This window comes from Mycolicibacter kumamotonensis, assembly GCF_002086285.1.
GTDB classification, from domain to species: Bacteria; Actinomycetota; Actinomycetes; order Mycobacteriales; family Mycobacteriaceae; genus Mycobacterium; species Mycobacterium kumamotonense.
Window position 1 is genome coordinate 1 of record NZ_MVHU01000008.1, and the last position, 55,761, is coordinate 55,761.

General features: G+C 68.6%; 54 protein-coding genes, 4 tRNA genes and 2 pseudogenes (1 of these 60 only partly in view). 19 read left to right on the top strand and 41 right to left on the bottom strand.

From position 1 onward, the window contains the following. A pseudogene (locus BST28_RS07430) lies at positions 1-1,715 on the top strand (restriction endonuclease); the annotation flags it as partial. A 37-nt stretch (positions 1,716-1,752) separates the two neighbouring features. On the opposite strand, the gene BST28_RS24675 reads toward BST28_RS07430, so the two are convergent. Both BST28_RS24675 and BST28_RS25060 read right to left on the bottom strand, forming a co-directional pair. Next, a complete protein-coding gene (locus tag BST28_RS24675; RefSeq protein ID WP_234808227.1) occupies positions 1,753-2,172 on the bottom strand; it encodes a hypothetical protein in 420 nt (139 codons plus the stop codon). 57 nt (positions 2,173-2,229) lie between these two features. Continuing rightward, positions 2,230-2,451 (bottom strand): annotated as a pseudogene (locus BST28_RS25060) (GntR family transcriptional regulator); the annotation flags it as partial. Between the two features lie 302 nt (positions 2,452-2,753). Here BST28_RS25060 and BST28_RS07440 point away from each other — a divergent pair. The 5 genes from BST28_RS07440 to BST28_RS07460 are packed head-to-tail and all read left to right on the top strand — an operon-like array spanning position 2,754 to position 6,228. Beyond that, on the top strand, positions 2,754-3,176 hold the full coding sequence (locus BST28_RS07440; protein WP_052537925.1) for a hypothetical protein: 423 nt from the start codon (positions 2,754-2,756) through the stop codon (positions 3,174-3,176). After that, positions 3,173-4,498 (top strand): FtsK/SpoIIIE domain-containing protein, encoded by a 1,326-nt coding sequence (locus BST28_RS07445; protein ID WP_052537926.1) that lies wholly within the window; start codon positions 3,173-3,175, stop codon positions 4,496-4,498. The genes BST28_RS07440 and BST28_RS07445 overlap by 4 nt, the downstream gene beginning before the upstream one ends. After that, a complete protein-coding gene (locus BST28_RS07450) occupies positions 4,491-4,832 on the top strand; it encodes a hypothetical protein (RefSeq protein ID WP_052537927.1) in 342 nt (113 codons plus the stop codon). The genes BST28_RS07445 and BST28_RS07450 overlap by 8 nt, the downstream gene beginning before the upstream one ends. A gap of 5 nt (positions 4,833-4,837) precedes the next feature. Beyond that, a complete protein-coding gene (locus BST28_RS07455; RefSeq protein ID WP_052537933.1) occupies positions 4,838-5,074 on the top strand; it encodes a helix-turn-helix transcriptional regulator in 237 nt (78 codons plus the stop codon). Beyond that, positions 5,074-6,228 carry a site-specific integrase gene (locus BST28_RS07460; RefSeq protein WP_052537928.1) on the top strand — a complete coding sequence of 385 codons (1,155 nt, stop codon included), beginning with the start codon at positions 5,074-5,076 and terminating at the stop codon, positions 6,226-6,228. Before BST28_RS07455 ends, BST28_RS07460 begins: the two co-directional genes overlap by 1 nt. Positions 6,229-6,266: 38 nt before the next feature. Here the strand turns inward: BST28_RS07460 and BST28_RS07465 are convergent. From BST28_RS07465 to BST28_RS07475, 3 genes are all read right to left on the bottom strand, one after another. Further along, positions 6,267-6,343: transfer RNA gene (locus BST28_RS07465), tRNA-Phe, on the bottom strand. A 29-nt stretch (positions 6,344-6,372) separates the two neighbouring features. Beyond that, positions 6,373-6,446: transfer RNA gene (locus tag BST28_RS07470), tRNA-Asp, on the bottom strand. A 32-nt stretch (positions 6,447-6,478) separates the two neighbouring features. Then, positions 6,479-6,551 (bottom strand) — tRNA-Glu (locus BST28_RS07475). Between the two features lie 124 nt (positions 6,552-6,675). Between BST28_RS07475 and BST28_RS07480 the strand changes: the two genes are divergently transcribed. Further along, positions 6,676-6,751 (top strand) — tRNA-Lys (locus tag BST28_RS07480). Positions 6,752-6,811: 60 nt separating this feature from the next. On the opposite strand, the gene BST28_RS07485 is transcribed toward BST28_RS07480, so the two are convergent. From BST28_RS07485 to BST28_RS07500, 4 genes are read right to left on the bottom strand one after another with little or no spacing between them, the layout of a single operon-like run. Continuing rightward, positions 6,812-7,726, bottom strand: a complete 915-nt coding sequence (locus BST28_RS07485) for a class I SAM-dependent methyltransferase (RefSeq protein ID WP_083080548.1) — start codon at positions 7,724-7,726, stop codon at positions 6,812-6,814. 47 nt (positions 7,727-7,773) lie between these two features. Beyond that, on the bottom strand, positions 7,774-9,126 hold the full coding sequence (locus tag BST28_RS07490; RefSeq protein ID WP_083080549.1) for an amidohydrolase family protein: 1,353 nt from the start codon (positions 9,124-9,126) through the stop codon (positions 7,774-7,776). After that, positions 9,120-10,274, bottom strand: a complete 1,155-nt coding sequence (locus tag BST28_RS07495) for a CoA transferase (protein ID WP_083080550.1) — start codon at positions 10,272-10,274, stop codon at positions 9,120-9,122. Before BST28_RS07495 ends, BST28_RS07490 begins: the two co-directional genes overlap by 7 nt. Further along, positions 10,265-11,224: an enoyl-CoA hydratase/isomerase family protein gene (locus tag BST28_RS07500; RefSeq protein WP_019738816.1), complete on the bottom strand. Its 960-nt coding sequence runs from the start codon at positions 11,222-11,224 to the stop codon at positions 10,265-10,267. Before BST28_RS07500 ends, BST28_RS07495 begins: the two co-directional genes overlap by 10 nt. Before the next feature lie 113 nt (positions 11,225-11,337). Here BST28_RS07500 and BST28_RS07505 point away from each other — a divergent pair, with 113 nt between their 5' ends. Together BST28_RS07505 and BST28_RS07510 are read left to right on the top strand one after the other, a co-directional pair. Then, positions 11,338-12,852: a class I adenylate-forming enzyme family protein gene (locus BST28_RS07505; RefSeq protein WP_083080551.1), complete on the top strand. Its 1,515-nt coding sequence runs from the start codon at positions 11,338-11,340 to the stop codon at positions 12,850-12,852. Continuing rightward, positions 12,849-13,151, top strand: a complete 303-nt coding sequence (locus tag BST28_RS07510) for a hypothetical protein (protein ID WP_065286663.1) — start codon at positions 12,849-12,851, stop codon at positions 13,149-13,151. The genes BST28_RS07505 and BST28_RS07510 overlap by 4 nt, the downstream gene beginning before the upstream one ends. Before the next feature lie 18 nt (positions 13,152-13,169). On the opposite strand, the gene BST28_RS07515 is transcribed toward BST28_RS07510, so the two are convergent. The 16 genes from BST28_RS07515 to BST28_RS07590 all read right to left on the bottom strand — a co-directional run bounded on the left by BST28_RS07515 (position 13,170) and on the right by BST28_RS07590 (position 29,234). Then, entirely contained in the window at positions 13,170-13,676 is a 507-nt protein-coding gene (locus BST28_RS07515) for a DoxX family protein (protein WP_083080552.1), read from the bottom strand. Then, positions 13,673-14,341 carry a fatty-acid--CoA ligase gene (locus BST28_RS07520; protein ID WP_083080611.1) on the bottom strand — a complete coding sequence of 223 codons (669 nt, stop codon included), beginning with the start codon at positions 14,339-14,341 and terminating at the stop codon, positions 13,673-13,675. Before BST28_RS07520 ends, BST28_RS07515 begins: the two co-directional genes overlap by 4 nt. A 29-nt stretch (positions 14,342-14,370) precedes the next feature. Continuing rightward, positions 14,371-14,913: a hypothetical protein gene (locus BST28_RS07525; protein WP_083080553.1), complete on the bottom strand. Its 543-nt coding sequence runs from the start codon at positions 14,911-14,913 to the stop codon at positions 14,371-14,373. Beyond that, on the bottom strand, positions 14,910-15,524 hold the full coding sequence (locus BST28_RS07530; RefSeq protein WP_165606994.1) for a TetR/AcrR family transcriptional regulator: 615 nt from the start codon (positions 15,522-15,524) through the stop codon (positions 14,910-14,912). The genes BST28_RS07525 and BST28_RS07530 overlap by 4 nt, the downstream gene beginning before the upstream one ends. A 107-nt stretch (positions 15,525-15,631) precedes the next feature. Then, positions 15,632-16,780, bottom strand: coding sequence for an acyl-CoA dehydrogenase family protein (locus BST28_RS07535; protein ID WP_083080554.1), 1,149 nt, complete (start codon positions 16,778-16,780; stop codon positions 15,632-15,634). A 10-nt stretch (positions 16,781-16,790) separates the two neighbouring features. Then, a complete protein-coding gene (locus BST28_RS07540) occupies positions 16,791-17,936 on the bottom strand; it encodes a thiolase family protein (RefSeq protein ID WP_029249155.1) in 1,146 nt (381 codons plus the stop codon). A gap of 5 nt (positions 17,937-17,941) precedes the next feature. Further along, entirely contained in the window at positions 17,942-18,757 is an 816-nt protein-coding gene (locus BST28_RS07545) for an enoyl-CoA hydratase/isomerase family protein (protein WP_019736827.1), read from the bottom strand. Next, positions 18,757-19,974 (bottom strand): CaiB/BaiF CoA transferase family protein, encoded by a 1,218-nt coding sequence (locus BST28_RS07550; protein WP_083080555.1) that lies wholly within the window; start codon positions 19,972-19,974, stop codon positions 18,757-18,759. Before BST28_RS07550 ends, BST28_RS07545 begins: the two co-directional genes overlap by 1 nt. Before the next feature lie 30 nt (positions 19,975-20,004). Next, positions 20,005-21,195, bottom strand: a complete 1,191-nt coding sequence (locus BST28_RS07555) for an acyl-CoA dehydrogenase family protein (protein WP_234808222.1) — start codon at positions 21,193-21,195, stop codon at positions 20,005-20,007. 67 nt (positions 21,196-21,262) lie between these two features. Next, on the bottom strand, positions 21,263-22,969 hold the full coding sequence (locus tag BST28_RS07560; RefSeq protein ID WP_083080557.1) for a thiamine pyrophosphate-binding protein: 1,707 nt from the start codon (positions 22,967-22,969) through the stop codon (positions 21,263-21,265). A 25-nt stretch (positions 22,970-22,994) separates the two neighbouring features. Beyond that, on the bottom strand, positions 22,995-23,966 hold the full coding sequence (locus tag BST28_RS07565) for an acyl-CoA dehydrogenase family protein (RefSeq protein WP_083080612.1): 972 nt from the start codon (positions 23,964-23,966) through the stop codon (positions 22,995-22,997). A gap of 53 nt (positions 23,967-24,019) precedes the next feature. Then, positions 24,020-25,183, bottom strand: a complete 1,164-nt coding sequence (locus BST28_RS07570) for an acyl-CoA dehydrogenase family protein (RefSeq protein ID WP_083080558.1) — start codon at positions 25,181-25,183, stop codon at positions 24,020-24,022. Continuing rightward, on the bottom strand, positions 25,180-25,962 hold the full coding sequence (locus tag BST28_RS07575; RefSeq protein ID WP_083080559.1) for an enoyl-CoA hydratase/isomerase family protein: 783 nt from the start codon (positions 25,960-25,962) through the stop codon (positions 25,180-25,182). Before BST28_RS07575 ends, BST28_RS07570 begins: the two co-directional genes overlap by 4 nt. Further along, positions 25,959-26,876 (bottom strand): acyl-CoA dehydrogenase family protein, encoded by a 918-nt coding sequence (locus tag BST28_RS07580; protein ID WP_083080560.1) that lies wholly within the window; start codon positions 26,874-26,876, stop codon positions 25,959-25,961. Before BST28_RS07580 ends, BST28_RS07575 begins: the two co-directional genes overlap by 4 nt. Continuing rightward, a complete protein-coding gene (locus BST28_RS07585; RefSeq protein ID WP_083080561.1) occupies positions 26,873-28,042 on the bottom strand; it encodes an acyl-CoA dehydrogenase family protein in 1,170 nt (389 codons plus the stop codon). The genes BST28_RS07580 and BST28_RS07585 overlap by 4 nt, the downstream gene beginning before the upstream one ends. 55 nt (positions 28,043-28,097) lie before the next feature. Then, entirely contained in the window at positions 28,098-29,234 is a 1,137-nt protein-coding gene (locus BST28_RS07590) for a CaiB/BaiF CoA transferase family protein (RefSeq protein ID WP_083080613.1), read from the bottom strand. Positions 29,235-29,418: 184 nt separating this feature from the next. Here BST28_RS07590 and BST28_RS07595 point away from each other — a divergent pair, with 184 nt between their 5' ends. Genes BST28_RS07595 through BST28_RS07615 form a run of 5 tightly spaced genes read left to right on the top strand, consistent with a single transcriptional unit; the run spans position 29,419 to position 35,535 of the window. Then, entirely contained in the window at positions 29,419-31,020 is a 1,602-nt protein-coding gene (locus BST28_RS07595) for an SMP-30/gluconolactonase/LRE family protein (protein ID WP_083080562.1), read from the top strand. Next, entirely contained in the window at positions 31,017-31,754 is a 738-nt protein-coding gene (locus BST28_RS07600) for a GntR family transcriptional regulator (protein ID WP_083080563.1), read from the top strand. Before BST28_RS07595 ends, BST28_RS07600 begins: the two co-directional genes overlap by 4 nt. Continuing rightward, positions 31,751-33,295 carry an AMP-binding protein gene (locus BST28_RS07605; protein ID WP_083080564.1) on the top strand — a complete coding sequence of 515 codons (1,545 nt, stop codon included), beginning with the start codon at positions 31,751-31,753 and terminating at the stop codon, positions 33,293-33,295. The genes BST28_RS07600 and BST28_RS07605 overlap by 4 nt, the downstream gene beginning before the upstream one ends. 3 nt (positions 33,296-33,298) lie before the next feature. Then, positions 33,299-34,072: an SDR family NAD(P)-dependent oxidoreductase gene (locus BST28_RS07610; protein WP_083080565.1), complete on the top strand. Its 774-nt coding sequence runs from the start codon at positions 33,299-33,301 to the stop codon at positions 34,070-34,072. After that, a complete protein-coding gene (locus tag BST28_RS07615) occupies positions 34,069-35,535 on the top strand; it encodes an AMP-binding protein (RefSeq protein ID WP_083080614.1) in 1,467 nt (488 codons plus the stop codon). Before BST28_RS07610 ends, BST28_RS07615 begins: the two co-directional genes overlap by 4 nt. Before the next feature lie 67 nt (positions 35,536-35,602). Here BST28_RS07615 and BST28_RS07620 read toward each other — a convergent pair whose 3' ends face one another. Continuing rightward, positions 35,603-36,799: an IS30 family transposase gene (locus BST28_RS07620; protein ID WP_083080566.1), complete on the bottom strand. Its 1,197-nt coding sequence runs from the start codon at positions 36,797-36,799 to the stop codon at positions 35,603-35,605. 95 nt (positions 36,800-36,894) lie between these two features. Continuing rightward, complete coding sequence (locus tag BST28_RS07625; protein ID WP_083080567.1) at positions 36,895-37,677, bottom strand: enoyl-CoA hydratase; 783 nt, start codon at positions 37,675-37,677, stop codon at positions 36,895-36,897. A gap of 186 nt (positions 37,678-37,863) precedes the next feature. On the opposite strand from BST28_RS07625, the gene BST28_RS07630 reads away from it, so the two are divergent. The 3 genes from BST28_RS07630 to BST28_RS07640 all read left to right on the top strand — a co-directional run bounded on the left by BST28_RS07630 (position 37,864) and on the right by BST28_RS07640 (position 40,172). After that, positions 37,864-38,514, top strand: a complete 651-nt coding sequence (locus tag BST28_RS07630; protein ID WP_207570059.1) for a TetR/AcrR family transcriptional regulator — start codon at positions 37,864-37,866, stop codon at positions 38,512-38,514. A gap of 111 nt (positions 38,515-38,625) precedes the next feature. Then, positions 38,626-39,042, top strand: a complete 417-nt coding sequence (locus tag BST28_RS07635; RefSeq protein ID WP_083080568.1) for a Zn-ribbon domain-containing OB-fold protein — start codon at positions 38,626-38,628, stop codon at positions 39,040-39,042. A gap of 14 nt (positions 39,043-39,056) precedes the next feature. Next, on the top strand, positions 39,057-40,172 hold the full coding sequence (locus BST28_RS07640) for a thiolase family protein (RefSeq protein WP_083080569.1): 1,116 nt from the start codon (positions 39,057-39,059) through the stop codon (positions 40,170-40,172). Positions 40,173-40,181: 9 nt separating this feature from the next. On the opposite strand, the gene BST28_RS07645 is transcribed toward BST28_RS07640, so the two are convergent. The 8 genes from BST28_RS07645 to BST28_RS07680 all read right to left on the bottom strand — a co-directional run bounded on the left by BST28_RS07645 (position 40,182) and on the right by BST28_RS07680 (position 47,950). Next, positions 40,182-41,207 carry a CaiB/BaiF CoA transferase family protein gene (locus BST28_RS07645; RefSeq protein ID WP_083080570.1) on the bottom strand — a complete coding sequence of 342 codons (1,026 nt, stop codon included), beginning with the start codon at positions 41,205-41,207 and terminating at the stop codon, positions 40,182-40,184. Further along, entirely contained in the window at positions 41,204-42,160 is a 957-nt protein-coding gene (locus tag BST28_RS07650) for an LLM class F420-dependent oxidoreductase (protein ID WP_083080571.1), read from the bottom strand. Before BST28_RS07650 ends, BST28_RS07645 begins: the two co-directional genes overlap by 4 nt. A 2-nt stretch (positions 42,161-42,162) precedes the next feature. Continuing rightward, a complete protein-coding gene (locus BST28_RS07655; RefSeq protein WP_109560667.1) occupies positions 42,163-42,564 on the bottom strand; it encodes a cobalamin B12-binding domain-containing protein in 402 nt (133 codons plus the stop codon). 29 nt (positions 42,565-42,593) lie between these two features. Further along, positions 42,594-44,171, bottom strand: coding sequence for a methylmalonyl-CoA mutase family protein (locus BST28_RS07660; protein WP_083080573.1), 1,578 nt, complete (start codon positions 44,169-44,171; stop codon positions 42,594-42,596). Positions 44,172-44,259: 88 nt separating this feature from the next. Beyond that, complete coding sequence (locus BST28_RS07665; protein WP_019735806.1) at positions 44,260-45,114, bottom strand: MlaE family ABC transporter permease; 855 nt, start codon at positions 45,112-45,114, stop codon at positions 44,260-44,262. 3 nt (positions 45,115-45,117) lie between these two features. After that, positions 45,118-45,924 (bottom strand): MlaE family ABC transporter permease, encoded by an 807-nt coding sequence (locus BST28_RS07670; protein WP_029248940.1) that lies wholly within the window; start codon positions 45,922-45,924, stop codon positions 45,118-45,120. A gap of 123 nt (positions 45,925-46,047) precedes the next feature. After that, the gene (locus BST28_RS07675) at positions 46,048-46,866 is read right to left on the bottom strand and encodes an enoyl-CoA hydratase/isomerase family protein (RefSeq protein ID WP_083080574.1); all 819 of its coding nucleotides are present in this window, start codon (positions 46,864-46,866) and stop codon (positions 46,048-46,050) included. After that, positions 46,856-47,950, bottom strand: a complete 1,095-nt coding sequence (locus BST28_RS07680; protein WP_083080575.1) for a phosphotransferase family protein — start codon at positions 47,948-47,950, stop codon at positions 46,856-46,858. The genes BST28_RS07675 and BST28_RS07680 overlap by 11 nt, the downstream gene beginning before the upstream one ends. 116 nt (positions 47,951-48,066) lie before the next feature. Between BST28_RS07680 and BST28_RS07685 the strand changes: the two genes are divergently transcribed. Together BST28_RS07685 and BST28_RS07690 are read left to right on the top strand one after the other, a co-directional pair. Continuing rightward, positions 48,067-49,563: an acyl-CoA carboxylase subunit beta gene (locus BST28_RS07685; RefSeq protein WP_083080576.1), complete on the top strand. Its 1,497-nt coding sequence runs from the start codon at positions 48,067-48,069 to the stop codon at positions 49,561-49,563. Continuing rightward, the gene (locus tag BST28_RS07690) at positions 49,563-49,952 is read left to right on the top strand and encodes a lipocalin-like domain-containing protein (RefSeq protein WP_083080577.1); all 390 of its coding nucleotides are present in this window, start codon (positions 49,563-49,565) and stop codon (positions 49,950-49,952) included. The genes BST28_RS07685 and BST28_RS07690 overlap by 1 nt, the downstream gene beginning before the upstream one ends. Here BST28_RS07690 and BST28_RS07695 read toward each other — a convergent pair. The 6 genes from BST28_RS07695 to BST28_RS07720 all read right to left on the bottom strand — a co-directional run. Then, positions 49,939-50,907: an NADPH:quinone oxidoreductase family protein gene (locus BST28_RS07695; RefSeq protein WP_083080578.1), complete on the bottom strand. Its 969-nt coding sequence runs from the start codon at positions 50,905-50,907 to the stop codon at positions 49,939-49,941. The two genes, BST28_RS07690 and BST28_RS07695, sit on opposite strands and share 14 nt — an antisense overlap. After that, positions 50,907-51,500: a TetR/AcrR family transcriptional regulator gene (locus tag BST28_RS07700; protein WP_083080579.1), complete on the bottom strand. Its 594-nt coding sequence runs from the start codon at positions 51,498-51,500 to the stop codon at positions 50,907-50,909. The genes BST28_RS07695 and BST28_RS07700 overlap by 1 nt, the downstream gene beginning before the upstream one ends. After that, positions 51,497-52,795 carry an acyl-CoA dehydrogenase family protein gene (locus BST28_RS07705; protein WP_083080580.1) on the bottom strand — a complete coding sequence of 433 codons (1,299 nt, stop codon included), beginning with the start codon at positions 52,793-52,795 and terminating at the stop codon, positions 51,497-51,499. Before BST28_RS07705 ends, BST28_RS07700 begins: the two co-directional genes overlap by 4 nt. Before the next feature lie 70 nt (positions 52,796-52,865). Next, positions 52,866-53,624, bottom strand: a complete 759-nt coding sequence (locus tag BST28_RS07710) for an SDR family NAD(P)-dependent oxidoreductase (RefSeq protein WP_083080581.1) — start codon at positions 53,622-53,624, stop codon at positions 52,866-52,868. A 1-nt stretch (position 53,625) separates the two neighbouring features. Next, positions 53,626-54,681: a phosphotransferase family protein gene (locus BST28_RS07715; protein WP_083080616.1), complete on the bottom strand. Its 1,056-nt coding sequence runs from the start codon at positions 54,679-54,681 to the stop codon at positions 53,626-53,628. A gap of 100 nt (positions 54,682-54,781) precedes the next feature. Next, positions 54,782-55,761 carry the 3' portion of an NAD(P)/FAD-dependent oxidoreductase gene (locus BST28_RS07720; protein ID WP_420093430.1) on the bottom strand. It continues 199 nt past the right edge of the window, so 980 of the gene's 1,179 nt are visible here — the last part of the coding sequence; the start codon falls outside the window, past its right edge; the stop codon is at positions 54,782-54,784.

Genomic DNA, 55,761 nt, shown 5'->3' on the forward strand with positions numbered 1-55,761 from the left:
CGGGCAACTGCTTCTTCGACATGGCTCCATCCTCGTTTCCAAGGTCTGGAGCCTCCATCAAACCCAGGGCGATTCACAACGAGGAACTCGACGAGCTGGGTGGCACCGAGTTGGAGTTCCTGCCCATCACCACCGGGGCGTACCTCTACCTGTCCGGGACACCATTCAAGGCCTTGGCGACCGGCGAGTTCATCGAGGAACAGATATTCAACTGGACCTACAGCGACGAGCAGCGGGCCAAGCAGCAGTGGGCGAAGGACCACCCGGACGCATGGAACCCATACGGGGCGCTACCGGAGATGCGACTGCTGACCTATCAGATGCCCGACGAGCTGCTGGCGATTGCCAGCCAAGGGGAGTTCGACGAGTTCGATCTGAACGAGTTCTTCGCCGCGATCGGCGATGGGCACGCAGCAGAGTTCAAGTACAAGGGCGATGTACAGAAGTGGCTCAACATCATCCGCGGCGCATACTCCCCGACTCAGATCGACAACCTCAAGCTCGGAGGGAAGAAGCCGCCCTTCCCCTACTCGGACGTCCGCCTGCTGCCGTACATGAACCATTCCTTCTGGTTCCTTCCATCGGTCGCTGCGTGCCAGGCGATGGCGAATCTCTTGGCGGAGAAGCAGAACGTGTTCTACCACGAATACACCGTGCTCACGGTCGCAGGCCCAGGGGCCGGCGTCGGGCTGGCTGCGCTGCCTCCCGTCCGCGAGGCGATCGGCAACGGACACGACTCGAAGACCATCACGCTCTCCTGTGGCAAGCTCACCACCGGGGTGACGGTGCCGCAATGGTCGTCGATCCTGATGCTGCGCAACCTCAACTCGCCGGAGACATACTTTCAGGCGGCGTTCCGTGTGCAGTCGCCGTGGTCGATTAAGAACCCGGACGGTGACGACCCGAACCTGGAAGAGAATCTCAAGCCAGCCTGTTTCGTGTTCGACTTCGCGCCGACACGTGCTCTTCGGCAGATGGCCGAATACGGGATCGGGCTCTCACCGGAAGTCCCCAACCCGGAGGACGCGGTGAAAGATCTGGTCAGCTTCCTGCCGGTGCTCGCCTACGACGGTTCCAACATGACCCAGGTGGACGCCGGCGGCATCCTGGATATCGCCATGGCCGGCACCTCCGCGACACTGCTCGCCCGGAAGTGGGAGTCGGCGCTGCTCGTCAACGTCGACAATGACACCCTGCGCAAGATTCTCGATAACCCCGCAGCTTTCGACGCTGTGATGCGGATTGAGGGATTTCGGGCGCTGGGGAGCGACATATTCGAAACCGTCATCAACAAGAGTGAGAAGGTCAAGGCGACGAAGAAGGCCAAGGGCGAGGACATCTCCGCTAAGGAGAAGAGGGAACTGACCGCGGAGGAAAAGGAGTACAAGTCGAAGCGGAAGCTGATCCAGGAGAAGCTGATCAAGTTCGCGACCCGCATCCCGGCCTTCATGTATCTCACCGACTTCCGCGAGAACACGCTCAAGGACGTCATCACGAAGCTTGAACCCGGTCTCTTCAAGGCGGTCACGGGCCTGACCGTGGACGACTTCAACCTGCTGGTTTCCCTCAATGTCTTCAACAGCACGCACATGAACCAAGCGGTGTTCGCATTCCGCCGCTACGAGGACTCCTCGCTGTCCTACACCGGGATCGACAGCCACGAGGGGCTCAGCCACCTGGGTCTGTACGACACGGTCGTTGCGCGAGAGGCGTAACAGACGGGATTCAGGGGGCTGCCATTTCGCAGTCGGTTTAATTGCCCGAATGCCTTGATAACGAGTTTCCCGGCTCCGGAGTAGGAGAATCGGAACCGGCAGCTAAGGCGGCACTTCGTAGGGTCTCGGCCGCAGATTGAGCGGCGCTGCAAGCAGCTGCAAAAGTTTGCCGAGCAGTCTCCATTGCAGTAGAGACTTGCTGCGCATGCGCCGAGTCAAGAACATCTGTATGGAGACGCACCGCAAGGGCACCGAGTACGTCAGCTTGGGTCAACCCGATGCCTGCGAGACTTTCGATGAGCTTGGCCGTCACTGCTGGTTCGCCGACTAGCATTCCAACCTCGATGAGATCCCCGGCCAGCGTGTACATCCGCGTACGGATGTTCTCGGCCTGGGCTACCAGCGGGGCGGCATCTCCCCAAGCGTTGAAATCTGGAATTGTCACCTCGGCGGGCATGCCAGGCTCTTGAGGCCATAGCTCCCTCATCGGCGGCGCGGCCCTTACAGCTACTCTACGGCCGGGGGCCGGCACAAGCAGGCCCTCATCGCGGAGCTCTTGTACGGCCCGCCTAACGGTCATCCTTGCGACGCCAAAAGTTTTGGCTAGCTTTGTCTCTGCTGGAAGCCGCTCCCCGGGAGCCAGCTCGCCCGATGTGATCGCTTGTCGCAGCATGTGCGCGATCTGTTCGTATGGCAGCGCATCTTGGTCGCGATCAACCTGGTCGAACTCCAACACGGCCCCTTAATCCTCGGACTGGCACCAAACTAGCCAATAGCTAGACCAATCTACACGGTGTCGGCCTCAAGGCGTAGTCTCGCTAGCCCAGATGACCCACGTGGCCGGATAGCGCCTCTGGACCCACTTCCTCGCAGGTAATTGAGCTGTGAACGCACCTGGCACCGCCGCGTCGCCAGCACGCCAAACCGAGAAGGCGACCATCGCAGAGCCTTCGACACTTGATTTGTCTAGTCATTGTCTATACCGTAATTTTTGTCCGCCAGGAACCGCCGGTGGCCCGAAACAGAAGGGAACCAAACATGTCCATCCCCAAATGGCTTCAGATCACGCACGACCAGGTGTTTTCGTGCGGCGCGTTCGTCGTATCGGAAGTGACGCCGATGATCGACTTCAACCGGTCCTCCGGCGAGAACCGTGTCCAAGCGACCGACCGCGACACCGGTTTACCGATGTGGCAGGTGGAGGCGCTCGACGGCGATCCGGCCGCACCGAAGCGCAGCCGCACCGTAACGGTCAAGTTCGCCGCCCAAACGCCACCCACCGCCCCCACCAATTCCAGCGGGACACCGTTCACGCCCGTGGTGTTCGAAGGACTGATGGGCCTGCCGTACATCGAGCGATCTGGAGACTTCTCCCGGATCGCGTGGTCCTTCCGAGCCGCGGGCATGACAGCGCCGGGCAAGACCTCCACCGCGGCGAACACGGGCAGGGCGTCGGCATGAATCCCGACCCGTACGCGCCCGTCGGTTACGACATACCGCTGCTGTTCGACCACTTCCTACACTTGCTGATCAGTTTCGTCCTGTGGGTCGTGGTCGCCGTAATCATCGCCGGCGTCAGCCTGATCTGCTGGCGGCTGGGCTCACCGGAAACCTACGAGGAGCACCTCGCTGGACCAGCGCGTCTCCTACGCTGGCGGCTTTGGGCGCACATCTCGTGGCGACGGCTGTGCAAGCGCTGCGGCCTGTCAGGCTCTGAGCACGTCACCCGCCGTGATCGTGACGGACGTCAGGTCGCCGCGACCCGCTGGTTTCATCCAAAGCTGGTGGGCACCGGGGTTACCCACACCGGCCTGCGCTTGACCGTACGGGCGAGGATGGGACAAACCGTCGAAGACTTGGAGAGGGCCGTTCCGGCTATCCGCGACGCCGCGCGTGCCCACTCGGCGCGCTCGGTCGTGGTCTCTCCCGGCACCATCCGCATCGAACTGGTCATGCGCGAACAGCTGTCGACGATCGGAAACCCCGCGCAGCCGACGACGGTGACCACAGCGCGAATAAGGCTCGGGCGATGTGAAAACGGCGCACCCTGGATTCTGCAAGTCGCCGAACGCCAAACCCTGACAGTTGGGTGCTCGGGCTCGGGAAAGGGGTCGGTGTTCTGGGGTATTGCCTGCGGCTTCGGCCCTGCGATCGCGGAGGGCCTGGTCCACCTGATCGGGATAGACCTCAAGTACGGCATCGAAGTGTCCGTCGGCGCCCGCTTGTTTACCAGGGTCGCCACCACCGAAGCCGATGCAGTGAAAACCCTTGCCGCGGTGGAGCAGCTGATGGACAAACGGGGGGCGCGAACGGCAGAAAAGACCCGGCAGCACAGGGCCACGCAGTCGACTCCCCTAATCGTTCTGATGATCGACGAGTTGGCGGGGCTGACCGCGTACATGAGCGACCCGGCGATGCGCAAAGAAGCCAATGCCTCGCTGTCACGGATTCTGTCGAAAGGCCGCGGCCTCGGAATAGTGGTGGCTGCCTTCGTGCAGGATCCCCGCAAAGAAGTGATACCGATGCGCGGTCTGTTCACCCAGACGATCGCGCTCCGGCTCCGTTCCCGCGACGAGGTCGCCATGGTGCTCGGTGATGGGCTCGCCGACGTTGCACCAGCCCACCGCATCAGCCCAAACGATCCGGGGACCGGCTACGTCATCGACGAGGACGGGCAGGTAACCAAGGTGCGATCCGACTTCTGGACCAACGATCAAATCCGGTCCATCGCAAAGAAATACGGACGGACGCGCACTACAGAGGCAGGACCGCGCCATGAGTGACGACTGGCCCCGCTTCGCGCCACCCGACCAGGATCAATTGGCGCGCCGGGCTGACGACCTTCGGCACCGCGCCGCGCTGGTCCGCCGATACGGCTGGGGCCAGTACCGGAGTCGCTGGTCCACGGGCGAAGTTCTCGGAGTCGCCTTGGTCCTGGACGATCAGGCCGAACTGTGGCGCCGCTTCGCAACAACGGAGTCCGCTCTTGCCGCCTGGGCATTCACCCTGTGGGGACTCGCACGCGGCGAAGACGATGTCGCAGCCGGACTGCCAGCCACCCTGGCCTGGTTCGAGTCTCTCCGGGACCAGTCCACCAGGCCGCAGCCGCCGAGGTGATCGAGATGGTCACTCACGGCATCCGGGAAGCGCTCGTCACCGCTGGTGGCTTTCCAGAGCTGCTCACCGTCGATCAAGTGGCAGCACTGCTCGGCGTCTCCGCTGCAACCCTCAACCGCTGGGCCGCGCTCCGCGAAGCCACCGGTGAGCAGATCGGTCCGCCCTGCTACACGCTGTCGGAGCGGGTGCGGCGCTGGGATTGCGCGGAGGTCCGCTCCTGGCTCAAGCAGGTGCGTCGCTAATGGCCGGCAACACGCCGCGCGGCATCCGAAAGCGCACCAATACGGCCGGACAGCCCCGCTACCAAGTCCGCTACCTGATTCGTGATCCTGACGCGCCATCCGGTTGGGTTGAAACGTCCGCCACGTTCCCGACTCTGCGCGAGGCGAAGGCGTTCAAGTCCGAACGCGACAACGAGGCCGCACTCGGTGCACGGCGGTTCGACCCGCGCCTCGGCCGCACACCACTGAATCGGATCTGGGCACAGTTCTCCGACTCCAAGAAACCCGCGGTGTCACCGAAGACTTGGAGCGGCTACACCCAGCACTGGGAACTGCGCATCTCGCCCCGGTTCGGTCATGTGCCGGTTGATGAAATCACCCGCGCTGACGTCCAGGCTTTCGTTGACGGGCTCACGGTCGGGCCGTGGGCGAAGGTGTCCACGTTGCGGCTCCTGCGGTCAATCCTCGACGTCGCTTACCAGGACGGCCGAATCCACCGCAATCCTGCGATCGGTGTGTCGGCGGGTCGGATTCCCGAGCGGGAGCGCCACCGCTACCTCACCGCGCAGGAGGTCCAGATACTCGCCATAGCTTGCGGAGACCAGGGCGATGTCGTGACAATCCTCGCCTACACCGGCCTGCGCTGGTCCGAACTCGTCGGCCTTCGCGTCAAGGACGTCGACCTGGTAGCCCGCCGCCTCTATGTCCGACGGGCCGCGCCCGAGGTGGTAGGCCGCATCGTCATCGGGCCGCCGAAGACCCGCGCCGGTATCCGAGCCGTCCCGCTCCCCCTAGTCGTCGTCGACATCCTCAAAACGCGGATCGGTGGGCGGGCTCCCGACGAGCCCGCCGTCACCTCGCCCAACGGGGCATTGCTGCGATCGAACAACTGGCGCCGACACACGCACTGGAACAAGGCCCTGAAGAAGACCGGGCTGGCGCCGTTGACGATTCACGATCTGCGCCATACCTACGCCAGCCTGGCCAGAAAGTCCGGCGCAGACCTCAGATATGTGCAGAAAACCATGGGCCATTCGACACCGACCGTGACCGCGAATATCTACAGCGACCTCTACGCCGACGAGCTGGATCAGGTGGCAACCAACCTCGATCAGCTACATGCGACCGAGATTCACACACCGACGACCGGACAGAAACCGGACAAAGAAAACTGACAACCGAGTGCATAACCCGTGTCTATGCAGGTGAAGACTGGTGGCCAGGGCCGGGATCGAACCGGCGACCTTCCGCTTTTCAGGCGGACGCTCGTACCAACTGAGCTACCTGGCCGGAAGGCACGTGTGCCTCGCCGCATAAAGCGACCCTGACGGGACTTGAACCCGCGACCTCCGCCGTGACAGGGCGGCGCGCTAACCAACTGCGCCACAGGGCCTTGCTCGTCGCTCCGCGTCTCCGCGATGCGAGTACCCCCTACGGGATTCGAACCCGCGCTACCGCCTTGAAAGGGCGGCGTCCTAGGCCGCTAGACGAAGGGGGCCAGAACCGAATCTCTCCGGGGACTCGCAACGTGGTCACGTTGGGAGCTTCGCTAGCTTAGGGCACGGCGGGTCCAATCCTCAAACGCGGGCTCGATCGGGGAGGCAGTATTCTGTCCCGGCACGGCCCCTATAGCTCAGTTGGTAGAGCTACGGACTTTTAATCCGCAGGTCGTAGGTTCGAGTCCTACTGGGGGCACCACATCGATGGCGTCGGCGCGCCGTCGCCGCCGCACCGCCGGGTCAGCCGCTGTGATGCTTTTCATACCGACGAGCCGGGCAGTGCGGCGCTCAGATAGGTCAGATCGCCGAACGCCACCGCCAGCGGATCGTCGCCGTACTCCAGGCCGGCCTCGGCGTAGAGCTCGGTGACCTGCCGGCCCGACACCGTCCAGCCCGCCGCCGTCAGGTAGTCGACGATGTGGTTGCGCTCGCCGTGGTAGATCAGCTCGCCGATCTCGACCTCGCAGCCGATGGATTGCAGCTTCTCTCGGTGCTCGCGCCACTCCGGGCCGGAGAACACCGTGGTGTCCTGAATGAACTCACACGCCAGCCGGCTGCCCGGTGCGCTCAACCCGGTGATGGTGTCGAACAGGGCGTCCTGATCGTCCGGCTGCAGGTAGACCAGCAGGCCCTCGGCGCTCCAGACGGTGGGAGCGTTCGGGTCGAACCCGGCGGCGGTGAGCGCGGCGGGCCAGTCGTCGCGCAGGTCGACGGCCACCGTGCGGCGCTCGGTGGTCGGCTCGGCGCCCAGACCGGCCAGGGTGGTGGTCTTGAAGTCGATGACCTGCGGCAGGTCGACCTCATAGACGACGGTGCCGGCCGGCCAGGCCAGCCGGTAGGCGCGGGCGTCGAGCCCGGCGGCGAGGATGACGGCCTGGCGGATGCCGCCTTGGGTGGCGGACTCGAAGTGCTCATCGAAGAAGCGGGTGCGCACGCCCATGCCGTGGCCCATCCGGACCGGATCGAAGTCGTCGCCTTCGGGGAACGCGATGTCGCCGTCCACCATGCGGGTGAAGAAGTCGATGCCGACCGCCCTCACCAGCGGTGCCGCGAACGGGTCGTTGATCAGTTTGTCCGGTCCGGTGGTGGCCAGCGCACGCTGCGCGGCGACCATGGTCGCAGTCGCTCCCACACTGCTGGCCAGGTCCCAACTGTCACTGTCCGAACGCGTCATCAACCGTTCCTTCCGAATTTCGCCATTAACCAAACTATCTAGACAGGCTACCCAATGCCGCTGTGCTGGGACACCACCGCGCCCGCGACGACGGTCACCGCGACCGTCTCGGCGTCGAGTGCGGCCAGGACCTCGGCCGGGCCGGCAGCCAGCAGACACAGGTCGCCGGGTTCGCCGGGCGCGATCCGGCGCGGTGTCGCCGGCCGCTCGGGCCGGCCGGCGAACATCGCCAGCGCGGCGCGGGCCGATATCCGCTCGGCCGGGCCCAGCACCGCTCCGCTCGGGGTGATCCGGCGCACCGCGGCCCGCATGGCCGCCCAGGGATCGCCGTCGCCGAAGGGCGTGTCGGTGGACAGCGCCACCGGAATACCGTTGTCGCGTAACGACGCCAGCCGCCACAGCTCGTGGTGCCGGTCGGGTTCGATCTCGGCGAGGTAGTCGTCGCCGCGTTCGGCGACGAAGTTGGGCTGGGTGATCACGGTGATCCCGAGTGCGGCGAGGTCGGCCAGCCGGTCATCGGGCACCACCGCCGCGTGTTCGATGCGATCGTCGCGATGCGCCCCGGCGGACTGCCATGCCGCGATCGCCACGGTCAGCTGCGCATCGGTGACGCAGTGCAGGGCCACACCGTGATCTCGGGAGTGGTTGTCGCACAACGCTTTTACCAATGCATCAAGGTTCAGGCGGGCGTCGTCGAGGATGATCTTGGCCGGCCCGAGGGTGACGCCGGGCGCCGGGGCGGTTCCGGCGGGCGCCAGGCAGTGCAGGCGCTGCAGCAGCTCGCCGCGACCCCGCGCCGCGGCGAATACGGCGACATCGGTGTCGCCGTGGTCCGGGGTGGCCTCGGTGATCCCGGTGACCCCGCGGGCGGCCAGCTGACGGCTCAGCCGCCGCAGCGACGGCTCTCGCTGCGGCAGCCCGGGCGCCGGATCGCCCTGCGCCCGCAGCAGCCGCCCGTCGGGATGCTCCCCCATCCCGATCCGGGCCAGGCCGGCGGAGTTGAGCACCCACAGCGCGCCGCTGCGGTGCGCCACCCGCACCGGGGTCTCGGGGCAGAACCGGTCCAGCAGCGCGGCATCGAGCTCGCCGGCAACCGACTCGTGGTAGCCGTACCCGCGCACCCAGCCGTCGTGATCGGGGGTCGCCGCGCGCAAGGCGGCGGCCAGCTCGTCGACGGTGCGCACCTGCGGCGGACCCAGGCGCACCGAATCCTGTGCTGCGGCCGCCGACCGCAGATGCAGGTGGTGATCGTGCAGTCCCGGAATCAGCGTGGCGTGGGCAGCGTCGAACACGTCTTCGCCGCGGCGCGCGTCCAGCCGGGGCGCGACTTCGACGATGGTCTCGGCCAGCCGGACATCGACCACGGATCCGTCCAGCAGCACCGCGCGCTGGATCAGCACCGTGACACCATCTCGCCGACCCGCGCATTGTCCGCCCCCAGCCGCGGGCCAGGGCCGTGGATGCGCGGGCGCGGGGGCGGCGACACCGGGTACTGACCGCCGCCATGCCGCGGCAGCGCGGCGTAGCCGGCTGCGACGGCGGCCAGCGCGAAGGTGATGACCTCGCCGCCGCCGCGGGCCAGCGCCTCAAGCACCGCTCCGGCCGCTTCGATGCCGGTCAGCGGATCGGCGATGGCGTCGCCGCAAAACACCGGGTCGCCTGCCGCATCGAAGCCCACCAGCCCGCCGGCCACCGCGGCGTCGTCACCGAACCCGGGGAAGCCGTCGTGGCCGGTGATCTGCAGCCACACCCGCCCGGGCCGGCCCGCCACGTCGAACGGCCCCAGCCCCCGGCGGGTAAGCGCCGCGGGACGCGAGCCTTCTAGCACCACGTCGGCGGCGGCCAGCAACTGCGCCAGAAAGGCGGCGTCGCGATCGAAATCGAGTGCGCAGGAAAGCTTCCCGGCGTTCATCCAGTCGAAGAACGCGGGGTCCCCGGCCCGGGTGCCGTCCGGGCGGGACGGGCTTTCCACCTTGATCACCGTGGCGCCGGCCTGCACCAGCAGTTGCCCGCACAGCGGCCCGGCCCACAGCGAGGTCAGGTCGACGACCAGCGTGCCGCGCGGTCCGCGGCCGGGCCCCGAAGGCCCGGCCCGGCGGATCAGAGGCGGCGCGGCAGCGGCCTCGCCCAGCGCGGCGGCGGGGAGATCGAGCAGTCGCGCCCGCGCCACCACGCCGGCCACCGGCTTGTCGGCCGCCCATGCGGCGAGGGCCCCCCACGGCTCGCCGGGGCACTCGGCTTCGATCAGGGCGGGCACGGCGTCGATGTCGTCGGGGCGCGACAGGGTGAGCGCCCACCAGCCGTCGGCGGCGGTCAGCAGCCGGGAGGCTCCCCCGGCCGAGACGCGGCCGGCTCGCGTCCAGCCCCGCAGTGCGGCGCGGCCGGCCAGTAGGGTCGCGGCGTCGACGCCCAGGCCCAGCCGGTCGACGGCGTCGGCCGCGCGCTGCAGCACCGCGGCGCGGGAGAAATCCGGCGGACCGTCGGGCGCACCGGTCAGCCAGGCCAGCCCGGATGCGCCCCAGCCGATCGCCGGATCCGCTACGGGCACGGCCGGGCCTCGGCCGAGACCTCGTCGACCAGCCCCCACCGCAGGGCGGTCGTCGCGTCGATGGTGCGTCCGGACAGGATCAGATAGGCGGTGCGCCACCGTCCGATGCGGCGCGGGATGCTGACGGTGCCACCGGCGCCCGGTATCAATCCGAGGTTCAGCTCCGGCAGGCCCAGCACCGCGTCCGGGTGGGCGCGCACGCTACCGCAGAAGGCGGCCATCTCCAGTCCGCTGCCGAGCACCTGGCCGTGGATGTCGGCGCGGCAGCGGGCGCCGAGGCGGGCGGTCAGCGCATCCAGCGCCAGCGCGGGGCTGTAGCGGGTGCGGGCGAGGTGGGCGCTGGGCACATCGGTGAAGCCGCCGAACTCGGCGAGGTCGCCGCCGCTGCAGAACGATCGCCCGGCCCCGGACAGCACCACCTCCTCGATCGAGGTGTCGGCCTCGGCGACGGCCAGCCCGTCGAGCAGGCCGGCGCGCATCGCGTTGCTGAACGCGTTGTGCCGTTGTGGTCGGTTCAACCGCAGCCGCAGGGTGTCGCCGTCGCGGTCGATCAGCACCGGGTCGCTCACCTCCGGTGCCGTGGCCGGTCCCCGCTCGGCCAGCCAGTCGGCGAATTCCGGGCCGGCCTGCAGCACCGAGTAGGCCAGGGATTCGGTGATCACTCCGGCGAACGCCGGCGCCGCCGGGTCGATCGCCCGCAGCACGTCGTCGCAGATCGCCGCCGCGTGCGGGCGGCGCCGGCACCGCTGGGCGATGTCGGTCAGCGCCTGGCTGACCGATCCGACGGTGATCACCCGGCGGTCGGCCACCTCGGTCTCCGAGAGGGTGAAGCTGGCTCGCTCCAGCCAGTGCTCGGCGTGCGCGCCGTCGAATCGGGCACCGGTCGCGATGATGAGCCCGTCGCCGGGTTGGGCGTCGGGTGCCGTCTCGAGATCGACCACGCTGATCATGACGCACGTCAGCGTACCGAGGGCGGCCGCCCGAACCGGCGTCCGACGGTAGCGAAACTACCGTAAAATGATAATGTCGTTCTCATTCACGACGCATGACGGGGAGCCGAGCGGTGAGCATTTCGTTGTTGCTGGAAATGGCGGTGTCCGCCGACCCGGATCGGGTCGCCGTCGTCTCGGAAACGACCCGCTACACCACCGCGGAGCTCAACGCCCTCGCCGACGCCGGGGCCGGCGTGATCAACGAGACCGGTGCGCGCAGTGTGGCCTACGTCGGGATGGGCGGCGACATGCTGCCCCTGCTGCTGTTCTCCGCGGCGCGGGCCGGGCAGCCCTTCGCGCCGCTGAACTACCGGCTCAGCGGGCAGGCGCTGCGCGAGCTGATCGGCCGGCTGCCGCAACCACTGGTCGTCGTCGACAAGGAATACCTGGACCTGATCGGCGAGGCCGGCGCGATCGGCGTCGGCCAGATCGATTCGGCCACCTTCTGCGCCCGGGCTCGCACCACCACACCCGCGGTGCAGTGGCCGGACCCCGACGACGTGGCGGTCGTGTTGTTCACCTCGGGCACCACCTCGGCGCCGAAAGCCGTTGAGTTGACCCACAACAACCTGACCAGCTACGTGACCGGGACGGTGGAGTTCGGCTCGGCCGATCCCGACGACGCCGCGCTGATCTGTGTTCCGCCGTATCACATCGCCGGGGTCGGCGCGGCGCTGAGCAACCTGTATGCCGGACGCAAGTCGGTCTATCTGCGCCGCTTCAGCGCCGCCGAGTGGGTCCGGCTGGTCAGGACCGAGGCGGTGACCACCGCGACCGTGGTCCCGACGATGCTCGAGCGCATCGTCTCGGAACTGGAAGCCCGCCCGGTCCCGCTACCCACCCTGCGCAACCTGGCCTACGGCGGGTCCAAGGTGGCCCTGCCGCTGGTGCGCCGGGCGCTGGACCTGCTCCCCGAGGTCGGTTTCGTCAACGCCTACGGCCTGACCGAGACCAGTTCGACGGTTGCGGTGCTCACCCCCGAAGACCACCGCACGGCTTATGCGTCCCCCGACGAGGCCGTGCGCAAGCGTTTGGGTTCGGTCGGGCGCCCGGTTCCCGGCATCGAGGCCGTCATCCGCGACGACGAGGGCCGGCCGGTCGCCGCCGGAGTGCCGGGAGAGTTGTTCGTTCGAGGCGAGCAGGTTTCGGGCACCTACACCGGCATCGGGTCGGTGCTCGACGACGACGGTTGGTTCCCGACCCGCGACCTCGCCGTGCTGGACAGCGAGGGCTACCTGTTCATCGTCGGCCGCTCCGACGACACCATCATCCGCGGCGGCGAGAACATCGCCCCCGCCGAGATCGAGGACGTGCTGGTTGAGCACCCCGAAGTGCGTGAGGTCGCGGTGGTCGGCGCCCCGGACCCGGAGTGGGGCCAGATCATCGTCGCCTGCGTGGTAGCGGCGCCGGGTGCGTCGCCGGAACCCGAGGCGCTGCGCGAGTATGTTCGGGAGCAGCTACGCGGTTCCCGCACGCCGGATCGGATCGTCTTCCGGCCGGAGTTGCCGACCACCCCGACCGGCAAAGTGCTGCGCCGGGAACTCGTGGACGAACTGCAAACAGTGAATGCCGAAGGGGCACAATGATCAAGTCCGGTACCCGTCTGAAGAGTCAGGTGTGCGACACCCAGGTCATCGTGGTGAAGACCGCCGACAGCCTCGATGATCTGCGCGCCGGCGGCGCCCCCATGGTGCCGCTGGACGGCGACGCCTCCGGCGGCGCGACCTTGGACCCGGACTTCGCCGACGGCGCCGTGATGGGCAAGCGCTACGTCGACGAAGCCGGCGCCGAGGTCCTGGTCACCAAGGCCGGCGCCGGGACGCTGAGCATCGGCACCGTGCCGATGGCCATCAAGGAAGCCAAGCCGCTTCCGGCCAGCGACTGACCGGCGGGGCAGACCTCCTCAGGCCTGCTTCGGCACCGGCCGGAAGAACACCACCAGCTGCCCGATCCCGCCGGCCAAGCCGAGCCCGACCGCGATCGCCAGGCCGGTCCACCCGTCGCACCAGTTCTGGCCGAACAGTAGGTGATCCAGGCTGAGCGGCCCCGCGCCCACCATGGCGATCCCGACCGCGACGGCGGCCAGCACCAGGTTGTATTCCCACCCGCTGTTGACGATGAAGAAACCGTTGGCGCGGTGCACGGTCCAGGCCGCCACCAGCATCAGGGCGACGAAGCCCGCCGCGGGAATCGGTGTGAGCAGACCGGCGGCCAGGCCCAGTCCGGCGGCGATCTCGGTTCCGGCGGCCACCCGGGCGTGGAAGGCGCCGGGCCGCATGCCGATGCTGTCGAACCATCGCGCCGTACCGGGGATCCGGCCCCCGGAGAAGATCTTGTTGTAGCCGTGCGCGGCCATGGTCAGACCGAGGCACAGCCGCACGATCAACAGTCCCACACCGTAAGCGGTCATCGAATGGGTTCTCCTTCTGCTTGGTCTTGCGGGTCATCTTGCTGATCCGCAACGCGGATCACGTGCTGGAGCCGACCGACGAAGACCGGCGGATAGACGCCGACGCCGGCCCGGGTGATCCAGTCGGCGGCGAATTCGGGTTGGCTGATCCACTGCGCGGCAACGACTTCGGCTTCCTCGGTGGCTTCCTGCAGCATAAACACCTCCCGGGGATTGTCGAACGCCCGGTAGATCCAGACGTTCCGGATGCCCGCGGCGGTGAACTCCTTGGCGGTGGCACGCACGTGTGCGATCAGCGCCTCGGCGTCGACGACTTCGGCCACCGCGGCCACCACCACTGCCGGCGGCGAGGACTGCGAATCGGCCAGTTCGATGCGCTGCGCGAGCGAACCGGCGAAGACGGCCGGGATGTCGTTGACGCCGACGGCGTCGAACCAGTGCATGAAGGCGTCATCGCGGAGCAGGTCGGTCACCGGCTCAGCGGCGCAGACCGACATCACCGCCAGCACCCGGCCGGGATCCGCCGACGAGGTGTAGACGAGGACCTGACGGGCGCCCAGGTGCGCCAGGCTGTCGCGGTGGCGCTGCAGCAGCGGCCAGATCCGAGCCGGATCGGGAACCCGATAGTCCGTCACCAGCACCAGGGAGCGCGACAGCTCGGGCACGGTCTCTCCTTCAGGCGCGACGGCGCCCCTCAGCTTGCCGGGCTCAGGTCCGCCGCGACCGATGTACACGCCGCCGGCCCGCAGCGAAACTTCTCGATGTGGGCTGATCCCGAGCGGGTGGCCGCCGGATCGACGCCGGCCGCCCGCAACGCCTGCGCTTTGAACGCGCGGGCCGCCGCGCTGAGCCGGTGCTGGCGGGCGTCGACGTCGTCATGCAGTTCGGCGGGCACGGCTCCCCACAGTGTCACCTCGGTGCTGCTGTGCGCCAGCGCGTCGAGCACGCCTTGGCGCACTTGTGCGTGGCCGTCGAACATCTCGGCGCAGACGGCGATCGTGTGGGGGTGCGGCCACTGCTCCCAATGCTTGAGCACCGACGCCAGGTCCAGCACCCGGGCCCCGAGGATCTGCAGGGGGCGCGTGTCGGTGTCCTCCGCGGCGTCGAGGATCATCACGGTGACATCCCACCCTGCCGTCGCGCGGTCATAGAGCCAGCCCCCCGCGGCGGTGACGACATCGAGGACGCTGCGGCCGACGACGTCGAACCGATAGCGATTCTGCGGGTCGCCGATCATCGGTGCCCGTCCTTTGCCGGCGGAGCGAAGTCGCGGGCCAGTGTTTCCGTATACGCCGTGAACACCTCGTTCAGGGGTAGCGAAGGGTCCAGAAGCCATGACATCTCCATTCCGTTGATAAAGGCGAGAATCTCGGCGGCCTTGATGTCCGCGTCGAAGTCTGTGCGGTAGCGGCCGGCGTCCTGGCCGCGCCGGATCAGGTCGGCGACGATCTCCACCGCGGCGCGGTACCGCTTGAGCATCCGATCGTGCAGTGGCGCCTCGGGCAGCACGTTCTCCGCGAGCAGCACGGTGAACGTTCCGACCAGTTCGGGTGCCCGGGCGAACCGCTCGGCCACCCGCTGGATCTCCTCGATGAGGTCGCCGCTGCGGTTGGCGTGGGAGTCGTCGTCGGCGTCGCGGGCGTCGAGAACGGCGTGCAGCAGCTGTTCCTTGGACGCGAAGTGGTGCAGCAGGCCGGCCGCACTGACGCCGGCATTGCGGGCGATCTGCGCCAGTGAGGTGTTGCGCCAGCCGTTGCGCGCCAGCAGGTGTTCTGCTGCGAGCAGGATCCGCTGCCGGCGGTCCTCGCCCTTGGCGAGCAATGTGGCGTACGGCCGTGGTGAGGTCACCGGGCTCCTTCGATCAACCAACCAAGTGAACACACAGTAGGTTGGTTAGGGTAGTTGTGACAAGGGTCTCATCGAAGATTCTTTTTCGCCGAGGTCACACAGTCGTGTTAGAGGCCCAGCGACTTGGCGATGATCATCTTCATCACCTCGCTGGTCCCGGCATAGATCCGGGCCACCCGCGCATCGGTGTAGAGCCGAGCGATCGGGTACTCCATCATGTAGCCGTAGCCGCCGAACAGCTGCAGGCAGCGGTCGATCACCCGGGCCTGCATCTCGGTGCAGAAGAGCTTCACCCGCGCCGCGTCGGCCGCCGACAGCGCACCCTCGACGTGTTCGGCGACCGCCCGGTCGAGCATGCACTGGGCGGCCTCGATCTCGGTGGAGACCGCGGCCAGCTCGAATTTGGTGTTCTGGAACGACGCGACCGGTGAACCGAACACATTGCGGTTACGGACGTAGTCGATGGTGGCGGCCAGCGCCGAGCGGGACTGAGCGACCGATCCGACGGCGACGGTGAGCCGCTCCTGGGCCAGGTTGTGGCCGAGGTAGCTGAACGCCTCCCCCTCCTCCCCCAGCCGGTTGGCCACCGGAACCCGGACGTCGGTGAAGGACAGCTCGGCGGTGTCTTGGACCTTGCAGCCCATCTTGTCCAGTTCCCGGCCCCGGGCGAAGCCCGCCATGCCGTCCTCGACCACCAGCAGGGTCAGGCCGCGGCGGCGGTTGTCGGGGTCGGTCGAGGTGCGGGCCACCACGATCACCAGATCGGCCTGGATGCCGCCGGTGATGAACGTCTTGGCCCCGTTGAGGATGTAGTCGTCACCGTCTCGTACGGCGGTGGTGCGCATCCCGGCCAAGTCCGATCCGGTGCCGGGCTCGGTCATCGCGATCGCGGTCAGCAGCGTGCCGGCCGCCAGGCCGGGGAACCAGCGTGCCCGCTGTTCGTCGTTGGCGTAGTGCAGGAAGTACGGCAGGATCACCTCGAGTTGGGTGCGCACCGTGGACAGCGTCACCAGGGCACGCGCCGCCTCCTCCTGCAGCACCACGTTGTAGCGGTAGTCCTCGATGCCCGCACCGCCGTACTCCTCGGGGATGGCCATGCCCAGCATCCCCAACGAACCCAGCTGCTCGAACACCTCGCGGGGCATCCGGCCGGCCTTCTCCCAGTTGAGATATTCGGGCACCACGTGCTTCTCGACGAAGTCGCGGGCCAGGGCCCGAAACGCCTCGTGGTCTTCGGTGAACAGAACACGCTGCATGTACTGTCCCCTAACCGACCAGCTCGACGATCGTGGCGTTGGCGGTTCCGCCGCCTTCGCACATGGTCTGCAGGCCGTAGCGAATCCCGTTGTCGCGCATGTGGTGAATCATCCGGATCATCAGCACCGCACCGGAGGCGCCGAGCGGATGGCCCAGTGCGATGGCCCCGCCGAGCGGGTTGAGTCGGTTGGCGTCGGCGCCGGTGTCGGCCAGCCACGCCAGCGGCACCGGCGCGAAGGCCTCGTTGACCTCGAACACGCCGATCTCGTCGATGCCCAGCCCGGCCCGCTTGAGCACCTTCTCGGTGGCCGGGATGGGCCCGGTCAGCATGAGCACCGGGTCGGCCCCGGTCACCGCGCCCGCGCGGTAGCGCACCAGCGGGGTCAGCCCGCGCCGGGCGGCCTCGTCTTCGCTCATCACCAATAGTGCTGCGGCACCGTCGGAGATCTGCGAGGAGTTGCCGGCGTGGATCACGCCGTCCTCGCGGAAGGCCGGCTTGAGGCCGGCCAGCTTCTCGGCGGTGGTGCCCCGTCGGATGCCCTCGTCGGCGTCCACCACGCCGCCGTCCGTGGCGACCGGCACGATCTGATCGCGAAACGCCCCGGCGTCCTGCGCGGCGGCGGCCAGCTCATGTGAGCGCACCGAATATTCGTCGACCTGAGCGCGATCGAAACCCCACCTCTCGCAGATCATCTCGGCGCCGATGCCCTGGTTGAACTGGAATCCGTCATAACGCGCCAGTGCTTGCGGGCCGAACGGTTCTCCGGTGGCCCTGGCGGCGCCGAGCGGGACCCTGCTCATCACCTCGACACCGCCGGCGACCACGACATCCTGCTGCCCCGACATCACCGCGTGCACCGCGAAGTCGAGCGCCTGCTGGCTGGAGCCGCAGGCCCGGTTGACCGTGGTCGCCGGGACGTGCTCGGGCCAGCCCGCGGCCAGCACGGCGTAGCGCCCGATATTGCTGGACTGGTCGCCGACCTGCGACACGCAGCCCCACACCACATCGTCGACGGCGCCGGGATCGACACCGGTGCGCTGCATCAGCTCGTTCAACACGAGCGCGGACAGGTCCGCGGCGTGCACCCCGGCCAAGCCGCCGTTGCGCTTGCCGACCGGGGTGCGCACCGCCCCGACGATCACTGTTGGTCGCATCTGAACTACTCCGATCTCGTTGGCTTCGCCGGCCACCCGCCGGTGAAGCGCGGCGTGCGTTTCTCTGCGAACGCCGCATACGCTTCGGCGGCGTCGGTTCCGGCGAAATTGACTATCTGGGCTCGTGATTCATTGGCCAGGGCGGCGGCCAGGGTGGCGTCGGCTCCCTGGTTGAGCAGCGCCTTGGTCTGCGCCAAGGCCCGCGGCGGGCCGGCCGCCAGCCGGTCGGCGAGGTCCTCGACGAACGCGTCGATCTCACCGGACCCGACCACCCAGGTCACCAGGTTCAGGGCTTGGGCTTCGGCGGCGTCGATGGTCTCGGCCAAAAGCGCCAGCCGCTTGGCCTGCTGCAGGCCGACGATCTTGGGCAGCAACCATGATCCGCCCAGGTCGATCGAGAGCCCCCGCTTCGAGAAGATCTGACAGAACGTCGATTCCGGCGTCGCGACCACCAGATCGCAGCCCAGGGCCAGGTTCCAGCCCGCACCGACCGCGACGCCGTTCACCTTGGCGACGGTCGGCACCGCCAGCTCGTGCAGGGCCAGCGCGACGTCGGACAGCCGGCGCAGCTTCTCGGCGGGGTGGACCTCATCGGGGGTGCCGATGTCCGCGCCCGAGCAGAACGCACCGCCGGCGCCGGTGATGACCAGAGCGCGCAGGTCGCGGTCGTCGGCGGCGTCGCGCAGCGCCTCCCGCAGCTCCCGCCACAACTGCGGGTTGATCGCGTTCTTGCGTGCGGGCCGGTTCAGGGTGAGCGTGCGCACGCCGTCGCGATCGCTGCTCAACAGGACCGGTTCACCGGCCCCGGTGTGGTGTGCCATCAGTTCCCAGCCTGCCCGATCGCTCCCTGGCCGCGGAGCGCGGCGATGTCGGTGTCGGTGAAACCCAGCTCGCCCAGCACCGCGTCGGTGTGTTCGCCCAGGCCCGGCACCGCCCGCATCGGCGGGTCGTAGCCGGCGATCACCGGCGGGGGCAGCAAGGACGGGATCGGTCCGGTGGGTGTGTCGATCGAGCGCCATCGCTGCCGCTCGGCGAGCTGCGGATGGGCCAACACGTCGCTGGGCGTGTTGTAGCGGGCGTTGCCGATTCCCGCGGCATCGGCGGCGTCCTGGATCTTGGCCAGGTCGTGGCGCGCGCACCAGTCGCCTATCGCCTCATCCAGGATCGCCCGGTGCGCGACCCGGCCGGCGTTTCCGGCGAAGCGCGGGTCGTCGGCCAGATCGTCGCGGCCCAGCAGTTCGCGGGCCAGCCGCTGCCACTCCCGGTCGTTGGTGGTGCCCAGCACCACGGTGTGCCCGTCGGCGGTCGGGTAGGCGCCGTAGGGCGCCACCGCCGGTGAGCTCATCCCCAGCGGCTGCTGGTCGATCCCGGAGTGCCGCGCGTAGGTCAGGTGGTAGCCCATCATCTCGGCCATGGTGTCGAACAGGCTCACGGTGATCGACGGCGCCGGGGAATCCTGGTCCGCCCCTTTGCGCCCGGCCAGCAGCGCCACGATCGACAGCGCCGAGTACAGGCCGCTGGTCACGTCCGCTACCGGCGGGCCCGGTTTGGCCGGGGCGCCCGGATTGCCGGTCACCGAGCACACGCCCGATTCGGCCTGCACCAACAGGTCGTAGGCCCTTTTGTGCGACAGCGGTCCGCCGGTGCCGTAGCCGTCGATCTCCACGGCGATCACGTTCGGGTGCCGGTGCGCCATCTGCTCGGGGGAAAGGCCCAGACGTGCGGTGGCGCCCGGCGCGAGGTTGGACACCAGCACGTCGGCGCGGTCCAACAGACGATGCAGGACATCGCGTCCCGCTTCGCTTTTCAGGTCCAGGGTCACCGACTCCTTGCCCCGGTTGACCCAGACGAAGTGCGCGGCCTGGCCGTGCACCACGTCGTCGTAGTAGCGGGCGAAGTCACCGCCGTCGGGGTTTTCCACCTTGATGACCCGCGCGCCGAAGTCGGCCAGGGCGCGGGTGCACATCGGCGCCGACACCGCCTGTTCCAGGGTCACCACGGTGACGCCGGCCAGTGGTGCGGCTGACTGTGGGGGCATCACATCACCATGCCACCATCCACCGGCCCATCAGTAACTCCTGGGTAGTCCGAGCACGTGCGAACCCAGGAAGTTCAGGATCATCTCCTGACTGATCGGCACGATCTTCATCAGCCGCGACTCGCGGAAGTACCGCGACACCGCGTACTCCTCGGAGTAGCCCATGCCGCCGTGGGCCTGCAGCGCCCGGTCAGCAGCCGCGAAACCGGCATCGGCACAGAGGTATTTGGCCATGTTGGCCTCGCGGCCGCACGGCTTGCCGTTGTCGTAGAGCCAGGTGGCCTTGCGCAGGATCAACTCGGCGGCATCCAGGCGGGCCAGCGAGTCCGCGAGCGGGAACTGAATGCCCTGGTTCATGCCGATCGGCCGGTCGAACACCACCCGCTCGTTGGCGTACTTGACCGCGCGGTCCAGCGCGACCCGGCCGATGCCCAGCGCCTCGGCGGCGATCAGCATGCGCTCCGGGTTCAGCCCGTGCAGGATGTAGGAAAAACCTTTGCCCTCTTCACCGATCCGGTGTTCGACCGGGATGCGCAGGTCGTCGATGAACACCTCGTTGGAGCCGACGGCGTTGCGGCCCATTTTGGTGATCGGCCGGATGTCGACGTGGTCGCGGTCGATGTCGGTGAGGAAGAGGGTGAGACCGTCGGTGGGTTTGCCTCCGCGCTCCTGCACGTCCTCGCGGGACTCGGTGCGGGTCAGCAGCAGGATCTTTTCGGACTCGACGGCTTTGGAGATCCAGACCTTGCGACCGTTGACGAGGTAATCGCTGCCGTCGCGCTTGGCGAACGTGGTGATCCGTGTCGTGTCGAGGCCCGCGGTCGGTTCGGTGACGCCGAAGCACACGTGCAGGTCGCCATGGGCGATGCGGGGCAGGGTTTCGGCCTTCATCTCCTCCGAGCCGAAGACCACGACCGGCTGCATACCGAAGATCGACATGTGGATCGAGCTGGCGGCGTTCATGCCGCCGCCCGAACGCGCCACTTCTTCAGCCAGGATGGTGGCCTCGGTGATGCCCAGCCCGTGGCCGCCGAACTCTTCGGGGATGGTCATGCCCAGCCAGCCGCCACCGGCGATGGCGTCGTAGAACTCGCGCGGGAATTCGTGCGCCAAGTCCTTGGTCATCCAGTAGTGGTCGTCGAACTTCGCCGCGAGTTCGGCGACCGATTGCCGGATCAGCTGCTGGTCCTCGGTCAGCTCGAAGCTCATTCCGCCGGACATGGTCTCCTCCAGTCCATCAGCACAGCGCGTGGACGTTCATTAGTCGCAAACGAGAATATCATTCTCGTCACTGGGTTCCTTCGGCGTACCAGGTGCGGAACTCGGCGTAGTTGGGCATCTCTTCCGAGTTGGCCTTCGGGTCGATGCACACGTGGATCACCGCCGTCCCGCCGGCGGCGTAGGCGCGTTTGATCGCCGGCCCGATCTCGGCCTCGTCCTGCACATACTCGCCGTGGCAGCCCATCCCCTCGGCGATCTTGTCGAACCGGACGTCCTTGCTCCAGTGCACCCCGGGCTGCGGCGAGGGCTGCTCGAACGTGCGCTTGTACACCCCGACCTCCAGGCCCCACTGGTGATCCACCCCGACCACGCAGACCAGCGGGAGCCCCAGCCGGGCCGCGGTTTCCAGCTCGGCGATGTGGAACAGGAACGCCGAGTCACTGGTCAGCAGCATCACCGGCCGCTTGCCGCCCTCGGCGACCGAGGCGCCCACCGCGTACGGCAGCCCGGTGCCCAGGTGACCGAAGTTCTGGTTCCACATCACGTCGTGGGGTTTGGCCTGGGAATAGGTCCACTGGAAGATGACGGTGGCGCCGCCGTCGCGGACCATGATGCCGTCGGCGGGGAATGCTTTGGTCGCCTCGACCACGAAGCGCGCCGGGTGCACCGGAGAACGTCCGGCCGGAGCGGTCTCGGCCAGCTCGGCGAGCTGGTCGGCGTCCTGTTTGATCCAGCGGTCCAGGTCGGGTGACGGGGAGCGGGGACGGTCTTTAAGTGCCTCCACGAGCTGCGGGACGACACCGCGCAGGTCGCCCACCAGCGGCACGTCGACGGGTCGGTTCACCCCGATCGCCAGCGGGTCCTGTTCGACGTAGACCCATTTGCGCTCGGCGTTGCGCTCCGCCCAGTGCCGGGTGGTGCCGTAGTGCACCGGCTCGCCGAGTTCGGTGCCCAGCGCCACGCAGACGTCGGAGGCCGCCACCGCCTCGACCGCCGATGCGGAGAACCCGTAGGGGAAGGTGCGGTCTTCCAGCCCGGGGATGAACGCGGTACCGCCGGAGGTCTGGATCACCGGACACGCCATCAGCTCGGCGAGCTCCGCGACCGCCGCCGCGCTGCGCGAGGTGTGCACCCCGTGGCCGACCAGCAGGATCGGGCTGGCCGCGTTGCGGATGATCTCGGCGGCTTCGGCGACCTCGGGCGCACCGGCCCGTTGATTCACCAGCCGGTAGCGGTGCGGCTCCGGTGGACCGGCGACGTCGAGCTCTTCGAGGATCACGTGCGACGGGTATTCGATGTAGGACGGTCCGGGCGTGCCGGACAGCGCGCGCCGGATAGCCTCGTGCACGATCTCATCGGTCTGGCCGGCGTACTCGATCGATGCGCTGTACTTCACCGACGGCGTGAAAAGCTCTTCCTGCCGGACGAATTGGATCCGCCCGCGTCGCACCCTCCGTTCGGTGATGCGGGCCCGTTGTCCGCCCAAAAACACCACCGGGGAGTTCTCCACCTTCGCGCACATCATCGCCCCGGCGATATTGGCCACCCCGGGCCCCAGCGTGCCGATGCACAGCCCGGGCCGGCCGGTCATCCGCGACGCCGCCTCCGCCATGAATCCGGCGCTCTCCTCGTGGTGCGGGGCCACCACCGACCAGCCGCGCTGTTCGGCCTCGACGAACATGTGCACGAAATTCGGGTCGGGGATGCCGAACAGCGTGTTGACGCCCTCGGCTTCGAACAATTCCAGTATCCGGCGGTAAACGGGTACACCCACTTCTCGAAACTCCTTGTTCTGCTTGCTAATACCGTTGAGCGAGATGTTGCCGGTGCGCTGCCGGTGACCCGAACAGCGACCGGTTGAAGACGGCGCGTTTCAGATAGACGTGGATGCCGCTCTCCCACGTGTAGCCGATGCCGCCGTGCAGCTGCATGGCCTTGCCGACCACGTCGACGGCGGCACCGCAGGTGTAGGACTTCGCCATGGCGACCGCTGCATCGGCGTCCTCGGGGCCGCCGGCCACCACCGCGACCACCGCCGCAACGGCCTCGCGCACCAGGGCGCGGGCCACCGACACCTTCACCTGCATGTCGGCGCAGGCGTGCTTGACGGCCTGAAAAGACCCGATGGCACGGCCGAACTGTTGTCGCGTCTGCGCATACGACACGGTCGCGGCGAGCATCGCCTCGGCCAGGCCGAGGCTGTCGCAGGCCACCGCGAGCGCCGCCCGGTCGCGCACCGTCTGGGCCCCGCGCAAGTCGGCGAACCGCAGCGGCTCGGCAACCTCGATACCGTCGGCGGCCACGGCGGCCACCGCGCGCGTCTCGTCGAGCACCGGTTGAGGTGTGACGGTGAGATCGTCGGCGACCACGGCGACTTCGGTGCCGGTGTGATCGGTGGCCAGCACCAGCAGCCGGTCGGCGCCGTCGGCGTCCGGCACGAACTCGGCGCGGCCGGTCAGCCGTCGGTCGGCGGACAGGGTGAAGCACCCGCGGTCCCCGAGCACCGCCGCCGCCCTGGTCGGCCCGGCGGTGACGCCGGACAGCAGTTCGTTGCCAACGACGCTGTCCTGCAGCGTATTGAGCAGGCCCACGGCCAGCACGGCGCTGCCCAGGTAGTGGGTTGCCGCGGCGGCCCGGCCCAGTTCTTCGCAGACGACCGCGACCTCGGCGAACGTCGCACCGGCCCCGCCCAGCGCGTCGGCGACCTCCAGCCCCACCCAACCGGCGCCGATCATCGCGGGCCAGTCGACCAGCCGGCCGCGGGCCAGCATGTCGCCGGCGACCGCCCGCAGGTCGTCATGCAGGTCCGCGAAATCTGTCGTCGTCACGGTGCACTCGGTTCCCGCGGCAGCCCCAAGCCGCGTTCTCCGATGATGGTGCGCTGGATCTCACTGGAGCCGCCGGGGATGGTCCATTCCCAGGAGCCGATGAAGTCCAGCACCCAGGAACCGGATTCCCACCCGCTGGACAGTGGTTTGGCCAGTGCCGTGTGGGCGGCCAGTCCGCCGATCTCGGTGCCGAAATCGGCGAGGCGTTGCAGCAGTTCGCTGTAGAACAGTTTCACGATCGAGGCGTCGGCCGGACCGGCGGTGCCCGCCTCGACGTCGCGCACCAACCGACGGCACATCGCACGCAGGCCGGTGATCTCGGTCTCGAGCTGCGCCAGCCGGTCGGCCACCACCGGGTCATCGGTGGGGGCGGCCTGCACCAGCCAGCGGAAACCCGCGCAACCCAGCCGCTCGGCCAGCTCGAGCATGGTCATGCCGCGTTCGGCGCCCAGCGTCGCCTGCGCCACCTGCCATCCGGCGTTCTCGGCTCCGATCAGGTTGGCCGCCGGGATCACCACGTCGTCGAGGAAGATCTCGCAGAAGTGCTGGTCGCCGACGGCGTTGCGGATCGGCCGGACCTGGACTCCGGGGGTGGCCATGTCCAGCAGGAAGTAGGAGATGCCCTTGCGCTTGGGTGCGTCCGGGTCGGTGCGGGCCAGCAGCAGGCACCACTGCGCGTAGCTCGCGCCGCTGGCCCACAGCTTCTGGCCGTTGACCACATAGTCATCGCCTACCCGCCGCGCGGTGGTGCGCAGCGACGCCAGGTCCGAGCCGGCTTCGGGTTCGGAGAAGCCCTGGACCCAGATCTCGCCGTCGAGGATCGCCGGCAGATGCCGGCGGCGCTGTTCGTCGGTGCCGGCGGCCAGCAGGGTCGCCGCGGCGTGGTGGATGCCGACGAACGCCAGCACCAGCCGCGGCGCGTCGTGGGCGGCCAACTCCTGATACAGCACGGCCTGATCGGCGACCGACATGCCGCCGCCCCACTCGCGCGGCCAGTGCGGCACCGCGAAGCCGGCGCTGTGCAGGGTGGCGAACCACCGGCGTTGGAAGTCGACGAATTCTCGCTCCCCGACCCCGGTCTGGGTACGGCGCCAGTCCGCCGGGACGTTCTCGCGGCACCACTGGCGCACCTGCGCACGGAAGTCGGATGTGGGAGTCATCGCCGGTTCGCCCGCTTCTGGAAGTCCAGCAGGCGCTCCCGGTGTTCGGCTGTCTTCATGGTGGCCACCTCGGCGGCGAACCCGGCCTGCAACGGCCCGCCCAGCACCTGCGACAGGTACATGTTGACCACCCGCTTGGTGCCCTGCAGCGCCTCGGGCGGCTGGGCGGCGAGCCGTTCGGCCAGCCGATGAGCTTGGGGCAGAAGCTCTTCGGGTGCCACCGCGCGGCTGGCCAGCCCGAGTTCGACGGCGGTGGTGGCGTCGATCCGGTCACCGGTGTAGAGGTACTCGCGGGACCGCAGGATCGGGGTGAGCAACGGCCACAACGCGGCGCCGCCGTCACCCGCCACCAGGCCGACCGCGACGTGCGGGTCGGCGAGATAGGCGGTCTGGCTGATCAGCACGATGTCGCAGAGCACCGCCACGCTGCAGCCCAACCCGACGGCGGGACCGTTGACGGCCGCGATGATCGGCAGCGGGAACCGCAGCATCTCCTCGACGATCGCCGCGCCTTCGCGGATGCTCTCGTCGCGGGCGGATTCGTCGTCGAGGAAGGTGGTGATCCAGTTCAGGTCACCGCCGGCGGAGAACGCCCGCCCCGCGCCGGTCAGCACCACGACGCGGATCGTCTTGTCGGCGGCCAGCTGCCGCCACACGTTGGCCAGGCCCCAGTGCAGGTCGGCGTTGATGCTGTTGAGCTCGTCTGGCCGGTTGATCGTCACGGTACGGACCGGCCCGTCGCCGGTCACCGTGATCGCCTGCGGCAGATCGTATTTCATGCGTAGAGTCCCACCAATCCGGCGCGGCCCACGCGGCGGAGCAGCCGCTCGCGGGTGGCCGAGAGTCCCCAGGGCAGCCGGCGCAGCGGCTGACTGTAGCGCGACAGCCAGGACAGCACCGTCTCGTCGCAGAATCCGACGGCCCCGTGGAGCTGATGGCAGATCCGGAACACCACCTCGGCGGCTTCCAGCGCCGCCGACCGCAGCGCCAGCGCGTCATCGGCCGCTTCGGGGCGCCCGGCCGCGATGCTCCACAGCGCGTGTTTGGCCAGCATCTCCAGCCCGGCGCGTTCCACCTCGGCGTCGGTCAGCTGGAATTGCACGCCCTGGAATGCCGACAGCGGCTGGCCGAACTGCTGGCGCAGCCGCACATGGGCTTTCGTGAGATCCAGCGCCCGGTCGGCCATCCCCAGCAGCGTCCAGCTTCCCAGCACCAGCCCCAGCGCCACCTCGTCGGCACCGTCGTCGTCGACCGCGGTCAGCGTCAGCTCGGCCACCAGGGCCGGCCCGGGAGCCGACACTGCCGCCACGGTGCTGCGCGCACCGGCCAGGGTCACCGCGGCCCAGCGCTTCGGCAGTCCGGCCACCGCAGCGGCGGGGGCGTGCTCGTCGACCACGATCAGCCCGTCGACGTCGAGATCATCCGGCGCCGCGAGGCATTCGGCCAGCGGGTAGGGAACGGCCCAATAGCCGGCGGCCCGGCACAGTGCGGCGGCCGCCTCGAGTTCGTCGGCGTCGGTACGGGGTTTGAGGTCGAAGGCACCCAGCCCGTTCAAGATCGGCGCCACCAGTTGCTCGCGCCCGGCGGGGTCGGCGTCGGCGCGCACCACCAGGTCGTCGCCGCCGGCCGCTTCGAACGCGCGCAGCGCCGCCCGGCCGAATTCTTCGGCGTCGTCGCCGAGTTCGAGAATCATCGCGAACCCGCCAGCAGGGCACGGGAGAGCAGGATGCGCTGCATCTCGATGCTTCCCGAGGAGACGGTGGCGGCCTGCGAGTAGCGCCAGTGGTCTTCGACCTCGGTGCGGAACCACCGCGCCTGAGTTGTGTCCGGCGCTTCGGCGGCGATCTCCATCAGTACCTCCGCGCTCTCCTGATCCAGGCGGGTGACCGCGATCCGGTAGGCGGCGGCGTCTCCGGGTGCGACGCGCCCACTGGCCTGCCGGGACACCACCCGGTAGGCCATCAGCCGGGCGCGCCGGCAGTGGGTGAGCATCCGCACCCAGCGGGCCGCCAGCTCGACGGGCAGGGTCTCCCAGCGTTCGCCGAGCGCGTCCGGGGCCGCGGCCAGCAGCCGCTCGCAGCGGGCATACCGGGCGATGCCCACCCGCTCGAACGCCATCACGTCGGCCACGATCGACCAGCCCGCATCGACTTCGCCGAGCACGTCGGTGTCGGTGACGCGCAGGTCGTCGAAGAACACTTCGTTGAGATGGTGCGGGCCCATCATGGTGCGGATCGGCCGGACCTGGATCGCCGGGTCGTCCATCGGGACCAGGAACACCGTCAGGCCCTGCTGTTTCTTGGTGACCTGCCCTTCCCCGATCCGGGTGGTGCGGGCCAGCAGGAAACACCATTGCGCCATGGTGGCGTAGGAGGTCCAGATCTTCTGGCCGTTGATCAGCCAGCCGTCCCCGTCGCGGCGGGCGTGGGTGCGCAGCGACGCCAGGTCCGAGCCGGCCTCGGGCTCGGAGAACCCCTGACACCAGATCACCTCGCCGGCCGCGATCGGCGGCAGGTGCCGGCGCTGCTGTTCGGGCGTGCCGTGGCGCATGATGATGGGCCCGACCCAGTTCACCCCCATGTACTGCGCCCCGCGCGGTTCGTGATGCGCCCACATCTCCTCGCGCACCACGGTCTGTTCCCACACCGAGGCGTCCGCCCCGCCGAATTCCTTCGGCCAGGACAGGCACAGCAGGTCACGCTCGGCGAGCACTCGGCAGAACCGTTGCGCGGCAGCAAGATCGGCGGGATCGTCGGTGAACGCGCCCGGAAACTGTTCCGGCAGTTCCTGGCTGATCAGTTCCCGCAGCTGTCCGCGCAGCGCATCGGTGCGGGTCCCCATGTCGAAGTCGAGTGTCATGCGCCACTCCTCAGCATCGCTCCGCAAGCTCCGTTCTGCATCGTCGCCGGCGGTGTCATGCGCTGCCCTGCTCGATTCCCAGTTCGGCGAGCACCGCCGCGGTGTGAGCGCCCAGCTCCGGCGCCGGGCCGGCGACCCGGCCGGGGGTGCGTGACAGCCAGGTGGGCACGCCGGGGAAACGCACCGGGCCGTTGGGGGTGTCCACGGTCTCGAACAGGCCCACCGCGTTGAGGTGCGGGTCGTCGAAGAGCGCCCCGGGGGTGTTCAGCGGGGCGGCCGGTATCTCCAGCTCGCGCAACAGCTTCAACCACTCGGCGGTGGTGCGCTCCTTCATCGTCTCGGCCACCAGCCCGTAGACGGTGTCGATTCGTTGCGCCCGCTGCGCCAGGGTGGCGTACTGCGGCGAAGCCCAGGACGGTTGCACCGCGTCGATGAAGGCGTTCCAGTGCTTGTCGTTGTAGATCAGTGCGGCGATCTGCCCGTCGCTGGTGTCATAGGGCCGCCGGTTGGGCGCCACCGTGCGCGGGTAGACGGCCGGGCCCAACGGCGGGTCGAACATCGCGCCGTTGGCGTGTTCGACGAGCATGAACGAGGCCATGGTCTCGAACATGGCGACCTCGACCTCCTGGCCCTGCCCGGTGCGCTCGCGGTGGAACAGCGCCATCATCGTGGCGTACAGGGCGGTCAGCCCGGCGATCTTGTCGGCCATGATGGTGCCCACGTAGTCGGCCCGTCCGGTGAGTTGCTGCTGCACGGCGGGCAGCCCGCATTCGGCCTGGATGGTGTCGTCGTAGGCCGGCCGGTCGGCGTCCGGGCCGCGGCGGCCGTAGCCGTAACAGTTGGTGTAGACGATCCCCGGGTTGATGGCGGCCACCGCGTCGTAGTCCAGGCCCAGTTTCGCCACCGCCTTGGCGCGCATCGAGTGGATGAACACGTCGGCGCCGGCGATCAGCGCGGTCATCGCCGTGCGGCCCTCGTCGGCGCGCAGGTCCAGCACGATGCCGCGTTTGCCGCGGTTGACGTTGACGAACACCCCGCTCATGTCCGGCGCGGGACCCGCCGAGATGTAGCGGGTGGCATCGCCCTCGGGCGGCTCGACCTTGATGACGTCGGCACCCATGTCGGCCATGATCTGCGTGCAGTAGGGGCCCATCACCATCGTCGTCAGATCGACCACCCGCACCCCGCGCAGCGGCCCGCCCGCCGGGGCGTCCCCCGCGGCCCCGGCACCCTCGACGGTCAATTGTTCGGACAAAATACTCCGTTCTGCGTATTGCAGAACACTATTCCGCAGGGGTTATTTGCACGTCAAGGCCGAGGCACCGACTAGCGACGGCTATTGTCTGGACTAACTGCGCTTGATAGCGTCCGGAGTCATGACCGAGCCGCTCTCCCGTGACGGCCTGACCAGTCCGGCGATCGCAGCGGGCTGGCGGCTGCAGCGGATCACCGAACCGAGCCGGCTGTTCGGCGCCAACGGCCTGCGGACCGGCCCGGACGGCCGCGTCTATGTCGCGCAGGTGACCGGCAGCCAGATCAGTGCGCTGGACGTGGCCACCGGCGAACTGGTCGCGGTCAGTCCCCGCGGCGGGGACGTCGTCGCGCCCGACGACGTGGCCTTCGACAGCGCCGGACACCTGTATGCCACCGAGGTGATGGACGCCCGCGTCAGCGTGCTCGACGCCTCGGGACGCAGCCGGGTGCTGCGCGACGACCTGCCCTGCGCGAACGGCATCACCGTGCATCATGACCGGCTGTTCGTCGGGGAATGCCGCGACGGCGGGCGCCTGATGGAGCTCGACCGGGCCACCGGCGCGCAGCGCATCCTGGCCGAGAACCTGCCGTCGCCCAACGCCATGGAGGTCGGGCCCGACGGGCTGCTGTACTTCCCGGTGATGACCGCCAACGAGATCTGGCGGATCGACCCCTACGCCGAGGGCGCCGCACCGCAACGGGTCGCCGCCGATCTGGGCGTGCCCGACTCGGTGAAATTCGACGACCACGGGCGCATCGTGTCCACCCAGGCGGCCAGCGGTGCGGTGTTGCGCATCGACCCGCGCACCGGCGAGCGCACCGTGCTGGCGCAGCTGGCGCCCGGGCTGGACAACTGCACCTTCGTCGACGGCGCGCTGTTGGTGTCCAACTTCAGCGGCGAGATCAGCCGGATCGCCGCCGGCGGCGAGGTGACCACGGCGCTGCCGGGCGGGCTGAACTGGCCGCTGGATCTGACCGTCGACGAGAACGGCACCCTCTATGTCGCCGACGGCACCTACTTCTACGCGGTCGGTCCGGACGGGCGGCTGCACACGCTCGGAATGCTGTTCACGCCCGGCTATCCCGGCTTCATCCGCGGGGTCGCCGCAGTCGGTCCCGGCGACTTCGTCGTCACCACCTCCGGCGGACAGGTCAGCCGCTACGTCCCGGCCGAATCGCGCAACGAGGTACTCGCCGACGGCTTCGACCAGCTCTACGGGGTGACCGCGGGAGCCGCCGGGGTGACCGTCACCGAGTTCGGCACCGGCCGGGTGCTGGGCGTTCGCACCGGCGCGGTCGACGTGCTCGCGCACGGCCTGGCCGGGCCAGTCGGAATCGTGCCCGCCGGTGACGCCGCCTACCTGGTGGCCGAATCCGGCGCCGGGCGGGTGGTGCGGGTCAGCGCCTCCGGCGTCGAGACGGTGGTCGACGAATTGTCGTGCCCGCAGGGCATTCTGGTGGCCGACCGCCGCCTCTACGTCGTCGACGCCGGTGCCCGCCGGGTACTCGCCGTCGACCTCGACACCGGGGCACGGCACGACATCGCCGATGGGCTGCCGATCGGTCCGCCGCCGGGCGTGGCGCCCAAGCCGCTGAAGGGCATGCCGCCGTTCTCCGGTCCGCAGGGCCCCTTCGCCGGCATCGCACGCGGGGCCGACGGCACCCTGTTCGTCGCCGCCGACGGGGACGGCAGCGTGCTGGCACTACACCCGGTCGGGCCGTGACCGACCACCGCTACCTGAAGGTCGCCCGGGTGCTGCGCAAGGAAATCGCCGACGGGGTGTATCCGATCGGCTCGCAGCTGCCCACCGAACACGAACTGTGCGAACGGTTCACCGTCAGCCGCTACACGGTCCGCGAGGCGCTGCGGCGGCTGCGAGAGGACAACCTCGTCGTCTCCCGGCCCCGCGCCGGCACCGTGGTGATCCCGCGCACCGCGACCAACTGCTACGCCCACGACGTGGTGTCGATCGACGATCTGGTCGCCTTCGCGGCCGGCTCCACCTTCGAGATCGACGCCAACACCATGATCACCATCGACGACGACACCGCCGCGCGCACCGGCCTGCCGACGGGTAGCGGCTGGCTGACGGTGCGCGGCAATCGACGCACCGAGAGCCAGGCTGCGCCGATCTGCCGCACCGAGTACTACATCAACCGGGCCTTCGCCGGCGTCGGCCGCCTGCTGCAACGGCATTCCGGCCCGATCTTCCCGTTGATCGAGGACATGTTCGGGGTCAGCGTCGTCGAAGTGCGCCAGCACATCCGGGCGGTGATCATCACCGAAGAACTCGCCGAAAAGCTGGTGGTCGATCCCGGCGCCGCCGCGTTGCAGATGCAGCGCACCTACACCACCTCCGAGGGCGAGATCGCCCAGGTCACCGTGAACACCCACCCCGGCGACGACTACCGGTATTCGATGACGCTGCACCGGGTGACGGGACCGAGCGGTCCGTGACGACGCTGGGCGACACCCTGGCGCAGGCCGCCGCGCAGACCCCGCAGCGGGTGCTGCTGATCGACGGTGATGTCCGGATGACCTGCCGGGAGCTGCACACCCGGGCCGCGGTCCTGGCGCAGGCGATGCTGGCGCGCATGCCCGGCGGCAGCGTGGTGTCGTTCATGCTGCCGAACTGGCACGAGGCCGCGGTCGTCTACCTGGCCGCGACCCTGGCCGGGATGGTGGTCAATCCGATCCTGCCGTCACTGCGAGACGCCGAACTGAAGTTCATTCTCACCGACTCGGACAGTCGAATGCTGTTCGCGCCGGTGACGTTTCGTGGCCACGACTATGCCGCGATGCTGACCCGGGTAACCGGCGCGATCACCGAGCCGCCGGAGGTGGTGCTGGTGCGCGCCGCCGAACCGGCCGCCCACACCGACTACCGCGCGCTGATCGACGCCACGGTCGAGCCGGTCGGCCTGCCGCAGGTCGATCCCGACGCCGTCCGGCTGCTGCTGTACACCTCGGGCACCACCGGGCGCGCCAAAGGCGTTCTGCACAGTCACAATTCGATCAACTCCTTGATCCGGCAGCTGGGCCGATACTGGCCGGCGACGACCGGCGCCACCTTCCTGGTGCCGTCCCCGATCGCCCACATCGGCGGGTCGATCTACGCGTTCGAGGCCCCGCTGCTGCTGGACGCCACCGCCGTGCTGATGGACACCTGGGATGCCGATGCGGCCGTGCAGCTGATGCTCGCCGAACACTGCACCCACGTGGCCGGGGCGACACCGTTTCTCGTCCAGCTGCTCGCCGCGGCCCGTCGTGCCGGCACCCGCCTGCCCGACCTGAAACTCTTCGTCTGCGGCGGCGCGTCGGTCCCGGCCTCCTTGATCCGGGAAGCGGCCGGCTACTTCGACTCCGCCGCCGTCACCCGGGTGTACGGGTCCAGCGAGGTTCCGGTCAGCACCGTGGGTGCGGTGGGCGCCGGCGAGCTGTCCTACGCCGCGGAGACCGACGGCCGGGCCGGGATCGCCGACATCAAGTTGGTCGGCCACGACGGCGCCCCGCCGGGCGAGGGTGAGATCTACGTCCGCGGACCGCAGATGCTGGTGGGCTATCTGCACCCCGAAGACGAGCGCGACTGCTTCGACGCCGAGGGCTACTTCGCCACCGGGGATCTGGGCCGTTGGGTCGACGACGACTATCTGGTCGTCACCGGCCGGCTGAAAGACGTCATCATCCGCAACGGCGAGAACATCTCCGCGCGCGAGGTGGAGGACATCCTGGCCGGCCATCCCGGAATCGCGGAGATCGCGGTGGTCGGCGTGCCTGATTCGCGCACCGGCGAACGCTCCTGTGCCGTGATCGTTCCGGTCGGCGATACCCGTCCCGATGTCGCGGAGTTGCGCGCCATGCTGACCGCGCACGGTGTCGCGGTGTTCAAGGCTCCCGAACAGGTGGAGATCTGGGACGAACTGCCGAAGAACGATGCCGGCAAGGTGGTCAAGCAGCACATCCGGGCCGTGCTGGCCCGCACTAAGGTAGGTGATTGAGCGATGCAGGTGGCGATCGTGACCGGCGCCAGCAGCGGAATCGGATTCGGCTGCGCCACAAAGTTTGCCGAGGACGGTGTGGCGGTGCTGGCCACCGGCCGCGACGAAGAGCGATTGGCGGGTCTGGCCGCCGCGGTCGCCGACCCGGATCGCATCGCCACCCTGGCCGTCGACCTGACCCGAGACGACGCGCCCGGGCAGATCGTCGACGCCGCGCTGGCCCGTTGGGGCCGGGTGGACTACCTGATCAACAATGCCGGCCTCGGCAGCCCCAAACCGCTGCACGAGACCGACGACGCAACCCTGGACCAATTCCTGAATGTGATGCTGCGGGCGCCATTCCGGCTGGCGCGCGAGGTGCTGCCGCACCTGCGTCCCGGATCGGCAATCATCAACGTCACCTCCACCTTCGCGGTGGTCGGCGGCCTGCGTGGCGGGGCGTACTCCGCGGCCAAGGGCGGCCTGACCGCGCTGACCACCCACATCGCCTGCCAGTACGGCGCGCAGGGCATCCGGTGCAATGCGGTGGCGCCCGGGGTCACCGTCACGCCGATGGTCGAAAAGCGCCTCGACGACCCGCGATTCCGCAAGATCAACACCGAGATGACGCCCTACCCGCGGCTGGGCCGGGTCGCCGACATCGCCAATACCATCGCGTTCTTGTGCTCGGAGGGCGGCGCCTTCATCAACGGCCAGACCATCGTCGTCGACGGCGGCTGGAGCTCGACGAAGTATCTCTCGGAGTTCGGGCTGGACTCCCAGTGGGTCCGGCCGTGAACCTGTTCACGTGCCTGGATCAGGCCGCGGCCCGATTCGGCCGGCGGGGGGCGGTGTATTCCGGTGAGCGCCAACTGCATACCTGGGGCGAGCTGGCCGATCGCGCCCTGCGGTTGGCGGCATCGCTGCGCGGGGAGGTGGCACCCGGTGCGCGGATCGCCATCGCCAGCGAGAACCGGCCCGAGATCATCGAGCTGATGTTCGCCACCTGGGCGGCCGACTGCGTCGTGGTTCCGCTCAACTACAAGCTGCACCCGCGGGAGATGGCCCAGATCATCGAGGACGCCGGGGCGAGCCGGGTCTTCGCCTCCCCGAAGCTGGCGCCCGGCCTGGCTGCGGTCGTCGGCACCCCGGTCGAAACCCTCGGCGACGCGGCGTATCTGGAGCGATTCCACAACGAGCCGTGCGCAGCACCGGACCCGGATCCGGATCGGCTGGCGTGGCTGTTCTACACCAGCGGCACCACCGGACGCTCGAAGGGCGCGATGCTGACCCACCGCAACCTGATGGCGATGACGACCGCGCATCTCGCCGATCTCGACGACCCCGACGCCGACTGCAGCCTGGTCCACGGCGCACCGATGTCGCACGGGTCCGGGCTGTACATCGCGCCGTATGTGCTGCGCGGGGCCCGGCAGGTGGTGCCGGCGTCGGGTGCGTTCGACGCCGAGGAGTTTCTCGATCTGTGCGGGCACCATCCTGGCGCCACCGCGTTTCTGGCGCCGACCATGCTGAGCCGGCTGGTCGACACCGGCCGGGCCAAGCCGGCGAACCTGCGCAAGATCATCTATGGCGGCGGCCCGATGTACCTGGGCCAGCTCAAGCGCGCGCTGGCGGCGTTCGGGCCGGTGTTCGCCCAGCTCTACGGGCAGGGCGAGGCGCCCATGACGATCACCGGCCTGAGCTGCGCCGACCACTGCGGTGACGACGCGATCCTGGCTTCGGTGGGCCGGCCGCGCACCGGCGTGCAGGTCGCGGTGTTGCGCGACGACGGGACGCCGGCCCCGGCCGGGGAGATCGGTGAGATCGTGTGCCGCGGTGACGTGGTGATGGCCGGTTACTGGAACAACCCCGATGCCACCGGCGAAACCCTCCGAGACGGCTGGCTGTTCACCGGCGACAAGGGCTTCTTCGACGAACGCGGCTACCTCGCCTTGCGGGACCGCTCGAAGGACGTGGTGATCAGCGGCGGCTCCAACATCTATCCCCGGGAGGTCGAGGAGGTGCTGCTGGAGCACCCCGGTGTCGCCGAGGCCGGCGTGGTGGGTGCGCCGGACGCCGAGTGGGGCGAGATCGTGGTCGCCTTCATCGTGGGCGACGTGTCGGCCGCCGAGCTGGACGCACACCTGTTGGAACGCATCGCCCGGTTCAAGCGCCCGAAACGCTATGAGTTCGTCGACGCGTTGCCCAAGAACAGCTACGGCAAGGTGCTCAAACGCCAGCTGCGCGCCCGGCTGGGCTGAATCCGGGCCGCGAGATTGCACTCACGCAGGCAAAAGACGCTCAAAGTCAAGCGGTTAGTGCATTTCCTCATGCTGCTTGCTTGATCAGGGCGGCTAGGCGTTGGGCTGGGGTGTCGAGATCCAGGGTGGGTCGGGGCCGGGTGTTGAGCTTGTCTTGGATTCGTTTGAGGTCGGCTTTGGTGTAGCCGCTGAGGTCGGTGCCTTTTTCGAACCAGAAGCGCAGCAGTCGGTTGGTGTTCTCGTTGCTGCCCCGCTGCCAGGGGGAATGGGGGTCGCAGAAATAGACCGGGGCCTGTAGTTGCAGGCTGATGTCGTGCCAGCCGGCCATCTCACTGCCGCGGTCCCAGGTGATGGTGCGGCGCAGATGAGCTGGCAGCTCGTTCATCGCCTCGATCATCGCGGTGGCCACCGAATCAGCGGTGTGGTCGTGGGGCAGGTGCAACAAGATGGTGAATCGGGTGCTGCGTTCGACCAGGGTGCCGATCGCGCTGGCGCATCCAGCACCCAGGATCAGGTCGCCTTCCCAGTGACCGGGCACCGCACGATCGTCAACCTCGGCGGGGCGCTGGCTGATGGTGATGACGTCACTAAATTTTCCGCGGCGCTCGGTATGGCCGCGGGACTTGCGGCCTGCGCGTTTGGTCGACAAGCACTTGTGCAGCTCGGCGCGCAGTTGACCGCGGCCTTGCACGTAGAGGCACTTGTAGATGGTTTCGTGGCTCACCCGTGCCAGCCTGTCATCGGGGTGGTCCCGGGCCAACATCTCGGCGATGAGCTTCGGGCTCCACCCGTCGTCCATCCATCCTTCGATGGCGGCGCACAATGTGCTGTCGTTGAGTTTGAACTCCTTGGGCCGCTTGGCGTTGTGAGCGGCCCGAGCATGTGCCAGCCCTGCGTGGTAGTCCCCGCCAGGAGTGCTATTCCGTTTGATCTCCCGGGAGATAACGCTGGCATCGCGGTCGAGTTGGCGGGCAATGTCGGCCTGTATGAGCCCTTGATCGAGCCCGCGCATGATGCGAAGGCGTTCGTCATAGCTGAGCCGGTGACCACGCCCGCCAGTGCCAGTCAGATCGCCGGGTTCGGCCAGCCCGAGATCGCCTTTGCCGGTCATCAGTTTCATACCGCCAGCTTTGCTCCACCACTGTCGGCCGACATTGCGTGACACGCCTAGCTGGCGTTCGGCCTGCATCACCGAGGTGCCAGCACACACCAAATCGAAGAACTGCCTTCGCATCGGCCACGGAGTCGGGAACCCAGTCGGCATTGCAACCTCCTAATCAGCGACGTTGCATTGACCGTATGAATCTGCCCGCGAAAGACGTGCGTGGTTGCAATCTCGCGGCGGAATGAAGCCCCGGCTTACTCGACCTTCGCCTTCATCTGGTCGAGGTTGACCAGCACCGGCCACCCGCACACCGACAGCGCGTTGCCGTGTCCGGTTTCGTGGATGTCGAACGCCGACTGGATCGCCGAATGGAAACCCTGCACATCCAGGGTCTGATTGACCGCGCGTTTGGCCTGCCGCAGCGCGAACGACGGCATGGTGGCGATGTGCTCGGCGAGCCGGCGGGTCTCGGCGTCCAGCTCATCGCGCGGAACGACCTTGTTGACCATCCCGGTCTGCTCGACTTCCTGTGCGGTCATCGCGCGCCCGGTGAACAGGATCTCCTTGGCCTTGCGCGGACCCAATTCCCAGGTGTGGCCGTGGTATTCGACACCGCCGATCCCCATCAACACCACCGGGTCGGAGAATTGGGCGTCGTCGGCGGCGATGATCAGGTCGCACGGCCAGCACAGCATCAGCCCGCCGGAGATGCACCGGCCCTGCACCGCGGCGATCGACGGCTTGGGCACGTTGCGCCACCGCAGCGTGTACTCCAGATAGCGCTTGCACTCGTGCTTGTAGATGAACTCCAGGGTGACCTTGTCGGGCACCGGGCCCCCGCCCTTGAGATCGTGGCCGGCCGAGAAGTGTTTGCCGTTGGCGCGCAGCACGATGACCGCGACGTCGTCATCGTCGGCGGCGCGGGTCCAGGCCGCGTCGAGTTCGTCGAGCAGCTCGGGGTTCTGGGCGTTGGCCGCCTCCGGGCGGTTGAGGGTGATCGTCGCGATCCGGTCGGCGACCTCGTAATCGATGTACATGGACGTCCTTACTGCGTTGCGGCATCGGTACCGGGCGACCCAATGCGAGAAGCTGCTTCTCTTAAGAGGAAAGTTACCATCTTCGAAGTCGGGACGGCAGCGCCCAGAACGGCGCCGTCGCCACGGCCTCATTCTCCGGTAGGGTGCATTCGTGTTCTCCCAAAATGGCAATTACCGGAGCCGCTGGTGAGTAACCCCGAAGAGGAGCCCGTCTGGAAGCAGCGGGCGGTCGAGCGGTCGATCAAGACCGCGCGCCTGCGGGCCGCCCAGCGCGTTCAGCGATTCCTGGACGCCGCCCAGGCCATCATCATCGAAAAGGGCAGCACCGACTTCACCGTCCAAGAGGTCGTCGAGCGCTCACGGCAATCGCTGCGCAGCTTCTACCTGCAGTTCAACGGCAAACACGAGCTGCTGCTGGCGCTGTTCGAGGACGCCCTGAGCCGAACCGCCGACCAGATCCGGGCCGCCACCGAAGCCAAGACCACACCGCTGGAACGGCTCAAAGTGGCCGTCGCGCTGCTCTTCGAGCTCTCCCGGCCGGACCCGTCGGCCAAGCGCCCGCTGTTCACCGACTTCGCGCCGCGGCTGCTGGTTTCGCACCCCACCGAGGTCAGAGTCGCCTTCACCCCCTTGCTGGGTCTGCTCACCGAGCTGATGGAGGCCGCCGACGAGGCCGGCGAGCTGCGGCCCGGAGTGAACGCCCGGCGCATGGCGGCGATGACCATGCAGACCGTCATGTTCGTGGCCCAGTCCAGCGCCGACTCCGACGATCCGGCGGCCCATCCCCTCACCGCCGACGAGGTGTGGGACTTCTGCGCCCACGGCATCGCCGACTGACCCGCTCTCCCCCGCCCCTCCCCGCGGCTTCCCATGGCGTAGACACATATGCTCTAATCGAGAATGTGATTTCCACGTTGTGTATGCGCTCCTCTGCGGTGGGCCCCGCCAATGCGTAAAGCCCTGGCTCCCGACGTCACAAACTGGCCCGACGAGAACCCGGCCCTGATCGGCAGTCGATGCGACGACTGCGAGGCGACGGTGTGGCCCCGCCAGGACCACTGCCCGCGCTGCAGCGGCCCCCGCATGCAGGATCTGCTGCTGCCCCGGCGCGGAACGCTGGAGGCGTGGACGACCCAGGGCTTCGTGCCGAAACTGCCCTACGCCGGCGGCGAATCCGCCGAGGGCTTCACGCCGTTCGGGGTCGGACTGGTGCGGCTCGGCGACGTGATCAAGGTCGAGGCCCGCCTCACCGAATCCGATCCCGCCAAACTGAAGTTCGGCATGGACGTTGAATTGACCATGGTCCCGTTCTATGTCGACGACGACGGAGCCGAGATCCTCACCTGGGCTTTCCAGCCCGTCTAAGGAGCCAGCGAAAGATGACGGTAGCGAACAACGATGTGGCGATCATCGGCGTCGGCCTGCACCCGTTCGGCCGGTTCGACAAGTCGGCGATGCAGATGGGAGCCGAGGCGATCCACGCCGCGCTGGCCGACGCCGGCGTCGAGTGGCGCGATATCCAGTTCGGCGTCGGCGGTAGCTACGAGATCTCCAACCCCGACGCGGTGACGCGGCTGGTCGGGCTCACCGGTCTGCCCTTCACCAACGTGTTCAACGCCTGCGCGACGGCGGCTACCGCCACCCAGGTCTGCGCCGACAACATCCGCTCCGGCAAGTACGACATCGGCATCGCGATCGGCATGGACAAACACCCCCGCGGCGCGTTCACCGACGATCCGGCCAAGCTGGCGCTGCCCGCCTGGTACGCCGAGAACGGGCAGTTCGTCACCACCAAGTTCTTCGGCATGAAGGCCAACCGCTACCTGCACGACCACGGCATCTCGCAGGCGACGCTGGCCAAGGTTGCCGCCAAGAACTTCCGCAACGGAGCGTTGAACCTCCTCAATTCGACGGTGCTCAACTACCCGCTGACCCAGTACATGTTCTGCGCCCCGGATGAGGGCGCCGCGGCGGTGGTCATGTGCCGCGGCGACATCGCCCACCGCTACACCGACAAGCCGGTGTATCTGAAGGCCACCGAGATCCGCACCCGCACCTACGGCGCCTATGAGGTGCACGGGACGTCGGCCCCGATCGAAGAAGACGTCGCGCCGACGGTGTATGCAGCGCGCGCCGCGTTCGAAATCGCCGGTGTGGCACCCGACGACGTCGACGTGGTCCAGCTGCAGGACACCGACGCCGGCGCCGAGGTCATCCACATGGCCGAGTGCGGCTTCTGCGCCGACGGGGACCAGGAGAAGCTGCTGGCCGACGGCGCGACCGAGATCTCCGGATCGCTGCCGGTCAACACCGACGGCGGGCTGATCGCCAACGGTGAGCCGATCGGGGCCTCGGGCCTGCGCCAGCTGCACGAGCTGGTGCTGCAGCTGCGCGGCCAGGCCGGTGAGCGCCAGGTGCCGGGCGAGCCCAAGGTGGGGTTCGCCCAGGTCTACGGGGCACCGGGCACGGCGTCGGCCACGATCGTCACGGTCTGAGCCGGCGCGTCACTTCCCCAGCGCAGGCGGCGGCCGATACGTCGGCTCATACCCGTCGACGCGAATCGGGCTGGCCACCAACCGGAAATCGCCGGCCGTGACGATCGCGTGGGTGTATTCCTTCAGCGCCTCGGGCAGCGTGCGAACCGCGGCGGCCGGGATGCCCAGTGGCCGCAACCGCCGCTCCCAGCCGGCCGCGGTGTCGCCGGCCAGCGCGGCGGTGACGACGGCGAGCACCTCCTGGCGACGGGACACGCGCTCGGCCATGGTCGTGAAGCCGTCGATGCCGGCTTCGGTCGCGAAGGCCTTCCAGAACCCGTCATGGGTGACGAACAGCGCCAGATAGCCCTCAGCTGTCGGAAACAACTGGGCCGGAACGTAGTACGAGTGCGCTCCGTGCAGAAACCGTTGCGGTTCGATGCCGTCGTTGAGGTAGGCCGACGCCCGGTAGTTCAGTTGGGACAGCATCACATCCAGCAGCGACACTTCGACTTGGCCGCCGCGTCCGCTGACGATCTGGGCCAGCAGACCCAGGGCGGCCGCCATCCCGGTGGAGTTGTCGGCCGACGAGTAGCCCGGCAGCGTCGGCGGGCCGTCCGGGTCGCCGGTCATCGCGGCAATCCCGGTGGCGGCCTGGATCACGTAGTCGAAGGCCGGTTCGTCACCGCCGTCCAGCCCGAACCCGGTCAGCGCGACGCAGACGATGCGCGAATTGAAGCGCGACAGTGCCGAATAAGTGAGCCCGAGCCGGCGGATCACCGACGGCTTCATATTCACCAGCAGCGCATGGGATTGCGCGACCAGCTCGCCCAGCCGCGCCTGCCCCTCCGCCGACCGAAGGTCCAATTCAACGCTGCGCTTGTTGCGGTTGAGACTGGCGAAGTAACTCGGGCCGACCTCACGGGAGATCTCCCCGCCCGGTGGTTCGATCTTGATGACCTCGGCGCCGAGGTCGGCCAGCAGCATCGTCGCGTAGGGACCGGCGAGCATCACTCCCACTTCGAGGATGCGGATCCCCGACAGCGGTCCGGTCACCGAACTTCCTCGGCAAGCGCGGCGATCACCTCGCGGGTGCGGCGCTTGGAGGCGATCAGCTCGTCGCGGTTGGCACCGATCGGCAACAGGCGCACCGACAGGTCGGTCACCCCGGCATCGGCGAACTGCTTGAACCGCTTCAGGATTGACTCCTCGTCACCGGCCGCACACAGGTCGCCGACATCACGGGCCGAACCGCGGTCGAGCAGCCGCTGGTAGTTGGGCGAGGTCTCGGCCTCGGCCAGGATCCGGTTGGCGCGCTCCTTCGCGGCCTCGATCTCGGAGTTGGCGCACAAGGTGACCGGGATCCCGGCGACGATGCGCGGCGCGGGTTTGCCCGCATCCGCGGCGGCCTTGTTGATCCGCGGCGCGATGTGTTCGGCGATCGCCTTCTCGTCGGCCATCCACAGCGAGGTGCCGTCGGCGTGCTCGCCGGCGATCCGCAGCATCACCGGGCCCAGCGCCGCCACCAGCACCGGCATCTTCGGCTCGGCCCCGAGCGCGGTCGGGTTGTGCACGGTGAAAGTGTCGTTCTCCACGTCGACAGGACCGGGCCCCGACAGTGCCGCGTTGAGCACCTCCAGGTAGTCGCGGGTGTAGGCGGCCGGCTTGTCGTACGGCAGTCCGAGCATGTCCCGAATGATCCAGTGGTGCGACGGCCCGACGCCCAGCGCCAGCCGGCCACCCGAAATGGCGTTCACCGAAAGCGCTTGGCGGGCAAGCGCGATCGGATGCTGCGCCTGCAGCGGCACCACGGCGGTGCCCAGCTCGATCCGGGTGCTGTGCGAGGCCATCAGCGCCACCATGGTCAGCAGGTCGAAGTCGTCGGGCACCTGGGGCATCCACGCGGTGTCCAGCCCGGCCTCATCGGCCCACTCGATGTCGGCGATCAGCTTGGCGACCTTGCGCGCCATGTCGCCGCGCTCGGCCCCGATCATCACTCCCAATCGCATGATCAGTTCGCCTCCGCCTGGCCGATGACCCGCCGGACCCCGGTCACCAGGTCGTCCAACGAGGTTCCGGTGGGAAAGACCGCGGCGGCGCCCAGCGACAACAACTTGGCCACGTCGGACTGCGGGATGGTTCCGCCGACCACCACCGCGATGTCACCGCCGTCCGCGGCGCGCAGCGCCTCGACGATGCGGGCGGTCAGCGCGACGTGGGCGCCGGACAGAATGCTCAGCCCGACCACCGCGACGTCCTCCTGCAAGGCGGTGGCGACGATGTCCTCGACCCGTTGGCGGATGCCGGTGTAGATGACCTCGAAGCCGGCGTCACGCAGGGTCCGCGCGACGATCTTGGCGCCGCGGTCGTGGCCGTCGAGGCCGGGCTTGGCGACCAGGACCCGGGCCGGCAGCGGCGCAGAAGAAGCGAGCGGAGAAGTCATCAATACACCACCGGTTGCTGGAATTCGCCCCAGACCGACTTGAGCGCCGAGACCATCTCGCCCACCGTGCAGTAGGCGTTGGCGCAGTCGATCAGGGAATGCATCAGGTTGTCCTCGCCTTCGGCGGCACGGGCCAGCGCGGCCAGCTTGGCGGCGACGTCGCCGGCGTTTCGCTCGGCCTTGACCCGGGCCAGCCGTTTGAGCTGGACGTCGCGGCCCTCGGCGTCGAGCTCGTAGGTGGCGATCTCCGGCGGCGGCTCGTCGGACGTGAACTTGTTGACGCCGACGACCGGCCGTTCCCCGGATTCGATCTCGTGATGGATCTTGAAGGCCTCATCGGCGATCAGGCCCTGCAGGTAACCGTCCTCGATGGCGCGGACCATGCCGCCGTGGCGCTCCAGGTCGTCCATGATCTCGATGATGCGTTCCTCGGTGGCGTCGGTGAGCGCCTCGACGAAGTAGGAACCGCCCAGCGGGTCGGCGACCCGGGTCACCCCGGTCTCGTAGGCCAGGATCTGCTGGGTCCGCAGGGCCAGCGTCGCGGACTCCTCGCTGGGCAGCGCGAACGGCTCGTCCCAGGCCGCGGTGAACATCGACTGGACTCCGCCCAGCACCGCCGCCATCGACTCATACGCCACCCGCACCAGGTTGTTCTGGGCCTGCGGGGCGAACAGCGATGCCCCGCCGGCCACGCAGCCGAACCGGAACATCGACGCCTTGTCGGCCTCGGCGCCGTAGCGCTCGCGCACGATGGTGGCCCAGCGGCGCCGCCCGGCCCGGTACTTGGCGACCTCCTCGAAGAAGTCGCCGTGGGTGTAGAAGAAGAACGAGACCTGCGGGGCGAACTGATCGATGGTCATCCGCCCGCGCTCCACGACGGTGTCGCAGTAGGTGACACCGTCGGCGAGGGTGAACGCCATCTCCTGCACGGCGTTGGCGCCGGCGTCGCGGAAGTGCGCCCCGGCCACCGAGATCGCGTTGAATCGCGGTACCTCGGCGGCGCAGAACTCGATGGTGTCGGCGATCAGCCGCAGCGACGGCTCCGGCGGCCAGATCCAGGTACCGCGGGAGGCGTACTCCTTGAGGATGTCGTTCTGGATGGTCCCGGTGAGTTTGGCCCGCGGCACCCCGGAACGCTCGGCGGCGGCGACGTAGAACGCCAGCAGGATCGCCGCGGTGCCGTTGATGGTGAAGCTGGTGCTGATCTTGTCCAACGGGATGGAGTCGAACAGGATCTCGGCGTCGGCGAGGGTGTCCACCGCCACCCCGACGCGGCCGACCTCCTCCCCGACCTCGGGATCGTCGGAGTCGTAGCCGCACTGGGTGGGCAGGTCCAGCGCGACCGACAGCCCGGTGCCGCCCTGCTCCAGCAGGTAGCGGTAGCGCCGGTTGGACTCCTCGGCGGTGCCGAAGCCGGAGTACTGCCGGAAGGTCCAAAGCCGCCCGCGATAGCCGGAGGCGAAGTTGCCCCGGGTGAACGGGTAGGTCCCCGGCGGCGCGGGTTCGGCGCGTCGGTCTTCCGGCCCGTACACCGGTTTCAGCGGTATTCCCGAGGAGGTCTGCACTGGGTCGTTCATCGATGGATACGGTACTTCCAAAAAAGGAGAATGCCAATACCACTATTGCTCACACCGGCCGCTCGGGCGGCTGCTGGGCCGGCAGCGGCTACCCGGCCAGGTTGAAGTTGCCGCTGGCCCCGTAGACCGACAGCGAGACCAGCAGCGTCACCGAGACCACGACCACCAGCGAGGTGCGCACCGCGTTACCCACGGCGACACCGACCCCGGCGGGGCCGCCCGCCGCGAAATAGCCGAAATAAGTGTGGATCAACAAGATGGTGACCGCCATCAGGAACGCCTGCAGGAACGACCACAACAGATCGATGGGGTTCAGGAAGGTCCGGAAATAGTGGTCGTAGAGGCCGGCCGACTGCCCGAACAGGAACACCGTGGTGAATCGGCTGGCCAGGAACGACAGAATCACCGCGATGGAGTACAGCGGGGTGATGGCGACCAAGCCGGCGACGATGCGGGTGCTGACCAGATAGGCGATCGGGCGGATCGCCATCGACTCCAGCGCGTCGATCTCCTCGTTGATGCGCATCGCCCCCAGCTGCGCCGTCACCCCGGCGCCGAAGGTGGCCGCCAACCCGATACCGGCGACCACCGGGGCCGAGATGCGCACGTTGATGAACGCCGCCAGGAAGCCGGTCAGCGCCTCGATGCCGATGTTGCCCAGCGAGCTGTAGCCCTGCACCGCCAGGGTGCCGCCGGCGGCCAGCGTCAAGAACCCGACGATCACCACGGTGCCGCCGATCATCGCCAGGGTCCCGGTGCCCATGCTGATCTCGGCGATCAGCCGCACGACCTCCCGGCGGTAATGGGTGAACGCAAACGGCGCGGTGGCGATCGCCCTGCCGTAGAACAGCGTGTGGTCGCCGAGCCGGCCGAGCGCCGCGACGGGTCGCCGGACCTGCCGGGTCACGCCCGGATAGACCGCCGCCAGTGCCCGCAGCGCCATGGCTCAGCGCGCCGTCATCTTGATGCCGATCGCGGTGACGACCACGTTGACGACGAACAACGACATGAACGCGTACACCACCGTCTCGTTCACCGCGTTGCCGACGGCCTTGGCGCCACCGCCGGAGATGGTCAGGCCGCGGTAGCAGGCGACCATACCGGCGATCAGGCCGAACAGCGCCGCCTTGATACAGGAGATGATCAGCTCGGGCACCCCGGTCAACAGGGTGATGCCCGCCGCGAACGCGCCGGGGTTGACGTCTTGGACGAAGACCGAGAACACGTAGCCGCCGAGGATCCCGATGATCACCACCAGGCTGTTCAGCAGCAGCGCCACCAGCCCGGCCGCCAACATGCGCGGCGTCACCAGCCGCTGCACCGGGTTGATGCCCAACACCTCCATGGCGTCGATCTCTTCGCGGATGGTGCGCGATCCCAGATCGGCGCACATCGCCGTCGCCCCGGCGCCGGCCACGATCAACACCGTCACCATCGGCCCGACCTGGGTGACCGCGCCGAACGCCGCGCCGGCTCCGGACAGGTCCGCCGCGCCGAGCTCGCGCAGCAAGATGTTGAGGATGAAGCTGACCAGCACCGTGAAGGGAATCGCCACCAGCAGCGTGGGCGCCAGCGAGACCCGGGCGACGAACCAGGACTGTTCGAGGAATTCGCGGGCCTGAAACGGCCGCCGGAAGAGGAATCTGACCGCGTCCACCGACATCGCGAAGAGCCCGCCGACCGCCTGCATGGGCTCCGACAGGCGCCCGATCGCCAGCTGCGGGGACCACGGCATCAGGTCTTTCATCCCCATAGCGGCAGGCTCCTCAGAACACTCGCGATACGACCCGAGTGGATCGTAGCCGATTGGCGGTTAGTGCGATAGCTGGTTCTGATTTTGGTGCACACTCATTCTCATTTAGAGCAAATGTCTCATCTATAGTCGTCCGTCGACCCGCAAGTCCGGGTGCACCCACGCCGGTGACCTGCGCTCTTTGAACGCCCGGAAGCCTTCGACGGCCTCCGGCGCACCCAGGCTGCTGCTCATCCCGATGCGGTCGAACAGCCCGAGATAGGCGTCCAGGCTCGACTTGACCACCGCACGTGCGGCCGGCGCGGTGCGGCAGCACTGGGCCAGCACATCGCGGGCGGCGTCGGGCAGTTCGTTGTGCGGGACCACACGTGCCACCATGCCCCAATCGAGCGCTTCCTGCGCCCCGAACGTGCGGCCGGTGAACATCAGGTCACGGGTGCGGACCGGCCCGACCACCCGGGCCAGCATCTGGCTGTAGTACGTGTCGGCGATGCCGCGGAACAGCTCGGGCACCCGGAAGGTCGCCCGGTCGCTGACCACGGCGATGTCGCTGCACAACGCGATCTGCAGGCCGCCGCCCTGGCACACTCCGTTGACCGCCGAGACGACCGGCTTCGCCGAGCTGCGCAACGCGTCGAACGGGGTGACGTCCATGCCCAGCGCGGACCCGAAGGTGATCCAGTTGTCCGCTCCGCCGCCGCCCATGTCGCCGCCGGGGGCGAACACGTCGCCGGTGCCCGTGATCAGCAGCCCGGCCAGGTCGGGGTCCTCATTGACCCGGCCCACCGCGTAGCGGATGCCGAAGTACATCGCGGGGGTCATCGCGTTGCGGGCTTCGGGGCGGTTCAGAGTGCACACCGCGATCGGCCCCTCCCGCCGGAACTCGAGGAAGGGGGTTCCGAGCCAGTCGCCCTCGGGCGGCCGAGGCGATTCAGCATTCATGTGCACAGACCTCTCCGACCAGCTCCAGCGTGCCCAGACCACGGATCGCCGCACAAGCGCGCCGCAGCATGGTGACGAACATGTCGTCGCCACGGTCGGTGCCGGTCGCGAAGACCAGCCCGAGCGCGCAGATCAGCGGGGCCTGCAGCATGCCGAACCGGTAGTCCCGCCAACAGGTTTCCCGGTCGTAATCGCTCACACCGTGACCCAGCAGGGCGCTGTGATACGCCGTGACCAGATCCGCCTCGATCGCCGAGCGCAGCTCGGGCGCCAAGCTGGTGGCGGTGAAATACGCCAGGTCGCGAGCCGGCAGGCCGACACCGAGGGTCTGCCAGTCGACGATCCAGACCTGATCGCCGTCGGGGCTGAACAGCATGTTGTCCAGCCGGTAATCGCCGTGGATCAGCGCGAACCGGCCGAGCTGCGCCGACACCCACGGAGTGATCAGAGACAGTGCGGCCGTCAACGTCTCACAGTCGGCCGCGCCCAGTTGCGCACCGAGGCGCTCGACGGTGGCGTCCGCGCACATTCGGGCGATGTCGCCCATGCCTTTGGCTCCGGCCTCGTCCAGTTGGGTCATGGCCAGGCCGGGGAACGTCAGCCACTGCTGGTCGCACCAGGTGGGCGCGTGCAGCCCGGCCAGCGCGGTCACCGCCAGCCGCGCCTGCCGCTCGTCGCACCCGGCGATCTGATCGCCCTGGGTAGCGGGCGCGCGGTCGGCGAGCAGTAACGCGTATTCGGTTGCGTCGGAGTTGATTTCGCAGTGGAAGCACTCCGGTGTCGGTATCCGGACGCGATCGGCGACGTCGGCGTAGAAGGCGCACTCGCTGCGATAGCCCAGTACGACACGATCGCGGACCGCGTCGTCGCCCGCCGGGAGTTTGATCACGAAGGTGCCGGGCAGGCCGGCCCGGTCGCCGGCGTAGGTGGCCGACACCCGGTAGGTGGCTCCGGTCTGACCGGTGCCGACCGGCACGACATCGACCGAGGCCACCTCGACCGGTTCGCCCCGGGCGCTCAGCACACCGGAGAGCCACCGGCTGGTCACCTGCTGGGGATTTCGCGGTATCGAGGTCGCGGTCATCGGTCCTCCGGCGCAACAGAACTCATAGCCAGAGCCCCTCCGGGCAGCCACTCCCTGCCATGCCGGGTGACGCTACAGTAAGAATTTCAGTATGGTCAACGAATGAGGACCCGCCGATGACGAATGCCCAAGACTGGCAGGAGACGCTGGACGATCTGGACCGGCGGCGCCGGCACACTCAGGCGATGGGTGGCACCGAGCGGGTGGCCAAGCATCGCGCGAAGGGCAAGCTCGACGCACGCGCCCGTATCGAGCACCTGCTCGACCGTGGAACGTTCCGCGAGTTGGGCACCATGGTCGGCGGGGAGATCGCCGCCGACGGGATCGTGGTCGGCTCGGGTCTGATCAACGGCTCGGCGGTGATGGTGGGCGCGGAGGATTTCACCACCCTGGCCGGCAGCATCGGCCCCGGCGGCAACGCCAAGCGCTACCGCATCGCCGAACTGGCACTGCGCGACAAGATCCCGTTGGTGATGCTGCTCGAAGGCGCCGGATTCCGTCCCACCGGGGAGCATTACGGGCGCACCCCGACCGACCTGCTGGCCCAGGCGCAGTGCTCGGGCAAGGTGCCGACCGTCGCCGCGGTGCTGGGCCCGTCGGCCGGGCACGGCGCCCTGGTCGGCCCGGTCTGCGACTTCCGGATCATGAGCCCGCACGGCGCGATCTTCACCGCCGGGCCTCCGGTGGTCAAAGAGTCGACGGGCGAAGACATCTCGAAGGAGGACCTCGGTGGACCCGAGGTCGCCCTGAGAAGCGGGGTGATCCACAACCTCGCCGCCGACGACGCGGCGGTGCTCGACGACATCCGCCGGTATCTGTCCTATTTCCCACCGAGCGCCTGGTCCTACCCGCCGGCGTTGCCCGCCGACCCGGCCGCCGAGCCGCGCCTGACGCCGGAGCTGCTCGACATCGTCTCGCGCGACAACCGTCGCATCTATGACATGCGCGCGGTGCTCGACGTCATCTTCGACCGGCCCGACTGGTTCGAGGTGCAGCCGCGGTTCGGCCCCGCGATCATCTGCGCGCTGGCCCATCTGGGCGGTCATCCGGTGGCGGTGGTGGCCAACCAGCCGCAGGTGCTGGCCGGCTCGATCGACGCCGACGCCGCCGACAAGGCCGCCCACTTCATCATGGTGGCCGACTCGTTCCACCTGCCGATCGTGTTCTTGGCGGACAATCCGGGGATGCTGCCGGGCAGCCGTTCGGAGCGCAGCGGGGTGCTGCGGGCCGGCGCCCGGATGTTCGCTGCCCAGACCGCGGCCACCACCGTCAAACTGCATCTGACGCTGCGCAAGGCCTACGGCTTCGGTTCCATGGTGATGTCGTTGCTCGGCTTCGACTCCCAGGTGGCGACGTTCGCCTATCCGGGTGCCACGATGGGGGCGATGAGTGCGGCCGCGCTCAGTGCCGCCTCGCACGCCGGCGAGGATCTGGCGGCCAAGCTACGCGACACCGAGCTGCAGGCGTCCTATCACTCCGCCAAACAGCTCGGCTTCGACGAGCTGATCGACCCGCGCGAAACCCGCGACGCGCTGCTGAGCGCCCTGCGACGGGGTCTGGGCAGCCGGCAGGCGGTCGCCGAGCCGGTGACCCGAACCGTCATCATGCCCTGATGGGCACCTTGCGCGACGCGATCCTGGGCGGCTGGGAATTGTCGTCGATGGAATCCCGCGACGTCGACACCGGCACGGTGTCGCACCCGATGGGCACCGCACCGCGCGGCCTGATCCTCTACACCGGCGACGGCTATATGTCCGCGCAGCTCACTTCTGGCGCTGATGCGGCGGCGCACCAGCACATCGCTTACGGCGGCCGCTTCCGAGTCGACGAGGACACCGCGACGGTGCACCACCTGGTGAGCATCTCGACGCTGCCGGAGCTGCTGGCCCAGCCACAGCTGCGGCAGGCCGGCGTGGACGGTGACCGGCTGACTTTGTCGGCCACCACCACCAACGACGGGGTGACCAGCCACAACACGCTGGTCTGGCTCAGACGTCGATGATGACCTTGCCGACCGCCTTACGGTCGGCCACGTAACGCAGCGCGGCCGCGGTGTCGGTGAGCGCGAAGCGGGCGCCGATGTAGGGGCTGACCCGGCCCTCGGCGAACAGCTGCGCGAGCTCGGCGAGATCACGCTCGTTCTGCTGTGGGTGGTCGTCGGCGAAAGTCCGGATCTCCATGCCCTGCACCGTGATGCCCTTGAGCATCACCAGGTTCAGCGGGATGGCCGGGATCGACCCGGCGGCATAGCCCAGTGTGACGAAACGCCCGCCGCGGCCCAGACTGCGCAACGCCGGTTCGGCATACGGTCCGCCGACCGGGTCCAGCACCGCCCGGGCGCCGTCGCCGGTGATCGCGCGAATCCGCTCCTTGAGGTCCTCCCGGTCGTAGTCGACCACGGCTTCGGCACCGCGCTGCGTGCACACGGCGAGCTTCTCCGGGCTCGACGCCGCGGCCAGCACTCTTGCACCGAGCGCCACGCCCAGATCGACCGCGGCCAGCCCGACCCCACCGGCGGCGCCGAGCACCACCACCCAATCCCCCTCGGCCACTTGGGCGACCGAGCGCAGCGCGTGATAGGCGGTGCGATAGGTGACTCCGAAGCCGGCCGCCGCGGCGTAGTCGACGCCGTCGGGGATCGCGCTGACCGCCGCGGCGGGCAGCAGCGCCTGCTCGGCGAATCCGCCCACGAACGAGGTGCCGACCACCCGGTCACCGGGCGCGAACGCCACCCCGTCACCGACGGCGATCACGTCACCGGCCAGCTCGCTGCCGGGCGTGAACGGGGTCGGGATCTTCAGCTGATATTTCCCGCCGATCATCAGCACGTCGGGGAAGTTGACCGCCGCGGCCCGCACCCGCACCACGATCGTGCCGGGCCCGGGTGTGGGATCGGGAAGCTCTTGGAGCACCAGGCTTTCCGGCGGTCCGTAGGTTTGGCACACGATCGCGCGCATCAGGCTCCCAGTCCTCGTAGGCAGAACGCCACCAGATGGTCGACATCGGCCCGCTTGGGCTGGGCGGTGCCACCCAGGTAGCGGCGCATGGTGGCCAGCGTGCAGGTGAATACGGTGTCCGCGTCGCGGCGCGTGCCTCCCAGCGCCGCCACCGGTTCGGTGAGCAGATCGCGCAGCGGGCGGAGGATCTCGTCATCGGAGACCTCGGCGGCCGCCAGTTGGGTGCTGGCCGCGCGGCTCATGCTCAACAGGTGCGGGTCGGACACCTGCGCGACGGTACCTCGTATCCACCGCTCCACCCGACCGGCGGGGGTGCTCTCCTTGGCCAGCTGGTGCTGCAGATAGGAGACGACGATGGCCACGCCGCGCTCCATCACCGCCTGGAAGAGTTCGTCCTTGCCGGTGAAGTAGCGGTAGAACGCCTTCTTCGACGACCCGGCCTCGGCGACGATGTCGGACACCCGCGGTTCGTCGGGCGCCACCCGCTCCAACACCGTCACGGCGGCCGCCAGCATGCGCTCCACCTCCGCGGTGGCCTGCTGCTGACGGTCGTCGAGCGCGCGATGCACCGCGGCATCGACACGTGTGGTCATGGCACCGCGGGAATCCGGTCGACCAGATCGCCGTACTTGGCGCGGGCGGCCTCGATGCGGTTGTCCAGGAATTCACTGGGCCACTCCGGGTCCTCGGCCTCATAGTCTTTGAGCAGCAGCCGGGCCAGGTTCACCTTGTGCGCCTCGGTGGGCCCGTCGGCCAGCCCGAGCGCCACCCCGCCCAGCAGTACGTTCGTCAGCGGCAACTGCTCGGTCAGGCCCATCGCGCCGTGAACCTGGATGGCGCGCAACCCGATCGACTTGAGTACCTGCGATGCCAGGATCTTGCACACCCCGATCTCGGCGCGTGCCGCGTGCTCGCCGGCGGTGTCGATCAGCCAGGCGGCGTGCAGCACCGTCAGCCGGAACGGGATCAGCTCGGCATACGAGTCGGCGATGAACGCCTGCACCAGCTGCTTGTCGGCCAGTGAACTGCCCTGGGTGAAACGGCTTTTCGCGCGCCGGGCCATCATGTCGATGGCGCGCTGCGCCACCCCGATCGAGCGCATGGCGTGGTGCAGTCGCCCGCCGGCCAGCCGATTCTGCAGGATCAGGAAGCCCTGTCCCGGTTCCCCGAGGATGGCATCCGCCGGTACCCGCACATCGTCGTAGCGCACCAGCGAGTGCCCGGCCTCGTGCGGATGCGAGCCCACCAGGTGGTGGGTGGCTTCGATGACCAGGCCCGGGGTGCCGGCCGGGATCAGGAAGGTCGACGCGCCTCGGTGCACCGGAACGTCGGGGTCGGTGATGGCCACCACGATGAAGAACGATGCCACCGAAGCGTTGGAGGAGAAGTACTTTCGCCCGGTGATCACCCATTCATCATTGTGTTTGACGGCTCGGGTGGTGAACACCCGCGGGTCGGCGCCGCCCTGCGGTTCGGTCATCGAGAAGCAGGAGAAGATCTCCCCGGACAGCAACCCGGCCAGATACTTGTCCTTCTGGTCGGCGGTGCCGAAGCGGGCCAGGATCTCGGCGTTGCCGGTGTCGGGCGCCTGGGTGCCGAACACGATCGGCGCCCAGCTGGACCGGCCCAGGATCTCGTTGATCAGGGCCAGCTTGACCGCACCGAAGCCCTGCCCGCCGAGCTCGGGGCCCAGGTGCGGGGCCCACAGCCCCTGCTCGCGCACCCGCTCCTTGAGGGGATCGACGATCCGGCGGCGCTGATCGTCCAGCGGCAGGTATTCGCAGCCGGGGAACAGCACCTCGAGCGGTTCGACCTCGTCGCGCACGAACGCCCGGATCCAGTCCAGTTTCGCCTCGAACTCCGGTTCGGTGGAGAAATCCCAGGCCATGTCTACTCCCTGTCTGTCAGCTTCATTAGCGGCGACCCGCTGCGCCCGGCTCCGCCGCGCTTGCGATCGCCTACGGAATGCCGCCATCGGCCCGCACGATCGAGCCGGTGGTGTAGCTGGAGGCGTCCGACATCAAAAACAAAGCCGCGCCAACGATCTCGCGCGGCTCCCCGGCGCGTCGCAGCGCAAGGTTCCCGAACGCATCCGCTATGTCGAAGTTCCACGCCTTGGAGATATCGGTCAAAAACGGCCCGGGCATCAAGGTGTTGACCCGCACCGTCGGGCCGAAGGCCTGGGCCAGCGCCTCGGTCATGGCGTTGAGGCCGGCCTTCGACGCCGCGTAGGGGATGAACGACGGGTGTGGGCGCAGCGAGCCGTGGGTGCTGACGTTGATGATCGATCCCCGGCCGGCGGCCACCATGCGCTCACCGATCAGCGCCGAAAGCCGGAACGGCCCCTTGAGGTTGAGGTTCACCACCGCGTCGAACATCTTCTCGGTGACGTCGGTCTGCTTGTCGTAGACCGGGGACATGCCGGCGTTGTTCACCAGCACGTCGACCTTGCCGAATCGCTGATAGGCCGCGTCGGCCAGGCCCTCGAGCTGATCCCAGCGCCCGACATGTACGGCGTAGGGCATTGCGGTGCGCCCGGTTTCGGCCTCGATCGCCGAGGCGGTGGCCTGGCAGGCGTCGAGTTTGCGGCTGGCGATCACCACGTCGGCGCCGCAGCGCGCGGCCGCCATGGCCATCTCCCGGCCCAGGCCGCGGCTGCCGCCGGTGACCAGCACCACCCGGTCGGTCAGGTCGAACAGTCCGTCCGCGTACCCCATGTCAGCGCACCGACCGCAGGGAGCGGGCCAGTTCGGCGGCGTGGGCGATCAACTGCGGGATCATCGGGCCCATCGCCGCGGCGATCGCCGGATCGACCTTATCGCTGGTCACCGACGCGGCGTAGGTCTTCTCCAGCACGATCCCGAGTTTCCAGTTCGCCAGCACCAGGTAGTAGTCGATGTTGTGCGTCGAGAGCCCACTGACCTGCTCGTAGCGCTCCAGCAGCTCGGTGCGGGTCGGCATGCCGGCCAAGTCGGCGTAATAGCCTTGGGTGCGCGGATTTTCGCCGTCGTAGCCGAGCAGCGCCCAGGCCAGGTCCAGCAGCGGATCGCCGATGGTGGTCATCTCCCAGTCGATGATCGCGACCAGTTTCGCCGGGGCGCCGTGCGCGTACATCACGTTGGCGAACTGGTAGTCGCCGTGCATGATGCCGGGGGTGTAGCGCTCGGGTCGGTTGCGTCGCAGCCAGTCCGCCGCGTCATCCAGACCGGGCAGGTCGCGCACCCGGTAGCTGTCCAGAAACGCCAGCCAGCGGTCGACCTGGCGCTCGTGGAATCCGTCCGGGCGCCCGAACCCCTCGAGTCCGCGGGCGCGCCAGTCCACCCGGCCGAGTCGGGCGGCGCCCTCCACCAATTCGAAGGCCAGGCCGCGGCGGGCGCTCAGGTCGGTGTCGAACGGGGCCGACCAGGCGTTGCCGGTCGAGTTCCAGCCGTTTACCTCGGCCATCACGTAGAACGGCGTGCCGATCAGGTCGCCGTTGTCGTCGGCGGCGATCAGCTCCGCGTGCGGGACATCGGTTCCGGCCAGCGCCCGCACCAGTCGGATCTCGCGGCGCAGTCCGTCGATCCGGGCGGCGTCGGCGCGGGCGCCCGGCATCCGCAGCACCATGGTGGCCTCGCCGCGGCGGACCCGGTAGAGGGTGTTCTGCGAGCCACCGGTCAGCGGTTCCAGTACCGGCAGCTCGCCGTGGCCGCGCGAACCGGGTGCGGCGTTGGCGTCGAGCCAGCGCCCCAGCGCCGCCGCGTCGAGCCGGGAATCCTGCGTACTGCCGCCCATCGCCTGCACCTTCCAGTCTCTGTACGGAGAATACTGTTCTCCGCCGAGAAGGGAGGGGTTTTGCTCACCGCGGAGGTGACGGCCGCCGTGCTGGGCGGATCTAGGGCTGTAGGACCTCGGCGATCGGCGCGCCGGTGGCGATCTTGCCCCGCGCCCCCATCACCTTGCCCGGCCGGCCGGCACCGACGACACCGACCACCACGCCGTCGCGTTCGTAGTACGCCAGGAACTTGTGGCCGTCGTCTTCGACCAGGTGCACGGTGTCGGTGGCCTGCGGCTCGCCCAGGCACTGGATCTTGACGTCGTACTGATCGCTCCAGAAGTACGGGGGCACCGCCACGTCGTGCAGCGACTCCCGGCCCAGCATCGCCGGCACCATCACCCGCACCTGGGTGACGACGTTGCTCCAGTGCTCGACCCGGGTCTCATGCCCGCCGCGGCCGCGCCAGAACGCCACGTCGCCGACGGCCCACACGTTGGGTGCGCTGGTACGCCCGGTCAGGTCGCAGAGCACCCCGTTGCCGAGCTCGACGCCGCAACCGTCCAGCCACTCGGTGGCCGGCCGGGAGCCCACGCCGAGCACCACCAGGTCGGCGGGCAGCTCGGCGCCGTCGGCCAGCACGACGGTCTCGACACGGCCGGCGCCGCGGACCTCGGCCACCCCGATACCGCTGCGGACGTCCACACCGTTGGCCCGGTGCAGCCGCGCCACCAGTTCGCCGATCTGCTCACCGAGCACCGCGGCCAGCGGGGTCGGTTGCGGCTCGACCAGGACGACGTCCACACCCAGCTTGCGCAGGCTGGCCGCCGCTTCGCAGCCGATGAAACCGGCGCCGATCACCACCGCACGGCGGGCGGCGGCCGCGTCGCCGCGCAGCACCAGGCTGTCTTCGAACGAGCGGACCACCCGGATGCCGTTGACGTCGCCGAGGCTGGGGATGCGCCGCGGCACCAGCCCGGTCGCGATGACGAGCTGGTCATAGCCCAGCACGGAGCCGTCCGCCAGCGTCACCGTCTGCGCCGCGGTGTCGACGCCGCGTGCGCCGCAGCCCAGCCGCAGGTCGATGTCGCGCGTGGCGT

What these genes read in the sequence shown, in the direction of transcription:
- BST28_RS07625 (WP_083080567.1), bottom strand. Translation starts at nt 37,677, where the DNA reads ATGTACATCGATTACGAGGTCGCCGACCGGATCGCGACGATCACCCTC.
- BST28_RS07620 (WP_083080566.1), bottom strand. Translation starts at nt 36,799, where the DNA reads ATGCCGACTGGGTTCCCGACTCCGTGGCCGATGCGAAGGCAGTTCTTC.
- BST28_RS07510 (WP_065286663.1), top strand. Translation starts at nt 12,849, where the DNA reads ATGATCAAGTCCGGTACCCGTCTGAAGAGTCAGGTGTGCGACACCCAG.
- BST28_RS07570 (WP_083080558.1), bottom strand. Translation starts at nt 25,183, where the DNA reads ATGACTCCCACATCCGACTTCCGTGCGCAGGTGCGCCAGTGGTGCCGC.
- BST28_RS07450 (WP_052537927.1), top strand. Translation starts at nt 4,491, where the DNA reads ATGAGTGACGACTGGCCCCGCTTCGCGCCACCCGACCAGGATCAATTG.
- BST28_RS07640 (WP_083080569.1), top strand. Translation starts at nt 39,057, where the DNA reads ATGACGGTAGCGAACAACGATGTGGCGATCATCGGCGTCGGCCTGCAC.
- BST28_RS07595 (WP_083080562.1), top strand. Translation starts at nt 29,419, where the DNA reads ATGACCGAGCCGCTCTCCCGTGACGGCCTGACCAGTCCGGCGATCGCA.
- BST28_RS07555 (WP_234808222.1), bottom strand. Translation starts at nt 21,195, where the DNA reads ATGTCCGGCGGAATGAGCTTCGAGCTGACCGAGGACCAGCAGCTGATC.
- BST28_RS07585 (WP_083080561.1), bottom strand. Translation starts at nt 28,042, where the DNA reads ATGACACTCGACTTCGACATGGGGACCCGCACCGATGCGCTGCGCGGA.
- BST28_RS07705 (WP_083080580.1), bottom strand. Translation starts at nt 52,795, where the DNA reads ATGGCCTGGGATTTCTCCACCGAACCGGAGTTCGAGGCGAAACTGGAC.
- BST28_RS07575 (WP_083080559.1), bottom strand. Translation starts at nt 25,962, where the DNA reads ATGAAATACGATCTGCCGCAGGCGATCACGGTGACCGGCGACGGGCCG.
- BST28_RS07685 (WP_083080576.1), top strand. Translation starts at nt 48,067, where the DNA reads ATGACGAATGCCCAAGACTGGCAGGAGACGCTGGACGATCTGGACCGG.
- BST28_RS07610 (WP_083080565.1), top strand. Translation starts at nt 33,299, where the DNA reads ATGCAGGTGGCGATCGTGACCGGCGCCAGCAGCGGAATCGGATTCGGC.
- BST28_RS07665 (WP_019735806.1), bottom strand. Translation starts at nt 45,114, where the DNA reads ATGGCGCTGCGGGCACTGGCGGCGGTCTATCCGGGCGTGACCCGGCAG.
- BST28_RS07460 (WP_052537928.1), top strand. Translation starts at nt 5,074, where the DNA reads ATGGCCGGCAACACGCCGCGCGGCATCCGAAAGCGCACCAATACGGCC.
- BST28_RS07580 (WP_083080560.1), bottom strand. Translation starts at nt 26,876, where the DNA reads ATGATTCTCGAACTCGGCGACGACGCCGAAGAATTCGGCCGGGCGGCG.
- BST28_RS07675 (WP_083080574.1), bottom strand. Translation starts at nt 46,866, where the DNA reads ATGAATGCTGAATCGCCTCGGCCGCCCGAGGGCGACTGGCTCGGAACC.
- BST28_RS07690 (WP_083080577.1), top strand. Translation starts at nt 49,563, where the DNA reads ATGGGCACCTTGCGCGACGCGATCCTGGGCGGCTGGGAATTGTCGTCG.
- BST28_RS07485 (WP_083080548.1), bottom strand. Translation starts at nt 7,726, where the DNA reads ATGACGCGTTCGGACAGTGACAGTTGGGACCTGGCCAGCAGTGTGGGA.
- BST28_RS07500 (WP_019738816.1), bottom strand. Translation starts at nt 11,224, where the DNA reads ATGATCAGCGTGGTCGATCTCGAGACGGCACCCGACGCCCAACCCGGC.
- BST28_RS07650 (WP_083080571.1), bottom strand. Translation starts at nt 42,160, where the DNA reads ATGCGATTGGGAGTGATGATCGGGGCCGAGCGCGGCGACATGGCGCGC.
- BST28_RS07710 (WP_083080581.1), bottom strand. Translation starts at nt 53,624, where the DNA reads ATGGGGTACGCGGACGGACTGTTCGACCTGACCGACCGGGTGGTGCTG.
- BST28_RS07680 (WP_083080575.1), bottom strand. Translation starts at nt 47,950, where the DNA reads ATGACCGCGACCTCGATACCGCGAAATCCCCAGCAGGTGACCAGCCGG.
- BST28_RS07445 (WP_052537926.1), top strand. Translation starts at nt 3,173, where the DNA reads ATGAATCCCGACCCGTACGCGCCCGTCGGTTACGACATACCGCTGCTG.
- BST28_RS07565 (WP_083080612.1), bottom strand. Translation starts at nt 23,966, where the DNA reads ATGCTGGCCCGCGGCCGGCTGGTCGACTGGCCCGCGATGATCGGCGCC.
- BST28_RS07525 (WP_083080553.1), bottom strand. Translation starts at nt 14,913, where the DNA reads ATGATCGGCGACCCGCAGAATCGCTATCGGTTCGACGTCGTCGGCCGC.
- BST28_RS07695 (WP_083080578.1), bottom strand. Translation starts at nt 50,907, where the DNA reads ATGCGCGCGATCGTGTGCCAAACCTACGGACCGCCGGAAAGCCTGGTG.
- BST28_RS07635 (WP_083080568.1), top strand. Translation starts at nt 38,626, where the DNA reads ATGCGTAAAGCCCTGGCTCCCGACGTCACAAACTGGCCCGACGAGAAC.
- BST28_RS07550 (WP_083080555.1), bottom strand. Translation starts at nt 19,974, where the DNA reads ATGCCCCCACAGTCAGCCGCACCACTGGCCGGCGTCACCGTGGTGACC.
- BST28_RS07545 (WP_019736827.1), bottom strand. Translation starts at nt 18,757, where the DNA reads ATGGCACACCACACCGGGGCCGGTGAACCGGTCCTGTTGAGCAGCGAT.
- BST28_RS07715 (WP_083080616.1), bottom strand. Translation starts at nt 54,681, where the DNA reads ATGGGCGGCAGTACGCAGGATTCCCGGCTCGACGCGGCGGCGCTGGGG.
- BST28_RS07440 (WP_052537925.1), top strand. Translation starts at nt 2,754, where the DNA reads ATGTCCATCCCCAAATGGCTTCAGATCACGCACGACCAGGTGTTTTCG.
- BST28_RS07535 (WP_083080554.1), bottom strand. Translation starts at nt 16,780, where the DNA reads ATGCAGCGTGTTCTGTTCACCGAAGACCACGAGGCGTTTCGGGCCCTG.
- BST28_RS07455 (WP_052537933.1), top strand. Translation starts at nt 4,838, where the DNA reads ATGGTCACTCACGGCATCCGGGAAGCGCTCGTCACCGCTGGTGGCTTT.
- BST28_RS07515 (WP_083080552.1), bottom strand. Translation starts at nt 13,676, where the DNA reads ATGACCGCTTACGGTGTGGGACTGTTGATCGTGCGGCTGTGCCTCGGT.
- BST28_RS07700 (WP_083080579.1), bottom strand. Translation starts at nt 51,500, where the DNA reads ATGACCACACGTGTCGATGCCGCGGTGCATCGCGCGCTCGACGACCGT.
- BST28_RS07670 (WP_029248940.1), bottom strand. Translation starts at nt 45,924, where the DNA reads ATGGGGATGAAAGACCTGATGCCGTGGTCCCCGCAGCTGGCGATCGGG.
- BST28_RS07540 (WP_029249155.1), bottom strand. Translation starts at nt 17,936, where the DNA reads ATGCGACCAACAGTGATCGTCGGGGCGGTGCGCACCCCGGTCGGCAAG.
- BST28_RS24675 (WP_234808227.1), bottom strand. Translation starts at nt 2,172, where the DNA reads ATGCCCGCCGAGGTGACAATTCCAGATTTCAACGCTTGGGGAGATGCC.
- BST28_RS07660 (WP_083080573.1), bottom strand. Translation starts at nt 44,171, where the DNA reads ATGAACGACCCAGTGCAGACCTCCTCGGGAATACCGCTGAAACCGGTG.